This is a genomic window from Enterobacter sp. SCRI0065, from assembly GCF_059766475.1.
This window is the reverse complement of sequence record NZ_JCBAJB010000005.1, coordinates 227,426-268,382: the sequence shown is the minus strand read 5'-3', so window position 1 is coordinate 268,382 and position 40,957 is coordinate 227,426. Positions and strand designations below refer to the sequence as shown.

Here is a 40,957-nt window from a genome sequence, read left to right as displayed (position 1 = left end):
CAATAATCCCGCTTCGATGGACAAGCCCATCCCGCCCGCCACAACGAATATAATCAGTAAAAGATGCATCGTTAACTCTATACAGTGATTCAGGCGGTGGAGGTTACCGCGTTAGCGCGTTGCGAAAAATGCTATAGTGCGTGAAACACCTTTGCAGGAAATGCGTCAATGTACGACCTCGGTTCCGTCAATCTTCGCGCGCTGAAAATTTTTTTGGATGTCTTTGATGCGCAAAATTTTTCCGTCGTTGCCCGACGCGAAGGGATCTCGGCTTCGCAGGTGTCGCGGGTCATCCATCAACTTGAAGATGCACTGGGACAGCAGCTTTTTTATCGCAATACGCGGGCAATCATCCCGACGGAAAGCGGACGCCTTTTTGCCGAGTACGCCCGAAATATTGCCGGACAAATCGAAGCCGCTCGTGAGGCGCTATCTGAGCGTAATATTGAGCCTTCGGGGCTGGTTCGAATTAATGCGCCCGTGTTCTTCGGGCAGCGACATATTGCGCCATGGCTTGCGGGTTTATCTGAACGTTATCCGCGCCTGCTGATTGAAATGATCCAGACCGATGATTTTATTGATCCACATAAAGATGCGGCGGATGTGATATTCCGTATTGGCGCGCTGACGGATTCAGCCTTCCACGCGCGGGTTTTTGGTACGCAGCATTATCAGTTGGCAGCCTCAGCGGATTGGATTCGCCAGCATGGTGTGCCTTCAAGCCCTGACGATTTGAGCAGGCTGCCTTGCCTGGTTTATCGCGGCTCGTCCGGTCCAAACCGTTGGCATTTTAGAAAGCCGGGCAGGGCGTGGGTGCATTACCCCGTCTCGCCGCTGCTGAGTTCAAATAACGCAGATACGTTACTCCAGGCGGCATCCGGTGGGATGGGGCTGGTTCTGTTCCCGGACTGGCTGATGGGGGATAAACTCCGGTCGGGGGAACTGGTCGCGCTTCTGCCCGAATATGAAACCTCAATTAATACCGAACCCCAGTCTATCGCGGCGATATATCCCCATGCTCGCCATCCACCCCTCAACGTCCGGGCGGTGATTGATTATTACGTTGAGGTGTTTGGTACGCCGCTTTATTGGCAAGTACCTGACAGCACATCATAAGTTAATACTATGAAGGTCCATCGGTAACGCAGCGCTATGTTGGAGTAAAAACAACAAAGGAGCCTGCTATGTATTCGATCACCTCTGAATCCGCTTCACATCCCGATATTATTACGCTCATTGCTGCGCTCGATGCTTATCAGAGCGAACTCTATCCAGCGGAGAGCAATCACTTGCTCGATCTGTCGCAATTACCGACTGAACGCCTGATCGTGATGGCGATCCGCGATCGTCAGCTGAAAGCCGTCGGCTGCGGCGCGATTGTCCTGAATGATGACGGAACCGGTGAGATGAAGCGGGTCTACATTGACCCGACGCATCGTGGGCAGCAGTTGGGCGAGAAGCTGCTTGCTGCCCTGGAAGATGAAGCGCTTTCACGCGGATGCCACACGTTACGTCTGGAGACCGGTATTAAGCAGCACGCGGCGGTACGCCTTTATGAAAACCACGGGTACTTTATGCGCGAAGCATTTGCCCCTTACGCCGAGGATCCGCTAAGCCTGTTTATGGAGAAAGCGCTGGTGGCAGACGTTCGTTTAGCAGCGCTATAAACGCTTCAAGCTGGCGCGTCATCGCCCCGCGTCGCCATACCAGCCAGGTCGTGAGCCAGCGCCAGTTTTCCGCCAGCGGCCAGGCTTCAACCTGAAGATGCCCCGGCATGCTTTCAAGCATGGAGCGGGGCATCAGCGCCACTCCCGCACCCGCTATCACGCAGGCCAGCATACCGTGATAAGACTCCATTTCATGGATACGTCCCGGCATCGCCCGGTCGGCATGAAACCAGCTCTCCAGATGCCTGCGATAAGAGCAATTTGCCCGGAATGCGTAAACATCGCTGCCATTAAGCTGCGTCGCACGTGTCACTTTGGCATGTCCTGCCGCCACGACCAGCATCATCTCTTCCTGATAGACAGGCATTCCGTCCAGCTCTGGATGCGATAGCGGACCATCAACAAACGCGGCACTCAGGGTGCCTTCCAGCACGCCGTCGATCATCGTCCCGGACGGGCCTGTGGAGAGCGCAAACTGAATGCGCGGATAACGCTGATTGAACCGCGCCAGAGATTCTGGGATCCGAACAGCGGCGGTACTTTCAAGCGCACCAAGGGCGAACAATCCCTGCGGTTCGTCCCCGGCGACGACCATGCGGGCTTCATCCACCAGCGCCAGGATCTGTTTGCTGTAACGCAAAAAATTGTGTCCCGCCGGAGAAAGACGCAGGCGCTGATTCTCACGGATGAATAACTCAACGCCAAGGTCGGCTTCTAGCTGGCGTATTCGGGTGGTCAGGTTTGACGGGACGCGATGTACCTTCTGCGCGGCCTGGGTGATGCTCCCGGTCTGCGCGACCGCGTTGAACATTTCAAGCTGGGTTAAATCCATAACATTCTCGATTTGTGAACAAGTTGGTCATGATTATTCAGTTTTCAGAAATAGCAGAGTGGGACACAATGAATCAACCCTTTTATACGGAGACTCTTATGACGCCTACACCTTCTACCCACGCAATTTCTGTCAATCCTGCCACGGGCGACACCCTCACGGCCCATTTGTGGGCGACGGCGCGCGAAGTGGATAGGGCGATTGCCGACGCTGACGCCGCTTTTCGCCAGTGGCGTCATGAGCGTGTGGCCCATCGCGCGCAGAAGCTGCGCGATCTCGGCGCGGCGCTTCGCGTTCACGCTGAGGAAATGGCGCAAACCATCACCCGCGAAATGGGGAAACCGATACTGCAGGCCCGCGCAGAAGTGGCTAAATCAGCCAGCCTGTGCGACTGGTACGCCGAGCAGGGCCCGGCCATGCTGAGTGCGGAGCCTACGTTGGTTGAAGCGCAAAAGGCGGTAATTGAATATCGCCCTCTTGGGCCTATTCTCGCCGTGATGCCGTGGAACTTCCCGCTGTGGCAGGTGCTGCGCGGCGCAGTGCCGATTCTGCTGGCCGGCAATAGCTATTTATTAAAGCCTGCGCCAAACGTTCTGGGCTCGGCGGCGCTTATCGCTAAAGTCTTTGCAGAGGCGGGCTTCCCCGAAGGCGTCTTTGGCTGGATCAATGCCACGAACGATGGCGTCAGCCAGGCGATTAACGATCGACGAATGGCAGCAATTACCGTGACGGGCAGCGTTCGCGCCGGTGCAGCGATTGGTGCCCAGGCGGCGGCCGCGTTGAAGAAATGCGTGCTGGAGCTGGGGGGTTCCGATCCGTTTATCGTATTAAACGACGCAGACCTGGATTTGGCAGTGAAGGCCGCCGTCACCGGACGTTATCAAAATACCGGGCAAGTATGTGCTGCCGCGAAACGCTTTATCGTCGAGGAAGGAATTGCAGCCGAATTTACCGAGCGCTTTGTGGCGGCTACGGCTGTACTGAAAATGGGCTCGCCAGAAAGTGAAGAAAATTATCTGGGACCGATGGCTCGATTTGATCTACGCGATGAGCTGCATCAGCAGGTTGAGGCCACGTTGAAGGAAGGCGCTACGCTATTGCTCGGCGGCGAGAAAATCGCAGGTGAGGGTAACTTCTACGCTCCGACCATACTCACAAACGTAGGGTCTGAGATGACGGCATTTCGTCAGGAGCTGTTTGGCCCCGTTGCCGCTATCACTATTGCGAAAGATGCGGAGCACGCTCTGGCGCTGGCAAATGATAGTGATTTTGGTCTTTCAGCCACCGTCTTTAGCGCAGATGAACAGCAGGCTGAATCACTGGCTCGTCGTCTGGAGTGCGGAGGGGTGTTTATCAATGGCTATAGCGCCAGTGACCCGCGCGTGGCTTTTGGTGGCGTGAAGAAAAGCGGCTTTGGTCGCGAGCTGTCGCACTTTGGATTGCATGAGTTTTGTAATATCCAGACGGTGTGGAAAGATCGCGTGTAGCATTCGACAAAATGGGCCTTCTTTATGAAGGCTCTTGTCATTGTAGTGTCATGGTTCTGTCATTAACGTTTCGTAGACTCGCTCGCGTCTAACGTACTGTTACAGAAGAATATTATGAACCTAACGCAAATTATTAGCCGTATTGCGAAGCGCTTTCTCCCCCGTCAGTTTGGTCTTCTGGCCGGAATCTTTTGTATTATCGGACTCTTCTCCGCGCTGCAACTCTCCTCCTCAATATTGCTCAATGCTTCGCTACGCGATGCCCAGCGCAATGAGCAGCATAACCAGCAGGCGCAGCTGCAACAAAGCAAGCTGGATGTGGCGCGCGTGACTTTGCTGGCAGCAAGCGATCTGCTCAACCGCTCCGGTGTCTACTTTATGCAGGACAAAGAAACCGGATCCGAAGGAAGCTGGCACAGCTTAATGGATGAGGCCCAGAAGGCGTTAAACGCATCTCATGATGCATGGAATATATGGTTGTCGCTCAATCCTCAAAAGGATGAGGCTCTGGTCAGCAGCTATCAGCTTTTTTACGGCGCTATCAACGAACAAGCCGAAGGTCTGGTCAAAACCAACTCGATTGATGCTTTTTTTGCGGTTCCTGCTCAGGCGTTTCAGACCGATTTTAATGACAACTATGCCCGCTATCAGCAGATGAGCGAGCAACGAGCAAATGCAGGTCGCGAATCTCTTATGGGGCAATTATCAGGCCTACAGTCTCTCTTTTTGCTGGCCCCCGTTTTATTGTTGGCGATTGCCGTTTTGGTCTGGTTTGGAATGTCGCGTTGGGTGATTACGCCGTTGCGCCAGCAGGTTGCTCATATCGATCGACTTGCGGCCGGGGATTTGTCTGTTTCACCCCCGTCAGTGAAATGCTTTAACCGCGAAGTTGGGCGGCTAAGCACCAGTATCAGGACCATGCAGCAGGGGTTGCAGCAACTGGTCACGCAGGTGAGCGAGGCGACCACCTCAATGGTGGAAAACATCGGTTCCCTGGCGGAAGGCAATCAGAAACTCTACCAGCAATCGGCGCGACAGGCGCAGGAGCTTAATGATGTCACTGCGCACATTGCCACCCTCGAAACCCACGTCGAAGGCAATACGGGATATGCCAAGCTTGCCAGCTCACGCGCCGACGAGGCACGCAAGGCTGCGGCGGGTGGCGATATGATGATGTCAACCGTCAATGCCTCAATGCAGGCGATTGTTGAGCGATCTTCTGAGATGCGCGGGATAGTGGCTATGATCGACAGCGTGGCTTTTCAGACCAATATCCTGGCGCTCAACGCGGCCATTGAAGCGGCTCACGCGGGGAACCAGGGCAGGGGATTTGCGGTAGTCGCGCGCGAAGTGGGTCTGCTGGCGAGAAAAAGCAGTCATTCAACACAGACCATTCAGGGGCTGATTAATCACTCTTTGCAAGGCATCGAGGATGGCTCAAAAGCGGTGGTCCGTCTGGAAGATAACCTGCAGCAAGTCACCGGGCTGGTGGCGAGTTTAAGCAGTTTGCTGAATGATATCTCCGTAGCTACCCTGAGCCAGGGCGACAGTATCCATCAGATGACTCGTCAGCTTAAGGCGCTTAATCAGGTTTCGCGGCAAACGGATGCGCTGGTCACGACGGCTTCAGAGTCGTCACGTCGGCTGCATGATGAATCTTACCTTCTGATGCAGGCCGTCTCGCGTTTTCGTCTTCCTGCCTGACGCAACATATCAGCCTCTGTTATACTCCCAGCCCGTTTTTGGCCTGTAGGCAAGGAGCAAACTGTGGCTGCGGTTATCCATAATGAGATGCTGGAAGAGATTCTGGCGCAGGTTCGCCCGTTACTGGGTAAAGGTAAAGTCGCTGATTATATCCCGGCGCTGGCCTGTGTAAGCGGGAGCAAGCTGGGTATTGCTATTTGTACGGTGGATGGACAGCAGTATCAGGCCGGGGATGCCACTGAGCGTTTTTCTATTCAGTCGATCTCGAAAGTCTTGAGCCTGGTCGCGGCGATGCGCCAGTATCAGGAAGATGAAATTTGGCAGCGCGTGGGCAAAGATCCTTCCGGTCAGCCTTTTAACTCGCTGCTCCAGCTTGAGATTGAGCAGGGCATTCCCCGTAACCCCTTCATTAATGCCGGTGCGCTGGTGGTGTGCGATATGCTGCAAAGTCGTCTTAGCGCCCCGCGTCAGCGCATGCTGGAAATCGTGCGTCAGCTAAGCGGCGTGTCCGATATTCTCTACGATGCTAACGTTGCCCGTTCTGAGTTTGAGCATTCGGCCCGCAATGCGGCGATCGCCTGGCTAATGAAATCCTTTGGTAACTTCCACAATGACGTGGCGACTGTCCTGCAAAACTATTTCCACTATTGCGCGTTGAAAATGAACTGCGTCGAACTGGCGCGAACCTTTCTGTTTTTGGCCGATAAAGGTCACGCCGCGCATCTTTCCCAGCCGGTGGTTTCTCCCATGCAGGCCAGACAAATTAATGCGCTGATGGCAACGAGCGGTATGTATCAGAACGCGGGTGAGTTTGCCTGGCGCGTTGGGCTGCCGGCGAAATCAGGCGTGGGTGGCGGCGTTGTCGCGATTGTCCCTCATGAAATGGCCATTGCCGTCTGGAGCCCTGAACTGGATGCAACAGGCAACTCGCTGGCAGGTGTTGCGGTGCTGGAACAGCTGACGCAGCGTCTTGGGCGCTCGGTGTATTGATAACGAGGTTCGACCTTTTACACCGGCTTGTGCGGCGCATTTACCCCAAAGCTTAATGGGTTATGCTCCCTCGCAATGTATGTTATAGATCCATGCTAAGCTTTTATTATTCATGCCGTTGACCGCTGAATAGTTGCGCTAAGCAATTATATGGATTGATATTTGATGCGATCTTCTTTGTTGTCTTTCAAGCCATTTCAACCTGAAAACCCACTGCGAAACGTAGCCACTATTTTTATCCTCACCACGCTGTTTACTTTATCGGTGCGGAGCTGCGGCTGGTGGAAGCGCTATCACTGTTTTGGCCGCTTAACGGTGTGATGGCCGGGGTGTTTGCTCGCTACGTGTATCTGAACCGTATGCACTATTACGCGGTATCGTACGTTGCCATGCTGATGTACGACGCGGTGACCACAAACTGGGGTATTGCCTCGGTGGTGATCAATTTCTCCAATATGGTCTTTATCGTGATCGTTGCCATGCTGGTGACGCGTGACAGAAAACAAGGGCGTAAAACGCCGGATCCCATCAATGCGTTGCGCCTGTTCAATTACTGCCTTATTGCGGCGTTACTGTGCGCGCTAGTGGGCGCTCTCGGCTCGGTTGGCATTGATAGCCAAACGTTTTGGCCGTTGTATGCCGACTGGTTTAGCGAGCAGTTTTCAACAGGGGTGTTGATTTTACCGTGTCTGTTGACGGTGAAGATACCGGTCATCAAGCACCCGTTACGCGTAGAACATCTCTTACCGGTGCTGGCACTGATCGTCTCCGTTATCGCCTCCGCGGTCATTGGCGGCGCGGGAAGTCTGGCATTTCCATTACCGGCACTTATCTGGTGTGCGGTGCGCTATTCGCTGCCAGCCACCTGTCTGCTCACCTTCGTTACCGGCGGACTCGAAATTATTCTGGTGGCCAACTCCATAATTGATATCGCCGTCGCAACACCGCTTTCGACGCCGATGATGTTCTCGGCTCGTCTGGGGATCGCCACGATGGCGATTTGTCCGGTCATGGTGTCCGTGAGTATGGCCGCGATCAATTCGTTGATGCAGCAGGTCTCTCTGCGCGCGGATTATGACTTTCTGACCCGCGTCTATTCTCGCTCGGGTCTGTATGAAGCCCTTAAACATGAAGAGTCTCATCGGCATCCCCGTTTTCTGACGGTCATGCTCCTGGATATCGATTACTTCAAAAACATTAATGACAATTATGGTCATGAGTGTGGCGATCGGGTGCTGGCGGCCTTTGCGGCTAAAGTTCAGGACGTGGTGGGCGAGGATGGTCTGGTTGCGCGAATGGGCGGAGAAGAGTTTGCGGTCGTCGTAAACTCCGAGGATTCCCGACAAGGCTATGAGCTGGCGGAACGGATCAGGACGTCAATAGAACACCATACCTTTACCTGGCGACAGCAGTCATTGTTCCTGACCGTCAGTATTGGTTTGGGGAGTGCAAAGTCTGAAGCCTGGCAACTGACTGAGGTTTTCAACAAGCTCATGGCTGAAGCAGATGAGTATTTGTATCGTTCGAAAAAAGCAGGGCGTAATCGTACCAGCGCGCGTCAATCTGACGGGAGGCTTATCGTGGAACCGCAAAAACGCTCGGAGCAGGTGTAACCGCATCCATTTCAGGCAGAATGCGGCGTAGATGTTATCAATTTGCTGATAAATTGCTTGCTACGTATTTTTAAGCTCAATAAGATACCGGAGATGATAATTCGGAAAAATCGCATCATGACCGTTATTGACAAATTCAATAAAAACCAAGGTTTACCAGGTAGCCGGTTTGTCAAACGTATGTTCCTGATGCGTGTCCTGGGTACCTTTCTCTGTTTTATTCCTATTCTGTCGGTTCTTATTGAACATCAACGGCCTCTATGGCTCATGCTGCTGCTGGCGGTGAATGCGTTTATCTGGCCGACGATTGCCTGGCAGCGCGCCATCCGCTCGGCGTCTCCACTCAAAACCGAACATCAAAATCTGGTGATTGATGCGGGAGCGGGGGGATTCTGGATAGCGATGATGGCGGGCAATCCGCTACCGTCCGTGGTGATGGCGACAATCCTGCTGGCTGACCGTCTCTCTGCGGGCGGTTTTGGGCTGATGAAGAAGGCCGCCGTTGCGATGCTGGTTGCTTTTATGGCCGGGTGGCTCACGCAAGGCATGGCGTTTATTCCGTATGTGTCGCAGCGCACGATGTACCTTACGCTCCCTCTGATTGGGATTTATATCATTGCGCTTAGCGTGCTGACGGATCGAATCGCTATTCGATTACGCCTGAAGTCACGCGAGCTGGAACGGATCGCCATGATGGATCCGCTCCTGGATATCGCCAATCGACGTTTGCTGGAGAAGCGAATCGATCACGAGCTGAAGAAACTTCAGCAGGCGCATCGTGAGTCTGCGTTGATGTTTATCGATATCGATAATTTTAAAGACGTGAACGATCGTTTTGGTCATAAAGTGGGTGATGCCATGCTCGCCACGGTATCTGAAATCTTGCATCTCGCGACGCGTCAGACCGATACTCCGGCTCGACTGGGTGGTGACGAGTTTGTGATTTTACTGCCGAACACCACCATTGAAGAGGCGCAGGTTGTGGCGTCTCGTATCATGGATGCGACCGCCGTCATAGACGATGTCGCGGAAACCACGGTGAATTGTACGCTGAGTATTGGTATTGCCGTCGCAACCCGTGAGATGGCAAACGTCACCGACTGGCTACAGGCGGCGGATGATGCGCTCTATCGGGCCAAACGTGACGGTAAAAATAGAATTTTCGCACACTGACAAGCGTACTCTTTAGGCTAAGCTTTCAAGAGGCTTAATGTCAGGAGAGACTATGAAAGCGCCCGCGATCCCTGCTAATGAATCACAACGTTTGTTATCCCTGAAAGAGTCCGGGCTTCTGGAGTCAGATAACCATTTACCCTACGACAGGCTCACGCGGCTGGCGAAGCGCCTCTTCGACGTACCCGTCGCGATGGTCAACCTTGTCGATGAGCGATCGCAGATAGCCAGGTCGGTTGACGGCCCGGCCGCAAAAACACTCCCACGCAATATCTCTTTTTGCGGACATACCATTCTGAGCAACACACCGCTGGTGGTGGTTGATACCCTTAGCGATACGCGTTTTGTCGATAATCCGTTAGTTACGGGCAATCCAGGCGTGCGTTTTTATGCTGGCATTCCTTTGCGCTTGCCCGATGGCGCGACCGTGGGAACGATCTGCGTAGTGGATCATATTCCTCGTGATTTTAGTGCCGCCGATATTGCCGCCCTGAACGACCTGGCAGCACTGGCAGAGGACGAATTTGCCGCCGCCACGGCGGCGACGACCGATGAAATGACAGGATTATTCAACCGGCGTGGATTCAATCAGTTCGCGGCGTTTGCGCTATCCGGGGCTCGGCGGCGTGCAGAACCTTTGACGCTTGCCTGGATAGACCTGGACAAATTTAAACAGATTAACGATCGCTACGGTCATGATGAAGGTGACATTGCGCTAAAAGCAATGGCTGACCTGATGCGTGCGTCATTTCGCGAAGCCGATCTTCTGGTGCGCTATGGCGGTGATGAGTTTGCCGTACTCTTTGCCGATACTGATGAGCAGGGCGCGTGGATTGCGATGCAATATTTGACCGAGCAGGTGGCCAACTATAACCAGCAGGGTTTACATGCCTGGAGCCTGACGTTCTCCTGGGGCGTATGTGAATTCGACCATCAACAAGGCGATATCCAGCGCTGGCTGAAAATAGCCGATGAGAAGATGTTTGCCATGAAGCAAAAACATGGCGTTTGCCGCTAACATCACGAAAGCCTATGTTCAGGTGCTTGCGTTAAATAAATGTTAAAGGCAAGGTGGGGAGGGAATAATTAAGGACACCTATGACCTCCTCATTATCTATTCAAATGCTCTCCCGGGAAGCGATTCTCTGCCACATTGCGGCACTGGCCGATATCCTCGAAAACTGCGTTAACGGCGGTGCTTCAGTCAGTTTCATGCAACCCTTCACAGATGAAAACGCCCGTCAGTTTTGGACTGGTGTTGCCGACAGCGTGGGCCGGGGGGAGCGTACCGTTTTGGTCTGTCGTGACAATGACGGTGCATTTCTTGGGACCGTGCAACTCATCACCGATCAGCCGGAAAACCAACCGCACCGCGCTGATGTTGCCAAGCTTTTGGTACACGATAACGCCCGGCGTAAAGGTGTGGCGATGGCCTTAATGGAGGCGCTCGAAACCGAAGCGCGAATCCAACATAAAACCGTGCTTGTACTGGATACCGCCTCGGGTAGCGGGGCAGAGACGTTCTACCAGCGCGCGGGGTGGCACAAAGTGGGCGAGATACCACGCTATGCGCTGATGCCCGACGGTGAAATGACCGCAACATCTGTGTTCTATAAGTTTTTATAATTCTTTTCACAATTGCTGCATGAGTTGATCAAAACAGGGGTTCGTGGTCGTAAAGTTTGATAAGTTATTGGACCAATCTTATCAGGCTGTATGACTAATCAATAAAAAGGAACCTCTTTGTGAACACACTCAACCGTCGTGATTTTCCCGGAGCACTTTACCCAGAACGTATCATTCAGTTTGGTGAAGGTAACTTTTTACGTGCGTTCGTTGACTGGCAGGTTGATCTGCTGAACGAGCATACCGATCTGAACGCGGGTGTGGTTATTGTTCGCCCTATCCAGAGTGATTTTCCACCGTCGTTAAGCACCCAGGATGGCCTGTATACCACCATCATTCGGGGCCTGAATGAACAGGGTGAGGCAGTCAGCGATGCGCGTCTTATCCGCTCGGTTAATCGTGAGATCAGTGTTTACAGCCAGTATGAAGAATTCCTGAAGCTGGCGCACAATCCTGATATGCGTTTTGTCTTCTCTAACACCACTGAAGCGGGCATTAGCTATCACGCTGATGACAAATTCGATGATGCCCCGGCGGTGAGCTATCCTGCTAAATTAACCCGTTTGCTGTTTGAGCGTTTCAGCCATTTTAACGGTGCTGTGGATAAAGGCTGGGTGATTATCCCGTGCGAACTGATTGATTATAATGGTGATGCGCTGCAAGAACTGGTACTGCGTTATGCTCAGGAGTGGGCGCTCCCGGCTGCCTTCACTCAATGGCTTAACGAGGCTAATACGTTTTGTTCAACGCTGGTCGATCGTATCGTCACCGGCTATCCGCGCGATGAAGTGGCTGCACTAGAAGCAGAACTGGGCTATCACGATGGTTTCCTCGATACCGCAGAGCACTTTTATCTGTTTGTGATTCAGGGGCCAAAATCGCTGGCCCGCGAGCTGCGCCTGGATAAATATCCGCTGAACGTGCTGATTGTTGACGACATCAAACCTTATAAAGAGCGTAAAGTCGCGATTCTCAACGGCGCACATACTGCGCTGGTTCCGGTTGCCTTCCAGGCCGGGCTGGATACCGTGGGTGAGGCAATGAACGATGAAGAGGTGTGTGCCTTCGTTGAAAAAGCGATTTATCAGGAGATAATCCCGGTGCTGGATCTGCCGAAAGACGAGCTTGAGACATTCGCAAGCGCCGTCACCGGTCGTTTCCGTAACCCGTACATCAAGCATCAGTTACTGTCTATTTCGTTGAATGGGATGACTAAGTTCCGCACACGTATTCTGCCGCAGTTGCTAAAAGGGCAGAAGGCTACAGGTACGTTGCCAGCGCGTCTGACCTTTGCCCTGGCGGCGCTCATCGCGTTCTATCGCGCTGAGCGTTTCGGAGAAAGCTATCCGGTGCAGGATGATGCGCATTGGCTGGAGCGTTTTCAGCAGCTGTGGTCACAACATCATGATAAGCAAATTAGCACCCGCGAACTGGTCAGTGCGGTTCTTAGCGTGAGCGACCATTGGGAGCAGGATCTGACTCAGGTCAGCGGATTGGTAGAACAAGTTACACTCGACCTGGATGCGATTCTGCATCAGGGTATGCGCGCAGCCGTTAAGCCTTTATGTTGAGGTAAAAGTGCCCGGCTTCGGCCGGGTTTTTAAAACGCAAAAAATTAGTTACAACATACTATCCGCTCTTTTTTTTACACACGTTGCAGCGGCATCGTGCCATCACTGCTGAGCAGAGGAGAGTATGCAAAGAGTCGGTAACAAGCTTGCAACCGTGACGACGATCACGTTTAATAGCCACGCTCTTTATTCTACCTGAAGCTGACTATGATTGTTCGTCCTCAACAGCACTGGTTGCGCCTGATTTTTGTCTGGCACGGTTCCGTTCTGTCTAAAATTTTTACCCGGCTGTTTCTCAACTTTCTGCTTTCTATCGCCGTCGTCTTAATGCTGCCGTGGTATACCTCGCTAGGTATCAAGTTAACCGTTGCGCCATTTAGTATTCTTGGCGTAGCGATCGCCATCTTCCTTGGTTTTCGCAATAACGCCTGCTATTCACGCTACGTCGAGGCTCGCCAGCTTTGGGGGCAGTTGATGATAGCGTCGCGCTCGCTATTTCGCGAGGTGAAAAACACGCTACCTGGCGATCAGCATCTGGGGGAATTTGTCCGCCTGCAAATTGCTTTCGCACATTGCCTGCGCATGACGCTGCGCCGACAACCGCAGGCGGAGCAGCTTTCTCAGTATTTGTCCGCACAACATCTCCGTGAGGTGATGGATTCTCATTCTCCGTCGAATCGCATTCTGCTGATTATGGGTGAATGGTTGGCAGTCAGAAGGCGGGAAGGGCAATTGTCGGACATCTTATTTCACAGCCTCAATAATCGACTGAACGATATGTCGGTCGTGCTGGCCGGTTGTGAGCGTATCGCCAATACGCCTGTGCCGTTTGCTTATACCTTGATTTTGCACCGTACGGTTTATCTGTTCTGCATCATGCTGCCTTTCGCGTTAGTCGGCGACCTGCATTACATGACGCCGTTTGTCTCCGTGCTGGTTTCCTATACCTTCATCGCACTCGATGCGTTAGCAGAAGAGCTGGAAGAACCTTTTGGTATCGAAAATAACGACTTACCACTGGATGCTATTTGCAATGCAATGGAAATCGATCTCCTGCAGATGAATGATGAACCCACCATCCCAGCACGTTTGCTGCCGGACAGACGCTACCAGTTGACGTAACAATGGTTCAGGAACGCTGCAAGGCGTTCCACTCATCGCACGTGATTTCCCATAGTTCGGAGTCCAGCATACCGCTGACGTAGGCTTTCTTTTCCGTTCTCACCATACGCATTCCACTACTTAGCGAAATACGCTGAGAGCGCGCGTTGACCGATGCTTTTGGCGCGCGAAGCAAAGGTTTTTTTAGCACATTGAACCAGTAATCCGTGGCCGCAATACTGGCTTCACGCATGTAGCCCTTTCCTTGCCAATGGGGAGCGAGCCAGAAGCCACGATTATTGTCTTCGACATCGTACAAACAAATCAGACCCATTAATTCATCTGGTGCCTCATGGCGTCGGATTGTCCAGAACCACGCCACGCCTTTCTCTACGTCCGGCAGCGCCACATTGTTAACGTAGCTTTCAGCGCCATTATCCGGGTAAGGCCAGGGGACGGACGAAACCATGTAACGGACAATTTCCCACTGTGGATAGAGTTTTTGTATCTGTGCGGCGTCCTGTGCTTCAAGCGGTTTAAGAACGAGCCGTTCGGTCGTTAATATCGGAACAGACATAGCGCATATCTCCTTTTCTACGCGTGCAGCGGTCGGGTTGTATATCAATGGATAAGCTTTAGGGCTCGCGTCTGGCGACGATAAAGAGTCTCGGGAATGCCAGCAGAATCTGTCCATTTTCCTGAAGTGGATACTGCTGTTCCAGCAATTCTTGATAGCGTTTCAGATAGTTTCGCTGCTCGCTTTCGTTCAACTCCTGTAACCAGGGCCGCAATCCCGTTGCGCTCACCCAATCAATGATTGCCTGGTGCGAGCTCATCTTGTGATAGTAGGTCGTGCGCCAGATATCCACTTCGCATCCAGCCTCACTCAAAATATCGTAATAAGCATGAACGCCGGGTAATGCATCACGACTACGATCGGGATAACCTTGCTCGTAAGCGACTTCGCGCATCAAAACATGCGTCGGTTCTTGGTGATTATCAGGCATTTGAATAGCCAAAACCCCGTTGAGCGCAAGCAATGAAACAAGATGGGGCAACAATTCATAATGGTCAGGGACCCATTGCAATGAAGCATTGGCATAAATCAGATTCAGTGCATGCTCGGGCCTAAATCGCTGAATATCCGCTTCAATAAAACGACATTCTGGAACAGCGACGCGGGCTTGTTCCAACATAGCAGGGGAATTATCCACGCCAACAATTTGCGCAGATGGCCAGCGTTGGTGCAATAATGCAGTGCTGTTGCCGGGCCCACACCCCAAATCAACAATTGAAGATACATCGTTAAGGGCAATTCTTGCCAGCAATTCAGCAGCAGGGCGCGTACGTTCGGCGCCATATTGCAGGTAAAGAGAAGGGTTCCAATCGGCCATCGATGTTCTCCTGTTTGCATGTTTCAGCAAGTGTAGATCAAAGGAAAATGACTGGCGGGATGCGTTGTTGCAAAAGATGTAAAATCTACATTCTTATATACTCATAGATGGCAGGGATCGAATGGTATCAGTGGAAAGTTTGAAGTCTACGTACCCAGGCTCGATAGCATGGTCATTCGGGGACAGCGTGAACATGGCGGATGAACTTGCCGAGCTTGTGGTTAAAGGCAGAAAAACAGCGTCATGCGGGTCGCTCGCCTCTTTTATAGCTGAGAGTCCGTCACCCAATGTCGGGAGCTACCATATTATTCTCAACGGCCAGCAATTACCGGTTTGTGTGATTAGATTGATTTCATTGAGAATTGTTAAGTTCTGTGATGTCGACGAAACCTTTGCCAGAAAAGAAGGCGAGGGCGATTTGAGCCTTGAATTCTGGCAAAAGGAGCATAGGGCTTTTTTCAGTCGGGAAGGGACATTTTCAGAGAGTATGGAACTCGTCGCTGAAGAGTTCCAACTCGTAGAAGTCATGTAATCGGAGTCGTTTATGCTTTTATGTTCAGAGAGATAGCCATTTTTGGCCGTCACGCTTCATGCTTTGCTCAAGTTCGCTTCCGCGGGTGGCAAATACACGCTGCATCGGGAAACCGCTTTTTTCTAATACGTAGGCAAGCGTGGCATATTCTCGAGGGTATTTTGAAACGACCGTCTGATCGATTTCTACCAGACCTAGTGGAAACGTAAATGTGCCCATGTCGTAGATGCTTTGACGGCGGAACAATCTCCAGACACCGTCTCGTTTCTCAGCCATATCATAAAAGCGGTTATGACATTCGCAGCCCACATTGAGCTTAACGTTTTCAGCGATGATCATCGCGTTAGTTTCGAGAATGGCTTTGTTGCCGCTGGCGTTGAAGGTAATAACCGGTGCGGCGATAAGATGTTTGGTGCGTACGTCAGAGGCACCCATACGAATCGAACCGTCGACAAAATCGCTGCCTAAACCTTCGAACCAGGTTATCTCGATGGTTCCATCACTGTGGAATAAGTTACGCAACTGATCCCATTCGCCAAGATCGCGATGCATCCAGCCATTCATCAAGTCGTTAAGCTGTTGTCGGTCCTGAAGCTGATTATGCATGTGTGACTCCCATTAATTAACTTGAATGAGTTTAGTCGCATCTCCAATGAGCCACAAATCGAGATTAGTATTTAGCTCCTACAACCTAGGTGCGCATAATGTATATTATGTTAAATCAACTATAATGGCTATAAGTTCACAATGCACATCTTCACTCCCCTATATGCCGGACCGGCATTGATTCAAGAAGCAATAATCTCGTTATCCCAAACGCGATATGCGCGATCTGGCCTCATCAAGGTGGTTACGCAGCGCCGCTAAGCAAGGTTCAAAATTGGCGGAGAAACTGTTGCAACTCAGGGTCAAAGCGTAAAAGTGCTCAGCCAGTTCCAGTGCTTCCCGCCAGACCTCCCCGTCGATTGCTTCAAGCAGCGTGGCTGGACGTAGCGTATTCACTATTTCTCCGCCTGATTTAGGGGCAAACCCCATCGGCAGAATGTCGTATGCTGGCGCAAGATGATATGGCCGACCATGTCCACTGATGAATGACAGGTTCCCATGATGCATGTCAGTATTGCCGATTAGCACCCCAAATGCCCAGAGCCGTGCCGTGCTAATGGCGGCCTCAACACTAACCTGCTCCTGTCTGATCAGTTCATTCACCAGAATGGGCCAGACGTCTCTTGCTCGGCCAACAAACTCCGCCTCCAGCGCCCGTAAAGAAAATAGGCCTATACGACCTAACGGACCCACTCTATCGAACCGGGGGATCTCAAGGAAGCGCTGACCTCCAAAATCAAACACCTCGGTTTCGACACCAAGGGTTTTTAGGGCCAGATGTTCGGCCTGCAGCAGATCGCGCCAGCGTTCGCTAATGGGGTTATCGTCAAGTGCCGTGAATTTCACGATGACGTGGCCACGTTCTGTATAGGTGCAAAATTTTGGTTGTTCGCCGCCAGCAGATGAGCCAGGCGCTTCACCGGAGCTAACGGCCAACGCTAATGCTGGATAGGCAGCGTCTCGATCAACGGGTGTTGGCACCGGCATTTCCACGAACTGGTATCTTGCCTGTTCCCCTATTAACAGATTCCCTACCGCATCATGACCATGAACCAGTAAGGCTCTAATGACTTCAGCGTCTGTCCAGTCTTCCGGGTTGGGAGATAAGCCAAGCCCACTGGAATAGGTGGATGCATACGCTCGCCCAAGATACCCCTGCGGCCGCATGTCAAAAAGCCACCATGGTAGTCCGTCACTGTGAAGACACACTTTATCAGCCTGCTCCATGACAAACCCGTCTGGATGAACCGGAATGAGTTTACCCAGTGATTTCACTTGGCCTTCTTCGTTTACGCGGTAAATGGGAGCAGAACTAAACCCGCGAAAAGCGTCGCGTAAAGCATACTGAATAGAAGGACCTGAGCCAATTCGAACGACTTCTTCACCAAGCACCTTTAAAGCTCGGGACATGGTCGGCTGACTAATACCAATAATATTAGTCAGTTGCCTTACGGGCATTGGTCCCTGACGTAGCAATTGTCGTATCATATCAGTTCGATTTGTCATGGATGTGAATAGCTCTTTGAATAGGTTTGTGAATAGATAATTTATCATCTATCCGGTCACCTGTCATGTTCAGTTTCCGCACGAGCCCGAGCTCTGCGGATAAACGATGTAACTATATGATGTAAAATACTTTTATGAAAAATGGTTATTCTCCGTAAATTCTGACATTCCAGCAAGCATCATGATGCGTCAGAATTGACGTACAACACCCAAAATCACCCGCTTTAATTTCCCTAAACTCATCGATATCATTGCTGGTCCCCCTGCTTTCTTGTAACCTTCCCTTGCTTATCACCATTGCCAAATATTCGAATTAACGGACTTAATATGACAGCTCACACTTCAAAAGATCCCTTGCATGGCGTCACGCTTGAGATGCAAGTCAGCGCCCTTGTGGCACATTATGGGTGGGATAAGCTGGGCCAACTGGTCAACATCAACTGCTTCAAAAAAGATCCTAGCGTGAAATCCAGTTTAAAGTTTTTACGCCGTACGCCGTGGGCCCGCGCGGAAGTTGAGGCGCTTTATCTGGATTCGCTTGAGGATATCGTCGACGATAAATCCGATGAACCGGCGTTCAATCCATGGGTTAATAGTCAAATTAAAAAGAGCTAATGAGAAGATGACACGACAGATCAAGCGCCTGGGCATGCTCGTTGCTTGCGCTCTTTTGCTGGCCAGCTGCTCCTCTACGCCGCCGAAATCACTGGTCACTCCACTTCCGCCAGTTGCTAAACGCCCTCTTCCCAATGAAAATGATCACAATCAGCAGCCAATGCGTGGCGTCTGGCTGGCAACCGTTTCTCGCCTCGATTGGCCACCTATCGCTTCCGTCAATGTCTCAGATCCTCGTGTGCGTAACGCGCAGCAGCAAAAAGCGCTGACTGACAAGCTCGATAAACTCAAGAGCCTCGGGATCAATACCGTATTTTTCCAGGTGAAACCCGACGGTACCGCGCTGTGGCCCTCTAAAATTTTGCCATGGTCAGATACTCTGACGGGTAAAGTGGGCGTCGATCCGGGTTACGATCCGCTGCTCTTTATGCTGGATGAAGCGCACAAGCGCGGCATGAAGGTCCACGCCTGGTTTAATCCTTACCGCGTAACGACGAACACCAAACCATCCACCGTCGCCGAGTTAAATCGTACCGTTTCGTATAACCCCGCCAGCGTGTTTGTGCTGCATCGTGACTGGATCCGCACGGCCAGCGATCGCTTTGTGCTCGACCCAGGTATTCCCGAGGCGCGGGACTGGATCACCAGTATCGTGGCTGAAGTGGTCGCTCGTTACCCGGTGGATGGCGTGCAATTTGATGACTACTTCTATGCCGAAACATCAGCCTCTGCGCTTAACGATAGCCAAACGTTTCAGAAATATGGCGGCGGATTTTCCTCAAAGGCAGACTGGCGTAGACACAATACGCAACAGCTCATTGAACAAGTCTCTCGGACTATCAAACAGCTGAATCCCAACGTCGAGTTCGGTGTCAGCCCCGCAGGCGTCTGGCGAAATCGTTCACACGATCCTTTGGGTTCCGAGACCTCTGGCGCGGCAGCTTATGACGAAGCGTTTGCCGATACGCGCCTGTGGGTACAAAAAGGGTTGCTGGATTACATCGCGCCGCAGGTTTACTGGCCCTTCTCTCGCAAAGCCGCACGCTATGATGTGCTGGCGAAATGGTGGGCAGAGGTCGTGAAACCCACAAACACTCGCCTTTATATTGGCGTAGCGCTGTATAAAGTGGGTGAACATTCGAAGAATGAACCTGACTGGACGGTTAATGGTGGCGTGCCAGAGCTTAAAAAGCAGCTCGATTTGAATGAATCTGTACCGCACATTGACGGTACGATTCTGTTCAGAGAGGACTATCTCAACCAGCCCCAGGCTCAGGAAGCGGTCAGCTATATTAAAAGCCGCTGGGGCACGTGATGATTGCTACTCAGGTTTTGGACCAAACATATCAAGCAATTGCTTATCGTCTGGCATTCCAACCACCTGCTGTAGCTCGTTTTTGTCATTCATGTAATAAATAGCGGGCGTAGCATTCGCGCCGAGTTCGTCCATCAACTTCTGGTGATTCTGAAGAAGATTGAAGATCTCTCGTGAGGCTGCGCCCTCATATTTAGGCAGTTTCTTACCACCCGATAATTCATACTCTTTCCAGGCTTCAACCGGGTTGTCAGCATTTAATATTGCCGTTGCGTTTCGTCCACTCTTAGGATTTAGAAAAGCGACAAGCAGCGTATTCAGCTGTACCTTCCCTGCTTTTACCCACGGTTGGGCTTCAGACCAAAAGGCTTTGCAATAAGGGCAAAACGGATCGGCAAAGACATAGACTTTTCTGGGCGCGTTATCAGCGCCCTCCTTCAGAGGATTCGCCTTATTTAAGCTGTCCCACATTTTGCGACCTAAGGGAATATAGATCTCATTATTGAAATACTCTTCACTAATATTTTTCCCTTTATCATCATAAAGATAACCAGAAATAACATGTTTACCATCAGGGGTAAGGAAAAGCGTCACACCCATGTCCTGATATTGCCCAAGCCAGCTTTTAACACCGCCTGGCGCATTAATTTCCTTAAGGATGGTAATGCCCTGCTGCTCACCGAACTGTTTCACAATCGGCGGGACATTATCAGCGGCGAACGTTAATGTGGAAATAAACCATGCTACGATCGGAATAAGATATTTCATTTTATCGTCCCTTATAGTGGGGCAATTCGCCCCTGTTATCATCTATTGCACTATTTAACGTGCGAAGCAGCGTTTGTTTATCGAGTAAGGGAGGAAGAATATCTCCGCTGGGCCTGGCAGGACCATAAACCTGATTGAACGGTATGGCATAGCTATTCCTTTTTTGCAAAAACGCCGTGATCATCTCCGAGGGCTGACTCCAGTCGCCGCGAAGCGCAACAACATCAGGCTGATTGAGGGCGGCTACGATCTCAGGCTGATTCAGCACCCGATACTCATTGACCTTGCACGTTACGCACCAGTCGGCGGAGATATCGACAAATACGCGTTTGCCTTCAGCCAACGCGCTCGTTATCGCTTCTTCGCTCAGCGGCTGCCAATGAATACGCCCCGCCGCGACTTCTGACTCTGAAGATGGACTCTCCCTCTCGCCAAAATGCCCCCCGAGCAGCGTTGCCAGCCACAGACTGGAAGCCAGCATCATCAGGCCCAGTATGATTTTCAACGCCCTCATCCAGCGCCCAGGCCGCGGAAGCAACATCGCGGTTTTTGGGATCAATGCGACAAACAACCACGGCAAACTCATCCCCAGCCCCAGCATAAAGAAGATCAGCCACAGATCGTGCAAAGGGGCCGCCAGCGCAAACGCGACGGCTGTGCCGAGAAACGGTGCCGAACATGGGGTTGCCAGCAGCGTGGCAAAAACACCTTCAAAAAAGCTCCCTTTCAGCCCTGTGCCACCAGCCGTCGCCATTCTCCCGATAGCCCATGAAGGCAACCATACCTCAAATGCGCCAAAGAGATTCAGTGCAAAAACAAAGGTGACAACCACCATTACGGCGATAAACCACGGGTTCTGAAACTGAATCCCCCATCCCAGCGACGCGCCCGTTAATTTCAGCGTCGTCAGCATCAGAGCCAAAAGTGCAAATGAGGTCAAAATCCCTGCGCTGGTTGCCAAAAAGCGTAGTCTGATTTTGTTCCTGTCTGACCCCGCCTGTAGCACCGAGCTAAGCTTCATCCCCATGACGGGTAGCACGCAGGGCATCAGGTTCAGAATCAGACCGCCGAGCAGCGCAAAGAGCAGCATCCTTCCCAGGTTATTCTCGCTTCCTGCGGCGGATGCATCCGCGATATCGCTGCCCAGAATGACGTGGGATTGCTGCGCTTTGTCGCCATTAGTCAGCACAAGAGAAAGGGTTTTACCGGCGAGCGATACGGGCCGATCGCCCCACTCATCGGTCACGGGAACCGTCACTGTCAGATGTTGCCCGTCTGTACGGTAGCTTGGCTCACCAGGCATCACACCACCCGCTATCTCATCAAAGAACGCGGCTGGTTTCTCCCATTTATCCGCCGTCGAAGCTGTAATAATCAGATTATTTCCAGCCAGATGCGCGGCAAGATCTGATGTTACCCCGTCTTCTTTTGGAATAGCCCGCATCGCGCTTTCAAAAGCGTCCTGGAAACCAGGTCCAACGGGCTGACTGAAATCCAGATGTAGCGGATAGTCCGTGAGCAGGCAAACGTTACTACAGGTTGATAACGTCAGCGTGCCAGCCAGCGCATCATCAGACGAACCGGTGAGGATCATCGGGATGATGACCTGCTGGTGATAGCCCTGAGTCGTCAGCCCTGAGATATCGAATCGTGATGGTACAGGCCAGAACCATTCATCCTGAACCGTATTATTCCACGTGATTTTCGGTGCTACGCCGCCTTCACCTGGCGTACGCCAATAGGTTTTCCAGCCTGACGCCAGCTCGACATAAAGCAAACCGTAGATACGGTCCTGACTTCTTTCTGCCTGGAAACGAATCCGGGCATGATCATTTTGAGGGGATACCAGCCATCCCGTGTCGGCCGCGTGGGCAAGGCCCGTGCAAGACAACAACAGGAGGAACAGGCCCCTGAGGATATTACGCATTCTTTTCTCCGTGAATAGATAAGTGAGTCGTTAGAAAACGACTTTTTCATTCACGAAAAACGCAGTTTATAAGATGTATTCGGTGCGGTGGCACCAGGGTAGGTTTATCCCTGAAACGGGATATTCGAACTTGCGTGAACTGAGTCAGAAGCGCGAGGAAGAGGATAATCGCGGGCAACGCACCGTCAAAGAATAGCGGTTGGGCACACAGTAGCGAGTGACCGCTGAGCTGACAGGGCGACGGGCCAGGTTGAGTTTCATCCAGACCTGGGTTCGTCACGTTAACCGGGATTGACGTCTGTACCGACTCACCGACACCCTGTAAGAAATGGTGAAGATAAACGGATCGCTGGACAAGGCATAGTGCCATTGCCAGACAAGCCATTATCAAGAACCATTTACCTAAAAGCTGACGATTACGCATAAAGTACCAAGAATGTGAGATGGCCCGATCATAAACGATAACGATGATTCTACAAGAACCTTGAATGTAAGGTTTTGTCTTATGAGGCGTTAAACATATCCAAAAATCGCTTAACGGTGCGAGAACGTTCAAACCGACGCCAGGCTATGGCGACGTCTGTCTGTAGAGAAGCGCCTTTAAAACCATGGTAAGTCACTCCGGGATGAACGATACAGGACATCGATTGAGGGACTAACGCAAACCCAAAGCCTGCTGCAACCATGCTTAATGAAGACGACAACTGCGAGGCCTGGTAAGTCCGCGTCATGTTTACTCCTGCGCGATGGCAGTTGTTATATACCCGTTCAAAAAGACCCGGCGCTACCTCTCGGGGAAACAGAATCAAAGGCGTGTTATGCAGTTGCTCAAGCTGGAGCAACGTTTCGTCAGCAAGCGGATGTTGGCTATTTAACGCAATCACCATCGGCTCTTCATCAATAATCCGGACGTTAAAAGCCTTTGTGCTTTCACAAGGGAGCCGCACGAACGCAATATCCAATTCCGCCTCGCTTAGTGCGGTCATGAGTGTCGCCATATTGGCTTCTATCTGGTGGATAGTCACTTCGGGGAATTGCTGTTGATACTGATGTATCAGGGTAAATACTTGCGGATGAAACGCATCAGAACTGGTGATCCCAATGGCTAATCGTCCATTGACTCCGCGAGCAATGCCTTTCGTTTTTTCTAATGCGGCGTCGCTTAAGGCGAGGATTTGACAAGCATCTTCGTAGAAAGCTTCGCCCGCCTCCGTCAGTTCAACTCCACGAGTTAACCGACGCAACAACGGCGTTCCTACTTCTCGTTCAAGGCGCTGAATCTGTTGGCTTAGCGGAGGCTGGGAGATCCCAAGTTCCTTCGCCGCTTTTGTGAAGTGGCGTGCGCGCGCCACGGCAACGAAATAGCGCAGATAACGAAGTTCCATATCTAAAACGTCTCAAGCCATCATGCTTTCTATATTGGAACTGAGAGCTGAATCGGGTCAACATTAATTTAACCTTTCTACAAAAAGTTGAACGAGGAAGACAACAATGACCCACTCTGCGGATTGTTCCTGCGAAGAAAGTCTGTGTCAGACCCTACGCGGTTTCTCAGCGCAGCATCCGGAAAAAGTTCTGTTCCAGACCTCTCTGATGAGCGCCCTGCTCAGCGGCGTCTATGAAGGCAGTACCACCATTGCTGAGCTGTTAACCCACGGTGACTTTGGTCTGGGGACATTTAATGAACTCGACGGAGAACTGATTGCGTTCAACAGCCAGGTTTATCAACTTCGCTCCGATGGGAGCGCCAATGCTGCCAGGCCTGAACAGAAAACGCCGTTTGCGGTGATAACCTGGTTTCAGCCGCAGTATCGCAAAGCCTTTGACGGCCCCGTTAGCCGTCAACAGCTGCATGAAATCATCGATCGTCAAATCCCGTCCGATAACATTTTTTGTGCATTGCGTATCGACGGTGCTTTCCGCCATGCGCATACCCGCACCGTCCCGCGTCAGCCGCCGCCCTACCGCGCCATGACCGACGTTCTCGACGATCAGCCTGTGTTCCGCTTTAACAACCGCAAAGGCGTGCTGGTTGGCTTTCGTACCCCACAACATATGCAGGGTATAAACGTGGCGGGCTATCACGAACATTTTATTACTGACGACCGTCAGGGAGGCGGACATCTTCTCGATTATCAACTCGATAACGGCGTGCTGACGTTCGGCGAGATTCATAAGCTGATGATCGATCTCCCTAATGACACTACTTTTTTGCAAGCCAATCTGCATCCCGACAATCTTGATGCCGCGATTCGTTCAGTTGAGAATTAACAGGAGAAGCACCGTGGAGAAAGAAAAGCACGCGCGCCAGTGGGCGCATGGCGCCGACATGATCGTCAGCCAGCTTGAGGCGCAGGGCGTCAAACAGGTCTTTGGGATCCCTGGGGCAAAAATAGACAAAGTTTTCGATTCTCTGTTGGATTCCTCTATCAGGATTATTCCTGTTCGTCATGAGGCCAATGCCGCGTTTATGGCGGCCGCCGTCGGGCGGATTACCGGTAAGGCTGGCGTTGCGCTGGTCACTTCAGGCCCTGGCTGTTCAAACCTGATAACCGGAATGGCGACAGCAAACAGCGAAGGCGATCCGGTGGTGGCGCTGGGGGGCGCGGTCAAACGCGCAGATAAGGCGAAACAAGTACACCAAAGTATGGATACCGTGGCGATGTTCAGCCCGGTCACCAAATACGCCGTTGAGGTTAATGCGTCCGATGCTATCGCAGAAGTGGTATCCAACGCGTTTCGTGCAGCAGAGCAGGGTCGGCCCGGCAGCGCCTTTGTCAGCCTGCCGCAGGATATTGTCGACCAACCCGCGACGGGTGCCATTTTACCTGCCAGTAACGCTCCCATGATGGGAAGCGCCCCGGACGAGGCCATCGACAGCGTGGCGAGTTTAATTGCCTCTGCAAAAAATCCGGTGTTTTTACTGGGCCTGATGGCCAGTCAGCAAGAAAACAGCACGGCCCTCCACCAGCTTCTGGAGAAGAGTCACATTCCGGTGACCAGTACTTATCAGGCGGCAGGTGCGGTAAATCAGCAGCATTTTTCCCGTTTTGCCGGTCGCGTGGGTCTTTTTAATAATCAGGCAGGTGACAAACTGCTTCACCTGGCAGATCTGATTGTCTGCATTGGTTACAGCCCCGTTGAATACGAGCCCGCGATGTGGAACACGGGTGACGCCACGCTCGTACATATCGACGTATTACCGGCCTATGAAGAAAGTCACTATACGCCGGATATTGAACTGGTCGGGAGCATTGCAGGCACGCTGACTAAATTAGCCAGCCGCACTGAAATGCCGCTGATACTCAGCCCCAGAGCCTCGGAGATCCTGGTCGATCGCCAGCGACAGCGTGATTTGCTCGATCGCCGAGGCGCTCGACTTAATCAGTTTGCCTTACATCCCCTGCGTATCGTGCGCGCCATGCAGGATATCGTGAACAGCGATGTCACCTTGACCGTCGATATGGGCAGCTTCCACATCTGGATTGCTCGCTACCTTTACAGCTTCCGCGCCCGTCAGATCATGATTTCCAATGGCCAACAAACCATGGGCGTCGCCCTCCCCTGGGCAATCGGCGCATGGCTGGTCAATCCTGAACGTAAAGTGGTGTCGGTGTCGGGAGATGGCGGATTTTTACAGTCCAGCATGGAGCTGGAAACCGCAGTACGACTGAAAGCAAACGTGCTGCATATCATTTGGGTGGATAACGCCTACAACATGGTGGCAATCCAGGAGGAGAAAAAATACCAGCGTCTTTCCGGGGTTGAGTTTGGTCCCGTCGATTTTAAAGCCTATGCCGATGCCTTTGGCGCCAAAGGTTTTGCCGTCGAGAGTGCAGAAACGCTGGAATCCACCCTTCGCGCCGCAATGGATGTCGATGGCCCTGCCGTAGTGGCAATCCCCGTCGACTACAGCGATAACCCGCTGCTGATGGGACAGCTTCATCTCAGCCAGATTTTGTAATTCAACTAAAGGATAAAGATATGCAAAAAGTCGCACTTGTCACTGGCTCCGGCCAGGGGATCGGTAAAGCCATTGCGCTTCGCCTGGTAAAAGACGGTTTTGCGGTAGCCATTGCCGATTACAACGAACAGACGGCAAAGGCGGTCGCCGATGAAATCAATCAACACGGTGGACGTGCGGTCGCGGTCAAAGTCGATGTGTCTCGCCGTGAACAGGTTTTTGCCGCGGTTGAGCACGCGCGGGAGGTGCTGGGTGGCTTCGACGTTATTATCAACAATGCCGGGATTGCGCCTTCAACGCCTATTGAGTCGATCACACCTGAGATTGTCGATAAGGTCTATAACATCAACGTCAAAGGCGTTATCTGGGGGATGCAGGCCGCCATTGAGTCTTTCAAAAAACTGGGGCATGGCGGCAAAATTATCAACGCGTGTTCACAGGCGGGTCATACCGGCAATCCTGAGCTTGCCGTCTACAGCTCCAGCAAGTTTGCCGTTCGGGGGCTAACGCAAACGGGTGCACGTGATCTTGCTCCGTTAGGCATCACCGTTAACGCATACTGTCCTGGGATTGTTAAAACCCCTATGTGGGATGAAATCGATCGCCAGGTGTCCGAGGCTGCCGGTAAACCACTGGGATACGGGACCGAATCATTTGCCAAACGAATCACTCTGGGACGGTTATCGGAACCGGAGGATGTGGCCGCCTGCGTCTCCTTCCTGGCCGGACCTGATTCTGATTACATGACCGGCCAGTCGCTGCTAATAGACGGCGGAATGGTGATGAACTAAACGGTCAAACGGCAGATTTATTCTGCCGTTTTATAACGCCGCTGCAACGTTGCATCCAGTTTGCGCTGTAGCGGTTCAGGCGTTTCCCCTTCAATCAGCTTCCCGATTAAATCAAAGCAGTGCCACGCCAGTTGGCGATTATCCTGGCTTACCGTATCAATGGGGATCGTCAGCGAGTCATACAAATAGTGATCGTCAAAGCTTGCCAGGCGCATGTCGCTTTTCAGCAGATGATGCTGCCCCATGTAGCGCAGTACCCCTTCCAGCAACCCACAGGCCGCAGTGAAAATGGCTTTTGGTGGGCGGCCGAGTCGTGCGCACAGTTCGGCAAACATTTCATAGCCGGAACTTGGGTGATAGTTACCGTGAATAATCCATTCGGGCCGTAATTCGACCCCGGCCATAGCAAGACCCTGTTTGAATCCATCGAGACGATCGCGCGTCGGGGAGAGCCGCGGTTGCCCCCCCAGAAAATAGACTTCGTCAGGATGCTGACGGGCGATTTCTGATACCAGCTGTGCGGTCGACGTAATGGAATCCGTCATGACCAGCGGCAAGGAGCTGTCATTCATATGCCGATCGAACAGGACTACCGGGAGTTGTTCGCTCAGCTTTTGGTAATCGGCATCGTTTAGCATGCTGGAGGCAACAATCAGGCCATCAACCTGACGCGACACCATATTGTTGACCACCACGGTTTCTTGTCCGGGATTTTCATCGGTGCAGGAGATAAGCAACTGGACCCCTGCTTCGCGGCACAAGGTTTCGAGTTCATGAGAAAAAACGGCAAAACCGTAGTTAGTCATTTCCGGGACGACAAGCCCGATGGTATGGCTACGATTATCACGCAGCGACCGCGCGTGAATGCTGGGCTGATAGTGATGCTGCTTAGCGATAGCCATCACGCGGTCGCGGGTTTCCTCTGCTACACGCAGCTCTTTGCTACGACCGTTCAGGACCAGACTGGCAGTGGCTTTTGAAACCCCTGCCAGTTCCGCGATATCTTTAATGGTGACGCGTTTTGTTTTTCTCACAACGACTTAGACCCAGCTACCAAAACCCTCATTCTATCATGCAGGCGCGCAGCGACCAGTAGCGTAATGTGATGACGGACGCACCTTCGAAGCGTATCTGCGCCGGATGGGAAGGAAAATAGCGACTGCTCATGACCGCCTCGCCGTCGTTGATGAAAATTTCTACGCTCGAACGATCGCACAGGACACGCAACGATGTCACCGCGCCATCCCAGTATCGCGTCAGCGTTTCGTCGTTTTGCAGGCTTTTACGCTCAAGCGTGATCCCGTTCTCCTCCAGGTTTAGCCACAGGGTATCGGCAATACTCACCCTAACTGGCGCGTCCGTTCGAAGTTCAAACTCGATGCTATTCGCATTGAGTAACGGTGCGGCGTCTGAGCGTCCCTGCCACAGATGCTCGTCTCCTCGCAGTTGTTGCAGCTCCCGAATCGGCGTTTGCCACAGTTTACCGTTGTGGAAGCGCAGCTCGCGCGGGCAGGTCATCTGATGGATCCAACCGTGCTCACGCGTTGGCTGTAGCATCTCTTCCCCATCTGGAACGCCCATCCAGCCAATCAAAATTCGTCGACCGTCAGCCGCCAGAGTGGTTTGCGGGGCATAAAACTCAAACCCGGCATCCAGCTCGTGCAGCGCGCCATGTTCGAATCTGAAATCGTCATAGTGAAAATCACCGCTCATCCAGGTCGATGGATGAGTATTCAAATAGCGATGCGGCTCACGCGCCAACCCCTGCGGGCAGCAGATCAGGACGTGTGTCCCGTCCAGCGCGAAAAGATCCGGGCATTCCCACATGTAGCCCGCATTGGCGAGACCGTTCACGCCATGTCCGGCGATTTCACCACAGGCGTCCCAGGTCCGGAGGTCGGTGGATTTAAACAACAGCACTTTGCCACGCTTTTGTACATCCTGCGCGCCCAGCACCATGTACCAGAAGCCGTCGTGCTGCCACACTTTAGGGTCGCGGACGTGCCCGGTGTATCCCTCGGGTAAAGCGAGCACCGGCCCAAGCTTATCAAAGCTCCCCGCTGCGTTTTGCACCGCCAGACACTGCCACGCGGTGCGACCGCCATCCTCAAACTTAACGTTGCCGGTATAACACAGCGTCAGCACGCCGTGGTTATCGACGGCGCTTCCGGAGTAGCAACCGTTACGGTCGTACTCTTCATCGGGGATCAGCGCCATCGGCTCGTGCTGCCAGTGAATCAGATCGGCAGAACTCCAGTGGCCCCAGCATTTATAGCGATGATCGCAGCCCAGCGGATTCCACTGATAAAACAGATGGTAGCGTCCTGCAAACCAGATAAAACCGTTAGGGTCGTTCATCAGGCCAGTGGCGGGAGCGGCATGCCATTGTGGATAATGGTCATCAGCCAACGCCCGCGGCTGCCCTTTCATAACGGCCTGTAATACGGCAGGCCAGCGGGAAGGAAGCGTCATTATTCAGAGTCCGTTTTGTATTTCAGCAGCAGGGAGACGGTAAACGCCACGCCAAAGGCGATCGCCATGCCGATGATATAGTTAAGCAGCGAATTGGCCTGCACGATGGCCATGCCTGGGATCGCAGTTAAACCCACGGCGGTCATATACACATGAACTGAAACCACCCAGGCACCGCCCGCCGCGCCGCCAATCAGCGCCGCAATAAACGGTTTCACAAAGCGCAGGTTGATCCCGAAAATCGCCGCCTCGGTAATCCCCAGCATGGCAGAAAATGCCGATGGCAACGTAATGGCTTTAATTTTTGCGTCTTTAGTTTTGAACCAGACGGCCAGACAAGCACCACCTTGCGCCACGTTCGCCATCGCCCAGATAGGCAGCAGGAAGTTAACGCCAATGGAGGGATTACCCAGCAAACCGGCCTCAACAGCATGGAAACTATGATGAATACCCGTAATCACAATCACCGAGTAAAGACCGCCAAACAGCAGTCCGGCAAGCCAGCCAGCATGTTCAATCAGCGTGCTGAGGACAAAAGAGATGCCATCGCCCAGCGCACGGCCCGCCGGACCGATAATCAGCAGTGCGATAAAACCGGAGATGATCACCGTCAGGAACGGCGTCAGGATCAGATCCAGCGCGTCAGGAATCACCCGACGCAGCTGCTTTTCAACCATGCTCATAAACCATACCGCCAGCAGGACCGGGAACACCGTGCCCTGATAGCCAATCATGGCAATTTCAAAGCCGAAAAAGTCCATGGTATGGAACCCGGAGGCCACGCCCCAGGCATTGGTCAGCGCCGGATGCGTCAGGATCCCGCCGAGCGTCGCGCCGAGATACGGATTACCGCCAAACTCACGCGCGGCGGTAAAGCCAATCAGGATCGGCAAAATAATAAACGCCGCCGAGCTACACATATCGAGCATGATGTAGATAGCGTTATCGGCATTGACCCAGCCGTAGGTTTTCACCATGCCGAGCAAGCCCATCAGCAGGCCGGAGGCGACAATCGCCGGAATAATCGGCACAAAGATATTCGACAACAGTCGCGCAATACGCTGGAACGGGTTGAGCTTACGCGCCGCGATATTGGCGGCTTCTGACTTGCTCGATTCCCCCACTCCGGTCGCCTGAATAAAGGCTGCGTAAACCTTATTCACCACACCAGTGCCGAAAATAATCTGCATCTGTCCGGCGTTACGAAAACACCCTTTGACCCCTTCAACCTTGCCAATGGCCTGTTGGTCGGCCAAGGCATCGTCAACCAGCACCAGACGTAAGCGCGTTGCACAATGCGCGGCGCTGGCGATGTTCTCTTTGCCGCCCAGCAGCGGAATAAGCGCACGGGCGATATTATCAAAATCCATAGACACCTCTACCTGAACTCATTTTTTATGATGTAAGTGACGCTCCCGCATAGCGGGAGCGTAAAGGGTTAAAACCAGGTTTCCATCTGCACCCCAAAGTTCCATTCCCCACCCGCGTTGAAGCCGCTGCTGCCAAAGGCATCATCGCTGGCGTAATTATCCAGTTTGCTGCTCCAGTCCATCCAGGTTGCGTATAAACGCAGTTCTGGTCGGCTGAAGAAATCGCCAATCTTGCCCGCTTTTAACGTCGGGGCGAAGGTCAGCTTATAGAAACTACCGTTAACAGCGTTGCGGTCTTTGTACCCTTCCGGATTCAAATCCATGTACTGATAGCTACCTTCGAAAGCGAGCGCGAAGTTCTGCGTCACTTCTTTGATCAAACGCGTGTTGAGCGTCACCCATTCGTAGCTGTCACCTTTGACGTAGCGATCTTTACTGCTTTGCGCCAGCAGCGCCGGAGCGATATGCCAGCCGCCGCCGAGCGGGGTTACGCCGTAGCTGGCAAAGCGCCAGGTATCGGCCTCAGACAGCAACGCCCCGTCGGACCCGATGCTTTTCACTTCTGCACCCAGACCATGGCCGTATAAGAGCGCGGTTTTTGCCGAGCCTTCGCGCAGGCCGTAGAAACTGTCGTTATGCAGGCCGACAAGGGCATGTACGCCATTATTGGCAGCATCGGTTTTGATCAGATCGCCATTGGCATCTTTACGGTCTTCATTATCTTTGGCACGCATTCCGCTGACCATCACCTGCAATGGCCCGGCAAAGTGGTTCATGCTGAGGATGTAGTTCTGAACGTTATTGTCGATCTCCTCTTCGCTACCAAAGTTACGCCCGTAGATTGAGAAGTTACTGCGAAAATCGTCATCCCATTTCACGTCATACACCCCACCGCCGGTCCCGGCGAGGAACACCACGTCGGAATCGAGCCAGTGGATGTCAAAGTTATCGCGGTCAAAGCGTTTACCGGCCCAGAAGGTACTGCTTTTTAGCGGGCCGCTGAAGTCTGGCAAACTGCCAAGCTCAGCAAAGGCCTGACGAATATTCAGATCGCTGGAATCCGCGGACCAGTCGTTATAGGTTTTCTGCCCGTCGGCGAGCATCGCCTTAAAGCGGGTGGTCGCGCCGTTTTCCAGCGTCTGTTTATGCTCCACGTTCAGCTCAACGTAGGTATCCGCTTCGTTGCCCAGACGCCCTACCGCACCACCAGTTTCGCCGGCTGGGGTCAGATACGGCCCGCTTTTGCTGCTGGAGGCGGCATCGTTCATCAGCAAACCGGAGCGTGCATAGCCGTGGAATTCAAAGCCGCTGGTTTGATCGGACTTTTTCTCCAGCGCCGCTGTACGCTGCGCCACTTCCTGAGTGGAGGTTTGTGTTTGCTGCTGAACCGCCACCAGCTGCTGCGTTTTTTGTTCCGCTACGGTCGCACGTTTTTCTGCCGCATTAGCACGGCTCTCTGCATCCTGCAGACGCTGCTCAAGTGCGGCGAGACGAGATTCAATACTGTTCATGTCCGTTTGAGCGTATACGGACGCACTGCCGGCCAGCATGCCAATCATCACGGCAAGTCTGCGTTTCTTATACATTATGTCGCATCCCTAAAAGAGGTTATTGAAAGTTGCTAAATTGCTAAACCGGTTTAGGTTGATGATACTAAACCGTCCAATTTTGGCAGGGCAACCCTTTTTGCTAAACCGGTTTAGTAAATGTGACCTGGGCGACAATTCAGACCGCCGGAACGCGGTCTGGGAGAGGCAAAGCATTAAAGATCCTGATAATAAGGCAGTGCGGTCATTGCCCCTTTTGCCGTGGTAGCGAGTGCCCCACAGCGTTGCGCCAGAGCCAGCGTTGCGGTGAAATCAGCGTTTTCAGCCGAGAGCCCAAACAGCAAGCCGGCCACAAAGGCATCACCCGCACCAGTGGTATCGACACTGTTGACTGGCTCGGCTTCAAAGGTTTTTATCTGCCCGTCGTGCCAGGCGATAACCCCTTCTTTTCCTCGTGTGACCAGCACCAGAGGGAGATGATATTCATTGACCAGCCGCGTGAGAGCTTGCTCCAGGTCATGATGCCCGCTCAAAAAAATCAACTCTTCGAGCGAGAGCTTAACAACGTCGGCCTTTCGCAGCGCCTGCACCAGGCAATCATGGAGCACTTCGCCATCCTGCCAGAGATCGGCTCGGATATTAGGGTCGAAACTGACGTAACCTCCCGCCTCTTTGATTGCATCCATGGCGCGAAACGTAGTCGAACGGCTTGGCTCGGCGCTAAGTGCAATCGAGCAAACGTGCAGCCATTCCCCTTTCTGAAAAACGGGTAAGTCAGCCGGGACTAAGAACAGGTCGGCACTGGGTCGAACCATAAACGTGAACGATCGCTCCCCATCCGGTGCCAGATCTACCACCACGGTTGAAGTACGATGCTGTAAATCGAGATGCATATGATGCGTGTCGACCTTCTCCTGATTGAGCGTCTTGCGCAAAAATCGCCCAAAGGGATCGTCACCCACCCGGCCAATAAACCCGCTCTTTCCCCCCAGACGTGCAACACCCACGGCCACGTTGGCAGGCGCACCGCCAGGACATTGCAATAGTTTGCCTTCCTCATCGGGGAGTAGATCGACCACCGCATCACCAAGTACCCAAATCTTTTTCATGATCACCTCAAGCTAAACTTAGTTAAACCGTTTTAGCTATTTAAGCACATCCCACCAAAACGGGAAATCGAAACGGATATGTCTGACATTTACCCTTAACGCAAACCCTTTCTCTATACTTCTTTTCCGGAGGTTATTAATTGATGAAGAAAATGATTCGTTCGTTGTTTGCCAGCCCGGATGCATTGCTCCAGGTGATGAGCCACAGTGAAATACAGGAAGCGATTGATGACGGGGAACGTATTGTCATCGATGCCGACGGCAATACGTCTGTGAATATCCACTGTAAGCATGTTCAGGATGATTTTAGCCGTCATGTTGATGCGCTGAAGAGGGCCTGAGATGGGGACTGCGATATTTATGGTACTGATGGTGTGCGGCTACTGGTACACCAGCCACGATCTTTCCACTCGATTTAAATTCAAGCGTAGCTTTGGCTGGGATGTCTATTTTTTAGTCGCCCTTTACGGCTGTATATTTGTTTTACAGGGCATACTGGCAACGGGAATATTATGGCTTGTCCTTTTAGGGGGCTCGCTGGTATCAAACGCCCTGCCTTCTCTGTTCGGCCCGGAACAACACCACTATCACATGACGTTCATGAACTGGAGCTTTTTAGGTATCCAGGCACCGGTTGTGATTATGCTGGCCTTCGCCGTCTTGTTTTGCCTCTGGCGTTCCAACTGGTCTCAGAGCGCACGGCTGGATATTCACGGACGTCGCGAGCTTTATAAGCATCTCTCACGCGCAAATGGCGTGGAGGGGCTACTTTATCAGTGTATGGAGAAAGGCGATCTGGCGTGGGTCACGCTTAAGTCTCAGCGTATCTACATTGGTATGATTCATACCGCGACCTTCGATAGCGGCGAGGCGAATAACATCGTGCTGATCCCGATGCTTAGCGGCTACCGCGATGCGAAAACCCTGGATCTGCATATCGAGCATAACTACAGCGCCTGGTACGCGGATAAGGCGATCACTTTAGTCTCCGAGCCACAATCTGCCCTGGATTTTCGCAAAGTGATTCTGCTTGGGCAGGTAGAGAGCTTATCGCTTTTTGACCCCGCGCAGGTACTGGCGATGGGGATCAACCGCTCGCATTCATGATGTTAATGCGTAGGGCGATGTGTACTGGCAACTTGTGGCCACTGGATATCGCCTACGCCATTCAACTGCGGGCGCGCAAATAAAAAGCCCTGGAAACGCCGGATCCCTGCTGATTCCAGCCAGCACCACTCTTCCATTTTTTCAATCCCTTCGGCCACCAGCGTGATTTCCAGATCGGTACAGCAGCTCACGATGGATTTCACAATCGCCTGCTTTGGCCCACTCGTGTGGATGTCGCTGACAATCTCGCGATCGATTTTAATCTTATCCGGCTGGAATTTGGTGAGCAGAGAAAGCCCGGCATAGCCTGAGCCAAAATCATCGATTGCCAGCCCAATCCCCGCTGCGCGCAGCTGTTTGATGGCACTATTAAACTGATTAAAGCCAGAAATCATCTCGTTTTCTGTCACTTCGATCACCACCTGCTCCGGCTGAAGGTGATATTTCGCAATCTGATCCAGCAAAAATTGCACGGCACCGGGCACATTCACCAGCGACATGGGCAACAGATTAATCGCAATTTTATGATTCCCAATGCCAATCTTTTCGGCCAGTGCAAAAGCATAGGCTTTGGTCTGGAGATCGACCTCGTAGACTTTTTCCTGGTCAATAGCGTTGAAAAATCGTTCTGGGCTCCCGCCATCGTTGCCACGGATGAGCGCTTCAAGTGAGGTGATTTTACCCTCAGAAGGATCGACGATCGGCTGGAATGCGAACTGACAGATTTGATTGTCAATCAGCCCGTTAACCCCTTCCCCAAACGGAGCCAGTTCGGCTTCAAGCGTCCAGTTATCGGGTAGAAAATCAACGCAGATATCGGGTTGTTTTCCTTGAGTGATAAAGGTTTGAATAAATTTGAAGACCCGATCTTCAGACGTCAAATAGCTTTCCAGTTTGCTGTAGCGCAAAACGGATTCAATGACCGATTTGGCCGTCTCTTTTTGAAGATCAAACAGCAGCATGCCGACATTTTCAAACCGTCGTCTTGGGCCGTAATCGCGCATGAGCTCAACAACGCAGTGATGTCGTTCATCTGCGCGGATTTTATGGAAGAGCTTCACAACACTCTCTTCGGTTCCTTCAAGAATTTGCAGGAAATCGACACCGTTAAACAACAAAATACCCGTTATATTCAGCGCCGCGTTGCGATGTTTCGCCTCTTCCACAATGGTGAGAAGCGGAATTGTTCCACAGGATGAATTCAACTGACTTCGATAAATGATGGTTGTCAGCACAATAAGGTGTCCTGTATTAATATTTGCGCATTTAAGCGTCTGTTTATCATACTTTCTGAACGCCGCCTATCGGTACCCTCTATATTTTCTTCGAAGATTTTCGCCACAAACATAAGAATGATGAATGTGATTGCGGTCTGCTTCGTTACGGCTGAAGACGTTGAATATCTTCGGGCTCAAGTTTTTTGCCGCTCGCATTGGTGACAACGAGTTTTGCAATCGGCTGTTGCTCAGCATCCACAAGCCGCGACATGGGTTCACCATCACGGAAAAGATGCTCCTCACCCCACTGGCGCAAACTCAAAATCAAAGGAAATAAAGATTTCCCCTTGGGTGTGAGTGCATAGGCATGGTACGCCGCGCCTTCGTTCACGGGGACCTGGGTAAAAATACCCGCCTCGACAAGCCATTTTAACCGCGCGGCCAGCAGGTTTTTGGCCACCCCCGTGCTTTTCTGAAAGTCAGAAAAACGGCGAAGTCCGTCAAAGGCGTCGCGAAGAATCATCAACACCCAGCGATCGCCAAGTAAATCGACCGCCCGTGCGACCGGACAGGTTGTTTTTACAAACGTATCTTCATGCGTCATAGGTCAATCCCGTAAAACTAGTTGCAAATAAAAACCAGAATGGTTATTGATCATCTGGTTGTTATTTAAAACCAGATTAAGGGGCAATGCAAATGACCTGCTTTGAAGACCGTGTTCAGGACGCTTACCTGACGTCGCGAATGGCGTTCCTGTTTGCTGCGCTGTGCGCTTTTGCAGTGGCGAACGTCTACATGATGCAACCCCTGCTAAACCAGATTGCCGCAACGTTTGTTGAAGAGACGGGAAAAATGGGGATTGTTATTACTGCGACGCAACTCGGGTATGCGTTGGGCCTGCTGCTTCTGGTTCCGCTTGGCGACCGCTTAAACCGCAAATATCTGGTCGTGGCGATGCTGATGGCGAGTGTTGTATTTATAGTCCTCGCCGCTATGACGACCTCGCTGTACGGGTTAAGTGGAACGCTGGCCTTAGTGGGAATGATGGCGGTCGTGGTCCAGATTATCGTCGCCTTTGCCGCCGCTCTCGCTCACCCGGATAAACGCGGGCAAACCACCGGCATGGTGACAAGCGGCATTGTGCTGGGGATCCTGCTGGCACGTCTGATCTCCGGTGTGCTGACCGAATGGCTGGACTGGCGCAGAACTCTGCTGGTATCTGCCGGTGCCATGTTCATCATGGCCGTCATATTTCTGCACGCAGCGCCCCAAGACCGCAAGCCACGTCCTGCACAAACCTATCGCCAGCTTTTGTTTTCCGTCATTACGCTATGGCGGCAGATCCCCGAGCTTCGCTCTCGTGGGATACTGGCGATGCTGATTTTCATGAACTTTAGCGTGCTGTGGTCCTCGCTGGTCTTCCCCCTAAGTCAGCGTCCGTACAATCTGAGCACCGCACACATTGGGCTCTTTGGTCTGGCGGGAATTGCCGGAGCCCTGGCCGCAAGACGAGCCGGTATTTTAGCGGATCGAGGCCTTGGGCAACGCGTAACAGGCGCGGCTCTGGTGTTGCTTTTGCTGTCATGGGCGGCGATTTTCTGGGGTGGGACGTCACTTCTCGCCTTAACGGTGGGCATTGTCATGCTCGACTTTGCTGTACAGGCCGTTCACGTCACCAGCCAGACGTTGATTTTTGCCAGAAATCCGCAGGCGACCAGCCGCCTGGTCGCCGCATACATGTTTTTCTACTCTATTGGCAGCGCCTGCGGCGCGCTGTTGGCCACCCAGCTCTGGAGCCATTACGGGTGGCCGGGCGTGTGTTCGCTGGGCGCAATGCTCAGCGCGCTGGCGTTACTGTACTGGTATCGGGTCGATCGCAATCAGTGCAGCTCGGCAGTCGCTGGTTGATTCGTGCCACCATATCGTCATAAAAGGGGTTTGAGGTCACCCGCATCAGCGAATCCATGCTGACCACCAGCACTGACGTTTCACCGCGCAGAGAAATCGTGCCCAGATTGATGCCGTAGCGGCGAGGATCTGCCGGATGACTTCCGTAAAGATCGTCGCTCGGCGAGAACGGTATGGCGACATGCGACAGCGAGAAGATATCAGCAGGATAAGATATCCCCAGCGGCTGCACGTTTTCGTCCCGTTCTCCCGCTGGCGTGCTGCGCGCGACGGTTGCGAAAGTGTTCGGGGACGCATTGGTGATAACCGTCGTACCGTAGCGGCGCGGTGCCGGCGGCAGCAGTGCATTAACGGCATCGTAGGCAGTGGGTCTGAACAGCGGGCGGAAACTGGCCGCCTGGTTAATGTCATAAATGACCAGTTCGCTACCGTTGGCAGGCAGCACGTTATACAGCGTATTCACCACGGCGCGCGAGCTGACCGTTGAATCCATGATTGACTGGAAGGTCAGCACTGGCGGCAGCGCGGCGAGACGATTCTGACGGGCAGCTTCACTCATTTGCTGTTGCAGCGCTTTCGTCAGTAACCACGACTGACGCGCAGCGTTCACCGGAAATGAATTGTATTTAAACGGATTGTATTCCGGGGCGATATTCAGCCAGGCCGATTTAGCAAATGCAGGCAGTATTGCCGGGATGCCTGCCAGCCCGGCGAAACGCGCAAATGCCGTGACGCCAATCATTGGCGAGAGCAATACAATCTGCTGGGGCTGGCGTAACGATGTGTCGTTGAGGCTGTCGAGCGCATACTTCATAACCAGCGCCCCGCCGTTGGAGTATCCCACCAGATGTAGCGGTACGCCTTTGCCCCCAAGGCGCGTCGCCTCGCGCACGGCGAGACGGGTGACCGCCAGCCAGTCTTCCCATTGCACACGGGTGAGCGCACCGGGAGCCGTTCCATGCCCAGGCAGACGCGGCACAACGGCGATAAACCCATGCTGTTGATAATCAATAGCAATACTTTTTACGCTGTAGGGTGAGTCAGTTAAACCATGCATGAGGACAACAACGCCCCTGGGATGTCCTTCTGGCATCAATACAAACGATCGATTACCGTCATCAAGAAACTGCCCTGACCAAACCGGGCTATTTCGGTAATAGCGGCTTAATGGGGTCTTCTCATCGCCCACGAGTTTGTTGGTCACCTCAGTTTGTAAATCGAGGAAAACGGATTTCTCCTGTGCCAGATAGTCACCAAAGCTCGCTTTGTCGATCTCACGGGCGGACATCTCATGCCCGGTCCAGGTGTGCCATGGCTGTAGAGTGGGTCCAGTTTGTGATGTATAGATTCCGGCGGCCAGCAGGACAACCAATAAAACGCCCAATGCTAACGCTGTCGTTTTTAAAATGGTTAACAAGCGTACTCGTATCCGCCACGGCAGATTTGCCATTCCGATGTCCCTTCCCTCATAAATGTATCGTTATCATAAAAGAGAACCCAGCGTCGCGCCAAAAAAGTGAAGGGCTGATGGAATGGACGATTGCCTGGTGACTGTCGTACAGTCTGATGATGCGCTTATTACTCATGCTGTTGCTGGCACCCGGATTCGCTTTTTCGGCACCTCTCGTGCCGCCGCCGGGCTTTGCCAAAATCCTGGCGAAAACGGTGAGCGGGAAATGCATCGCCTTGCCCGCTCCGTATACCGGGAGCCTGAATTTCCCCAGTAAATATGAAGGCTCGGATAGCGCTCGCGCGACCCTGAATCCAGAAGCAGAACAGGCATTTCGCGCGCAGACAAAGCAGATTGTCGATTTCGAACGCGGGATATCGACGATGGTCTGGCGCTATAAGCGAAGTGGCGATCCTGCCACATTAACCTGCTTACTACGCGGCTATCGCGACTGGGCAAAAGCAGGAGCGCTAACCTCAACGCAAACCAACCATACCGGGCGTTCGATGCGCAAATGGGCACTGGCGACGCTCGCCACCGGCTGGCTGGAGCTGAAGTTTATGCCTCGGTCGATGCCAGGTGACACGGCTGACATCGATCGCTGGCTTTCCCTGCTGGCTGACCAGGTGGTGAAGGACTGGGACGGACTGGCTCTGTCTAAAACGAATAACCACAGTTACTGGGCTGCGTGGTCGGTCATGGCAACATCCGTAGCGGTAAATCGCCAGGATTTATTTGACTGGTCTTTAAAGGAATACCGCATTGCGGCGGGGCAAATCGAAGCCGATGGCACGTTGCCTAACGAACGACAACGCCGACAGCGCGCCACTGCCTATCATAACTATGCTTTGCAGCCGCTGGTGATGATCGCCAGTTTCGCACAGGCGAATAACAAAGATCTGATGCAGGAAAACAACCATGCTCTGATTAGGCTGGCGCGTTACGTGTTACAACACGACAAATCGCATCTGGAGTGGCTGGAACCTTATTGTACGCTGATAAAATGTGACAACGTCACTATTACGCTTCGTGATAACAGTCGACCACTGTCAAATCGACGTCTCGGTGGAGATCTCACCGTGCTATACGGCAATCAATAATGAGAAATAATAGCCGGGCTTTCACCCGGCATAGACTTTAGTTCAGCTTGTAGTCCAGCGTAATTTCCGCCTTCAGGACCTGCGATACCGGGCAACCCGCTTTCGCTTTCTGAATGATGCCGTCAAACTGCTGTGGCTCAATGCCCGGTACGGTGACCTTACTTTGCAGCGCGATTTTGGTTATCGCAAAGCCGCCATCGGTTTTGTCCAGCGACACGTCCGCAGTGGTATCGATAGAATCCGCAGTGTACCCAGCCTCACCCAGCATCAGGGACAGCGCCATCGAAAAACAGGCTGCATGCGCGGCACCTATTAGCTCTTCCGGGTTAGTCCCTTTTTCGCCTTCAAAACGGGTATTAAAGCCGTAAGGTTGCTGGTTCAGGACGCCGCTTTCGGTAGATACCGTGCCTTTACCCTTTTTAATATCACCAGACCAATGTGCCGAACCGTGTTTATGAATCGTCATTCTTGCTCTCCTTTTGGCTTACAAAGGAT

The 40,957-nt window shown here is 52.6% G+C and carries 38 protein-coding genes and 1 pseudogene; 21 read left to right on the top strand and 18 right to left on the bottom strand.

Annotated features, from left to right (window positions below):
- Positions 1–168: 168 nt before the first annotated feature.
- Together AC6EMZ_RS15940 and AC6EMZ_RS15935 are read left to right on the top strand one after the other, a co-directional pair.
- Positions 169–1,116 (top strand): LysR family transcriptional regulator, encoded by a 948-nt coding sequence (locus AC6EMZ_RS15940; RefSeq protein WP_498403574.1) that lies wholly within the window; start codon positions 169–171, stop codon positions 1,114–1,116.
- 68 nt (positions 1,117–1,184) lie between these two features.
- Positions 1,185–1,667 (top strand): GNAT family N-acetyltransferase, encoded by a 483-nt coding sequence (locus AC6EMZ_RS15935; RefSeq protein WP_498403573.1) that lies wholly within the window; start codon positions 1,185–1,187, stop codon positions 1,665–1,667.
- Here AC6EMZ_RS15935 and ptrR read toward each other — a convergent pair.
- Positions 1,621–2,499, bottom strand: a complete 879-nt coding sequence (ptrR, locus tag AC6EMZ_RS15930; protein ID WP_498403572.1) for a putrescine utilization regulator PtrR — start codon at positions 2,497–2,499, stop codon at positions 1,621–1,623. The genes AC6EMZ_RS15935 and ptrR overlap by 47 nt on opposite strands.
- Before the next feature lie 98 nt (positions 2,500–2,597).
- Between ptrR and sad the strand changes: the two genes are divergently transcribed.
- The 9 genes and pseudogenes from sad (at position 2,598) to AC6EMZ_RS15885 (ending at position 13,785) form a co-directional block, all read left to right on the top strand.
- Entirely contained in the window at positions 2,598–3,986 is a 1,389-nt protein-coding gene (gene sad, locus AC6EMZ_RS15925) for a succinate-semialdehyde dehydrogenase (protein ID WP_498403570.1), read from the top strand.
- A gap of 114 nt (positions 3,987–4,100) precedes the next feature.
- Positions 4,101–5,690, top strand: a complete 1,590-nt coding sequence (locus AC6EMZ_RS15920) for a methyl-accepting chemotaxis protein (RefSeq protein WP_498403568.1) — start codon at positions 4,101–4,103, stop codon at positions 5,688–5,690.
- 63 nt (positions 5,691–5,753) lie between these two features.
- The gene (glsB, locus tag AC6EMZ_RS15915) at positions 5,754–6,680 is read left to right on the top strand and encodes a glutaminase B (RefSeq protein WP_498403567.1); all 927 of its coding nucleotides are present in this window, start codon (positions 5,754–5,756) and stop codon (positions 6,678–6,680) included.
- A 165-nt stretch (positions 6,681–6,845) separates the two neighbouring features.
- Positions 6,846–8,293, top strand: a pseudogene (locus AC6EMZ_RS15910) (GGDEF domain-containing protein).
- Positions 8,294–8,473: 180 nt separating this feature from the next.
- Positions 8,474–9,466, top strand: coding sequence for a diguanylate cyclase (locus AC6EMZ_RS15905; protein WP_498403591.1), 993 nt, complete (start codon positions 8,474–8,476; stop codon positions 9,464–9,466).
- Positions 9,467–9,518: 52 nt separating this feature from the next.
- Positions 9,519–10,484 (top strand): sensor domain-containing diguanylate cyclase, encoded by a 966-nt coding sequence (locus tag AC6EMZ_RS15900; RefSeq protein ID WP_498403566.1) that lies wholly within the window; start codon positions 9,519–9,521, stop codon positions 10,482–10,484.
- Positions 10,485–10,564: 80 nt separating this feature from the next.
- A complete protein-coding gene (locus AC6EMZ_RS15895) occupies positions 10,565–11,092 on the top strand; it encodes a GNAT family N-acetyltransferase (RefSeq protein ID WP_498403564.1) in 528 nt (175 codons plus the stop codon).
- Between the two features lie 119 nt (positions 11,093–11,211).
- Positions 11,212–12,663, top strand: coding sequence for a tagaturonate reductase (locus AC6EMZ_RS15890; protein WP_498403563.1), 1,452 nt, complete (start codon positions 11,212–11,214; stop codon positions 12,661–12,663).
- A 207-nt stretch (positions 12,664–12,870) separates the two neighbouring features.
- The gene (locus AC6EMZ_RS15885) at positions 12,871–13,785 is read left to right on the top strand and encodes a bestrophin family protein (protein WP_498403561.1); all 915 of its coding nucleotides are present in this window, start codon (positions 12,871–12,873) and stop codon (positions 13,783–13,785) included.
- A gap of 7 nt (positions 13,786–13,792) precedes the next feature.
- Here AC6EMZ_RS15885 and AC6EMZ_RS15880 read toward each other — a convergent pair whose 3' ends face one another.
- Entirely contained in the window at positions 13,793–14,341 is a 549-nt protein-coding gene (locus AC6EMZ_RS15880) for a GNAT family N-acetyltransferase (RefSeq protein ID WP_498403559.1), read from the bottom strand.
- A gap of 58 nt (positions 14,342–14,399) precedes the next feature.
- Entirely contained in the window at positions 14,400–15,158 is a 759-nt protein-coding gene (gene tam / locus AC6EMZ_RS15875) for a trans-aconitate 2-methyltransferase (RefSeq protein WP_498403558.1), read from the bottom strand.
- 121 nt (positions 15,159–15,279) lie between these two features.
- Here tam and AC6EMZ_RS15870 point away from each other — a divergent pair, with 121 nt between their 5' ends.
- Positions 15,280–15,690 (top strand): ASCH domain-containing protein, encoded by a 411-nt coding sequence (locus AC6EMZ_RS15870; RefSeq protein WP_498403557.1) that lies wholly within the window; start codon positions 15,280–15,282, stop codon positions 15,688–15,690.
- Positions 15,691–15,714: 24 nt separating this feature from the next.
- Here the strand turns inward: AC6EMZ_RS15870 and AC6EMZ_RS15865 are convergent, their stop codons facing one another.
- Positions 15,715–16,296 (bottom strand): nuclear transport factor 2 family protein, encoded by a 582-nt coding sequence (locus AC6EMZ_RS15865; RefSeq protein ID WP_498403555.1) that lies wholly within the window; start codon positions 16,294–16,296, stop codon positions 15,715–15,717.
- A gap of 201 nt (positions 16,297–16,497) precedes the next feature.
- A complete protein-coding gene (gene yjjJ, locus AC6EMZ_RS15860; RefSeq protein WP_498403590.1) occupies positions 16,498–17,802 on the bottom strand; it encodes a type II toxin-antitoxin system HipA family toxin YjjJ in 1,305 nt (434 codons plus the stop codon).
- Between the two features lie 327 nt (positions 17,803–18,129).
- Here yjjJ and AC6EMZ_RS15855 point away from each other — a divergent pair, with 327 nt between their 5' ends.
- Together AC6EMZ_RS15855 and AC6EMZ_RS15850 are read left to right on the top strand one after the other, a co-directional pair.
- On the top strand, positions 18,130–18,417 hold the full coding sequence (locus AC6EMZ_RS15855; RefSeq protein WP_498403554.1) for a VF530 family protein: 288 nt from the start codon (positions 18,130–18,132) through the stop codon (positions 18,415–18,417).
- 7 nt (positions 18,418–18,424) lie between these two features.
- Positions 18,425–19,732: a glycoside hydrolase family 10-like protein gene (locus AC6EMZ_RS15850; protein WP_498403553.1), complete on the top strand. Its 1,308-nt coding sequence runs from the start codon at positions 18,425–18,427 to the stop codon at positions 19,730–19,732.
- Between the two features lie 6 nt (positions 19,733–19,738).
- On the opposite strand, the gene dsbG is transcribed toward AC6EMZ_RS15850, so the two are convergent.
- The 4 genes from dsbG to AC6EMZ_RS15830 all read right to left on the bottom strand — a co-directional run bounded on the left by dsbG (position 19,739) and on the right by AC6EMZ_RS15830 (position 23,812).
- A complete protein-coding gene (gene dsbG / locus AC6EMZ_RS15845) occupies positions 19,739–20,500 on the bottom strand; it encodes a thiol:disulfide interchange protein DsbG (RefSeq protein ID WP_498403552.1) in 762 nt (253 codons plus the stop codon).
- A gap of 1 nt (position 20,501) precedes the next feature.
- The gene (locus tag AC6EMZ_RS15840) at positions 20,502–22,427 is read right to left on the bottom strand and encodes a protein-disulfide reductase DsbD family protein (protein ID WP_498403551.1); all 1,926 of its coding nucleotides are present in this window, start codon (positions 22,425–22,427) and stop codon (positions 20,502–20,504) included.
- Between the two features lie 46 nt (positions 22,428–22,473).
- Positions 22,474–22,851 (bottom strand): hypothetical protein, encoded by a 378-nt coding sequence (locus tag AC6EMZ_RS15835; RefSeq protein WP_498403550.1) that lies wholly within the window; start codon positions 22,849–22,851, stop codon positions 22,474–22,476.
- Between the two features lie 79 nt (positions 22,852–22,930).
- Positions 22,931–23,812, bottom strand: a complete 882-nt coding sequence (locus AC6EMZ_RS15830) for a LysR family transcriptional regulator (protein WP_498403549.1) — start codon at positions 23,810–23,812, stop codon at positions 22,931–22,933.
- 106 nt (positions 23,813–23,918) lie between these two features.
- Here AC6EMZ_RS15830 and budA point away from each other — a divergent pair, with 106 nt between their 5' ends.
- Genes budA through AC6EMZ_RS15815 form a run of 3 tightly spaced genes read left to right on the top strand, consistent with a single transcriptional unit; the run spans position 23,919 to position 27,182 of the window.
- Positions 23,919–24,698, top strand: coding sequence for an acetolactate decarboxylase (gene budA / locus AC6EMZ_RS15825; protein ID WP_498403547.1), 780 nt, complete (start codon positions 23,919–23,921; stop codon positions 24,696–24,698).
- A gap of 13 nt (positions 24,699–24,711) precedes the next feature.
- Positions 24,712–26,391 (top strand): acetolactate synthase AlsS, encoded by a 1,680-nt coding sequence (gene alsS / locus AC6EMZ_RS15820; protein ID WP_498403546.1) that lies wholly within the window; start codon positions 24,712–24,714, stop codon positions 26,389–26,391.
- Between the two features lie 20 nt (positions 26,392–26,411).
- The gene (locus AC6EMZ_RS15815; protein ID WP_498403545.1) at positions 26,412–27,182 is read left to right on the top strand and encodes a (S)-acetoin forming diacetyl reductase; all 771 of its coding nucleotides are present in this window, start codon (positions 26,412–26,414) and stop codon (positions 27,180–27,182) included.
- A 17-nt stretch (positions 27,183–27,199) separates the two neighbouring features.
- Here AC6EMZ_RS15815 and AC6EMZ_RS15810 read toward each other — a convergent pair whose 3' ends face one another.
- From AC6EMZ_RS15810 to cscK, 5 genes are all read right to left on the bottom strand, one after another.
- Entirely contained in the window at positions 27,200–28,216 is a 1,017-nt protein-coding gene (locus AC6EMZ_RS15810) for a LacI family DNA-binding transcriptional regulator (RefSeq protein WP_498403544.1), read from the bottom strand.
- A 28-nt stretch (positions 28,217–28,244) separates the two neighbouring features.
- Positions 28,245–29,654: a sucrose-6-phosphate hydrolase gene (locus tag AC6EMZ_RS15805; protein WP_498403543.1), complete on the bottom strand. Its 1,410-nt coding sequence runs from the start codon at positions 29,652–29,654 to the stop codon at positions 28,245–28,247.
- Positions 29,654–31,024, bottom strand: coding sequence for a sucrose-specific PTS transporter subunit IIBC (locus AC6EMZ_RS15800; protein ID WP_498403541.1), 1,371 nt, complete (start codon positions 31,022–31,024; stop codon positions 29,654–29,656). The genes AC6EMZ_RS15805 and AC6EMZ_RS15800 overlap by 1 nt, the downstream gene beginning before the upstream one ends.
- A 68-nt stretch (positions 31,025–31,092) precedes the next feature.
- The gene (locus AC6EMZ_RS15795; protein ID WP_498403540.1) at positions 31,093–32,610 is read right to left on the bottom strand and encodes a carbohydrate porin; all 1,518 of its coding nucleotides are present in this window, start codon (positions 32,608–32,610) and stop codon (positions 31,093–31,095) included.
- A 176-nt stretch (positions 32,611–32,786) separates the two neighbouring features.
- A complete protein-coding gene (gene cscK / locus AC6EMZ_RS15790; RefSeq protein WP_498403538.1) occupies positions 32,787–33,680 on the bottom strand; it encodes a fructokinase in 894 nt (297 codons plus the stop codon).
- Between the two features lie 143 nt (positions 33,681–33,823).
- On the opposite strand from cscK, the gene AC6EMZ_RS15785 reads away from it, so the two are divergent.
- Together AC6EMZ_RS15785 and AC6EMZ_RS15780 are read left to right on the top strand one after the other, a co-directional pair.
- On the top strand, positions 33,824–34,021 hold the full coding sequence (locus AC6EMZ_RS15785) for a hypothetical protein (RefSeq protein WP_498403537.1): 198 nt from the start codon (positions 33,824–33,826) through the stop codon (positions 34,019–34,021).
- A gap of 1 nt (position 34,022) precedes the next feature.
- A complete protein-coding gene (locus AC6EMZ_RS15780; protein ID WP_498403536.1) occupies positions 34,023–34,787 on the top strand; it encodes a hypothetical protein in 765 nt (254 codons plus the stop codon).
- 2 nt (positions 34,788–34,789) lie between these two features.
- Here AC6EMZ_RS15780 and AC6EMZ_RS15775 read toward each other — a convergent pair whose 3' ends face one another.
- Entirely contained in the window at positions 34,790–36,022 is a 1,233-nt protein-coding gene (locus tag AC6EMZ_RS15775; RefSeq protein WP_498403534.1) for a diguanylate phosphodiesterase, read from the bottom strand.
- Between the two features lie 145 nt (positions 36,023–36,167).
- A complete protein-coding gene (locus tag AC6EMZ_RS15770; protein ID WP_498403533.1) occupies positions 36,168–36,608 on the bottom strand; it encodes a winged helix-turn-helix transcriptional regulator in 441 nt (146 codons plus the stop codon).
- Positions 36,609–36,700: 92 nt separating this feature from the next.
- On the opposite strand from AC6EMZ_RS15770, the gene AC6EMZ_RS15765 reads away from it, so the two are divergent.
- Positions 36,701–37,912, top strand: a complete 1,212-nt coding sequence (locus AC6EMZ_RS15765; RefSeq protein WP_498403531.1) for an MFS transporter — start codon at positions 36,701–36,703, stop codon at positions 37,910–37,912.
- Here AC6EMZ_RS15765 and AC6EMZ_RS15760 read toward each other — a convergent pair.
- On the bottom strand, positions 37,842–39,362 hold the full coding sequence (locus AC6EMZ_RS15760; RefSeq protein ID WP_498403530.1) for an alpha/beta hydrolase: 1,521 nt from the start codon (positions 39,360–39,362) through the stop codon (positions 37,842–37,844). The two genes, AC6EMZ_RS15765 and AC6EMZ_RS15760, sit on opposite strands and share 71 nt — an antisense overlap.
- A gap of 116 nt (positions 39,363–39,478) precedes the next feature.
- Here AC6EMZ_RS15760 and AC6EMZ_RS15755 point away from each other — a divergent pair, with 116 nt between their 5' ends.
- On the top strand, positions 39,479–40,462 hold the full coding sequence (locus AC6EMZ_RS15755) for a mannuronate-specific alginate lyase (protein WP_498403529.1): 984 nt from the start codon (positions 39,479–39,481) through the stop codon (positions 40,460–40,462).
- A gap of 37 nt (positions 40,463–40,499) precedes the next feature.
- On the opposite strand, the gene AC6EMZ_RS15750 is transcribed toward AC6EMZ_RS15755, so the two are convergent.
- Entirely contained in the window at positions 40,500–40,928 is a 429-nt protein-coding gene (locus AC6EMZ_RS15750; protein WP_498403528.1) for an OsmC family protein, read from the bottom strand.
- Positions 40,929–40,957: the final 29 nt, after the last annotated feature.

Coding starts and splice junctions, on each gene's coding strand:
- AC6EMZ_RS15940 (WP_498403574.1), top strand. CDS start 169: ATGTACGACCTCGGTTCCGTCAATCTTCGCGCGCTGAAAATTTTTTTG.
- AC6EMZ_RS15935 (WP_498403573.1), top strand. CDS start 1,185: ATGTATTCGATCACCTCTGAATCCGCTTCACATCCCGATATTATTACG.
- ptrR (WP_498403572.1), bottom strand. CDS start 2,499: ATGGATTTAACCCAGCTTGAAATGTTCAACGCGGTCGCGCAGACCGGG.
- sad (WP_498403570.1), top strand. CDS start 2,598: ATGACGCCTACACCTTCTACCCACGCAATTTCTGTCAATCCTGCCACG.
- AC6EMZ_RS15920 (WP_498403568.1), top strand. CDS start 4,101: ATGAACCTAACGCAAATTATTAGCCGTATTGCGAAGCGCTTTCTCCCC.
- AC6EMZ_RS15905 (WP_498403591.1), top strand. CDS start 8,474: ATGTTCCTGATGCGTGTCCTGGGTACCTTTCTCTGTTTTATTCCTATT.
- AC6EMZ_RS15900 (WP_498403566.1), top strand. CDS start 9,519: ATGAAAGCGCCCGCGATCCCTGCTAATGAATCACAACGTTTGTTATCC.
- AC6EMZ_RS15895 (WP_498403564.1), top strand. CDS start 10,565: ATGACCTCCTCATTATCTATTCAAATGCTCTCCCGGGAAGCGATTCTC.
- AC6EMZ_RS15885 (WP_498403561.1), top strand. CDS start 12,871: ATGATTGTTCGTCCTCAACAGCACTGGTTGCGCCTGATTTTTGTCTGG.
- AC6EMZ_RS15880 (WP_498403559.1), bottom strand. CDS start 14,341: ATGTCTGTTCCGATATTAACGACCGAACGGCTCGTTCTTAAACCGCTT.
- tam (WP_498403558.1), bottom strand. CDS start 15,158: ATGGCCGATTGGAACCCTTCTCTTTACCTGCAATATGGCGCCGAACGT.
- AC6EMZ_RS15870 (WP_498403557.1), top strand. CDS start 15,280: ATGGTATCAGTGGAAAGTTTGAAGTCTACGTACCCAGGCTCGATAGCA.
- AC6EMZ_RS15865 (WP_498403555.1), bottom strand. CDS start 16,296: ATGCATAATCAGCTTCAGGACCGACAACAGCTTAACGACTTGATGAAT.
- yjjJ (WP_498403590.1), bottom strand. CDS start 17,802: ATGACAAATCGAACTGATATGATACGACAATTGCTACGTCAGGGACCA.
- AC6EMZ_RS15855 (WP_498403554.1), top strand. CDS start 18,130: ATGACAGCTCACACTTCAAAAGATCCCTTGCATGGCGTCACGCTTGAG.
- AC6EMZ_RS15850 (WP_498403553.1), top strand. CDS start 18,425: ATGACACGACAGATCAAGCGCCTGGGCATGCTCGTTGCTTGCGCTCTT.
- dsbG (WP_498403552.1), bottom strand. CDS start 20,500: ATGAAATATCTTATTCCGATCGTAGCATGGTTTATTTCCACATTAACG.
- AC6EMZ_RS15840 (WP_498403551.1), bottom strand. CDS start 22,427: ATGCGTAATATCCTCAGGGGCCTGTTCCTCCTGTTGTTGTCTTGCACG.
- AC6EMZ_RS15835 (WP_498403550.1), bottom strand. CDS start 22,851: ATGCGTAATCGTCAGCTTTTAGGTAAATGGTTCTTGATAATGGCTTGT.
- AC6EMZ_RS15830 (WP_498403549.1), bottom strand. CDS start 23,812: ATGGAACTTCGTTATCTGCGCTATTTCGTTGCCGTGGCGCGCGCACGC.
- budA (WP_498403547.1), top strand. CDS start 23,919: ATGACCCACTCTGCGGATTGTTCCTGCGAAGAAAGTCTGTGTCAGACC.
- AC6EMZ_RS15815 (WP_498403545.1), top strand. CDS start 26,412: ATGCAAAAAGTCGCACTTGTCACTGGCTCCGGCCAGGGGATCGGTAAA.
- AC6EMZ_RS15805 (WP_498403543.1), bottom strand. CDS start 29,654: ATGACGCTTCCTTCCCGCTGGCCTGCCGTATTACAGGCCGTTATGAAA.
- AC6EMZ_RS15800 (WP_498403541.1), bottom strand. CDS start 31,024: ATGGATTTTGATAATATCGCCCGTGCGCTTATTCCGCTGCTGGGCGGC.
- AC6EMZ_RS15795 (WP_498403540.1), bottom strand. CDS start 32,610: ATGTATAAGAAACGCAGACTTGCCGTGATGATTGGCATGCTGGCCGGC.
- cscK (WP_498403538.1), bottom strand. CDS start 33,680: ATGAAAAAGATTTGGGTACTTGGTGATGCGGTGGTCGATCTACTCCCC.
- AC6EMZ_RS15785 (WP_498403537.1), top strand. CDS start 33,824: ATGAAGAAAATGATTCGTTCGTTGTTTGCCAGCCCGGATGCATTGCTC.
- AC6EMZ_RS15780 (WP_498403536.1), top strand. CDS start 34,023: ATGGGGACTGCGATATTTATGGTACTGATGGTGTGCGGCTACTGGTAC.
- AC6EMZ_RS15770 (WP_498403533.1), bottom strand. CDS start 36,608: ATGACGCATGAAGATACGTTTGTAAAAACAACCTGTCCGGTCGCACGG.
- AC6EMZ_RS15765 (WP_498403531.1), top strand. CDS start 36,701: ATGACCTGCTTTGAAGACCGTGTTCAGGACGCTTACCTGACGTCGCGA.
- AC6EMZ_RS15760 (WP_498403530.1), bottom strand. CDS start 39,362: ATGGCAAATCTGCCGTGGCGGATACGAGTACGCTTGTTAACCATTTTA.
- AC6EMZ_RS15755 (WP_498403529.1), top strand. CDS start 39,479: ATGATGCGCTTATTACTCATGCTGTTGCTGGCACCCGGATTCGCTTTT.
- AC6EMZ_RS15750 (WP_498403528.1), bottom strand. CDS start 40,928: ATGACGATTCATAAACACGGTTCGGCACATTGGTCTGGTGATATTAAA.